This is a genomic window from Arthrobacter sp. EpRS71 (assembly GCF_001512285.1).
Lineage (GTDB): Bacteria > Actinomycetota > Actinomycetes > Actinomycetales > Micrococcaceae > Arthrobacter.
The window spans coordinates 35,558-88,737 of sequence record NZ_LNUV01000005.1 but is presented as its reverse complement, the minus strand read 5'-3'; the positions used below and the strand labels follow the sequence as shown (position 1 = coordinate 88,737).

45 protein-coding genes and 1 pseudogene are annotated in these 53,180 nt (G+C 62.5%); 26 read left to right on the top strand and 20 right to left on the bottom strand.

Annotated elements, in window-relative coordinates:
* The 3 genes and pseudogenes from AR689_RS10160 to AR689_RS10150 form a co-directional block, all read right to left on the bottom strand.
* A pseudogene (locus tag AR689_RS10160) lies at positions 1-647 on the bottom strand (hypothetical protein); the annotation flags it as partial.
* A 123-nt stretch (positions 648-770) separates the two neighbouring features.
* The gene (locus tag AR689_RS10155; RefSeq protein WP_062069802.1) at positions 771-2,450 is read right to left on the bottom strand and encodes an acyltransferase; all 1,680 of its coding nucleotides are present in this window, start codon (positions 2,448-2,450) and stop codon (positions 771-773) included.
* Between the two features lie 210 nt (positions 2,451-2,660).
* A complete protein-coding gene (locus AR689_RS10150) occupies positions 2,661-3,557 on the bottom strand; it encodes a helix-turn-helix transcriptional regulator (RefSeq protein WP_062069800.1) in 897 nt (298 codons plus the stop codon).
* 129 nt (positions 3,558-3,686) lie between these two features.
* Here AR689_RS10150 and AR689_RS10145 point away from each other — a divergent pair, with 129 nt between their 5' ends.
* Both AR689_RS10145 and hrpB read left to right on the top strand, forming a co-directional pair.
* Positions 3,687-4,730 (top strand): NAD(P)-dependent alcohol dehydrogenase, encoded by a 1,044-nt coding sequence (locus tag AR689_RS10145; protein ID WP_062069798.1) that lies wholly within the window; start codon positions 3,687-3,689, stop codon positions 4,728-4,730.
* Between the two features lie 91 nt (positions 4,731-4,821).
* Positions 4,822-7,623, top strand: a complete 2,802-nt coding sequence (hrpB, locus tag AR689_RS10140) for an ATP-dependent helicase HrpB (RefSeq protein WP_062069816.1) — start codon at positions 4,822-4,824, stop codon at positions 7,621-7,623.
* A gap of 60 nt (positions 7,624-7,683) precedes the next feature.
* Here hrpB and AR689_RS10135 read toward each other — a convergent pair whose 3' ends face one another.
* Entirely contained in the window at positions 7,684-9,339 is a 1,656-nt protein-coding gene (locus AR689_RS10135) for an amidohydrolase (protein ID WP_062069796.1), read from the bottom strand.
* Positions 9,329-10,786, bottom strand: a complete 1,458-nt coding sequence (locus AR689_RS10130) for an APC family permease (RefSeq protein WP_062069794.1) — start codon at positions 10,784-10,786, stop codon at positions 9,329-9,331. The genes AR689_RS10135 and AR689_RS10130 overlap by 11 nt, the downstream gene beginning before the upstream one ends.
* Positions 10,787-10,944: 158 nt before the next feature.
* Here AR689_RS10130 and AR689_RS10125 point away from each other — a divergent pair, with 158 nt between their 5' ends.
* The 3 genes from AR689_RS10125 to AR689_RS10115 all read left to right on the top strand — a co-directional run bounded on the left by AR689_RS10125 (position 10,945) and on the right by AR689_RS10115 (position 14,581).
* Positions 10,945-11,562 (top strand): TetR/AcrR family transcriptional regulator C-terminal domain-containing protein, encoded by a 618-nt coding sequence (locus AR689_RS10125; RefSeq protein WP_062069792.1) that lies wholly within the window; start codon positions 10,945-10,947, stop codon positions 11,560-11,562.
* 13 nt (positions 11,563-11,575) lie between these two features.
* Entirely contained in the window at positions 11,576-12,310 is a 735-nt protein-coding gene (locus AR689_RS10120) for a M50 family metallopeptidase (RefSeq protein ID WP_062069791.1), read from the top strand.
* Between the two features lie 159 nt (positions 12,311-12,469).
* Entirely contained in the window at positions 12,470-14,581 is a 2,112-nt protein-coding gene (locus AR689_RS10115; protein ID WP_082697889.1) for an elongation factor G-like protein EF-G2, read from the top strand.
* Here the strand turns inward: AR689_RS10115 and AR689_RS10110 are convergent.
* Positions 14,578-15,243: an alpha/beta hydrolase family protein gene (locus AR689_RS10110; RefSeq protein ID WP_062069787.1), complete on the bottom strand. Its 666-nt coding sequence runs from the start codon at positions 15,241-15,243 to the stop codon at positions 14,578-14,580. The two genes, AR689_RS10115 and AR689_RS10110, sit on opposite strands and share 4 nt — an antisense overlap.
* Positions 15,244-15,318: 75 nt before the next feature.
* On the opposite strand from AR689_RS10110, the gene ligD reads away from it, so the two are divergent.
* Together ligD and AR689_RS10100 are read left to right on the top strand one after the other, a co-directional pair.
* On the top strand, positions 15,319-16,344 hold the full coding sequence (ligD, locus tag AR689_RS10105; protein ID WP_062069815.1) for a non-homologous end-joining DNA ligase: 1,026 nt from the start codon (positions 15,319-15,321) through the stop codon (positions 16,342-16,344).
* A gap of 25 nt (positions 16,345-16,369) precedes the next feature.
* Positions 16,370-17,515 carry a serine hydrolase domain-containing protein gene (locus AR689_RS10100; protein ID WP_062069785.1) on the top strand — a complete coding sequence of 382 codons (1,146 nt, stop codon included), beginning with the start codon at positions 16,370-16,372 and terminating at the stop codon, positions 17,513-17,515.
* A gap of 26 nt (positions 17,516-17,541) precedes the next feature.
* Here AR689_RS10100 and AR689_RS10095 read toward each other — a convergent pair whose 3' ends face one another.
* The 5 genes from AR689_RS10095 to AR689_RS10075 all read right to left on the bottom strand — a co-directional run bounded on the left by AR689_RS10095 (position 17,542) and on the right by AR689_RS10075 (position 22,236).
* Positions 17,542-18,162, bottom strand: coding sequence for an L-threonylcarbamoyladenylate synthase (locus tag AR689_RS10095; RefSeq protein WP_062069781.1), 621 nt, complete (start codon positions 18,160-18,162; stop codon positions 17,542-17,544).
* A gap of 20 nt (positions 18,163-18,182) precedes the next feature.
* Positions 18,183-18,986, bottom strand: coding sequence for an ABC transporter permease (locus tag AR689_RS10090; protein WP_062069814.1), 804 nt, complete (start codon positions 18,984-18,986; stop codon positions 18,183-18,185).
* Between the two features lie 40 nt (positions 18,987-19,026).
* The gene (locus tag AR689_RS10085; protein WP_062069778.1) at positions 19,027-20,043 is read right to left on the bottom strand and encodes an ABC transporter ATP-binding protein; all 1,017 of its coding nucleotides are present in this window, start codon (positions 20,041-20,043) and stop codon (positions 19,027-19,029) included.
* Complete coding sequence (locus AR689_RS10080) at positions 20,040-21,233, bottom strand: LolA family protein (protein ID WP_062069776.1); 1,194 nt, start codon at positions 21,231-21,233, stop codon at positions 20,040-20,042. The genes AR689_RS10085 and AR689_RS10080 overlap by 4 nt, the downstream gene beginning before the upstream one ends.
* A 94-nt stretch (positions 21,234-21,327) precedes the next feature.
* Entirely contained in the window at positions 21,328-22,236 is a 909-nt protein-coding gene (locus AR689_RS10075) for an N-acetylglucosamine kinase (protein WP_062069775.1), read from the bottom strand.
* A 166-nt stretch (positions 22,237-22,402) separates the two neighbouring features.
* Here AR689_RS10075 and AR689_RS10070 point away from each other — a divergent pair, with 166 nt between their 5' ends.
* The 6 genes from AR689_RS10070 to AR689_RS10045 all read left to right on the top strand — a co-directional run bounded on the left by AR689_RS10070 (position 22,403) and on the right by AR689_RS10045 (position 28,364).
* Positions 22,403-23,134, top strand: coding sequence for a GntR family transcriptional regulator (locus AR689_RS10070; RefSeq protein WP_082697887.1), 732 nt, complete (start codon positions 22,403-22,405; stop codon positions 23,132-23,134).
* 1 nt (position 23,135) lies between these two features.
* A complete protein-coding gene (locus AR689_RS10065; RefSeq protein WP_062069770.1) occupies positions 23,136-23,930 on the top strand; it encodes an IclR family transcriptional regulator in 795 nt (264 codons plus the stop codon).
* A gap of 169 nt (positions 23,931-24,099) precedes the next feature.
* On the top strand, positions 24,100-24,888 hold the full coding sequence (locus tag AR689_RS10060; protein ID WP_231745483.1) for an SDR family NAD(P)-dependent oxidoreductase: 789 nt from the start codon (positions 24,100-24,102) through the stop codon (positions 24,886-24,888).
* Between the two features lie 118 nt (positions 24,889-25,006).
* Entirely contained in the window at positions 25,007-26,692 is a 1,686-nt protein-coding gene (chcC1, locus tag AR689_RS10055) for a 4-oxocyclohexanecarboxylate 2-dehydrogenase (protein WP_062069768.1), read from the top strand.
* Complete coding sequence (locus tag AR689_RS10050) at positions 26,689-26,979, top strand: Dabb family protein (protein WP_062069766.1); 291 nt, start codon at positions 26,689-26,691, stop codon at positions 26,977-26,979. Before chcC1 ends, AR689_RS10050 begins: the two co-directional genes overlap by 4 nt.
* Before the next feature lie 41 nt (positions 26,980-27,020).
* Positions 27,021-28,364 carry an MFS transporter gene (locus AR689_RS10045; RefSeq protein WP_062069764.1) on the top strand — a complete coding sequence of 448 codons (1,344 nt, stop codon included), beginning with the start codon at positions 27,021-27,023 and terminating at the stop codon, positions 28,362-28,364.
* On the opposite strand, the gene AR689_RS10040 is transcribed toward AR689_RS10045, so the two are convergent.
* Genes AR689_RS10040 through kynA form a run of 3 tightly spaced genes read right to left on the bottom strand, consistent with a single transcriptional unit; the run spans position 28,361 to position 31,409 of the window.
* Entirely contained in the window at positions 28,361-29,248 is an 888-nt protein-coding gene (locus AR689_RS10040; RefSeq protein WP_062069762.1) for a PaaX family transcriptional regulator, read from the bottom strand. The two genes, AR689_RS10045 and AR689_RS10040, sit on opposite strands and share 4 nt — an antisense overlap.
* A 7-nt stretch (positions 29,249-29,255) precedes the next feature.
* On the bottom strand, positions 29,256-30,494 hold the full coding sequence (gene kynU, locus AR689_RS10035; RefSeq protein WP_062069760.1) for a kynureninase: 1,239 nt from the start codon (positions 30,492-30,494) through the stop codon (positions 29,256-29,258).
* 45 nt (positions 30,495-30,539) lie between these two features.
* Entirely contained in the window at positions 30,540-31,409 is an 870-nt protein-coding gene (gene kynA, locus AR689_RS10030) for a tryptophan 2,3-dioxygenase (protein ID WP_062069758.1), read from the bottom strand.
* A gap of 115 nt (positions 31,410-31,524) precedes the next feature.
* Here kynA and AR689_RS10025 point away from each other — a divergent pair, with 115 nt between their 5' ends.
* From AR689_RS10025 to AR689_RS10005, 5 genes are all read left to right on the top strand, one after another.
* Positions 31,525-32,043 carry an HAD domain-containing protein gene (locus tag AR689_RS10025; protein ID WP_062069756.1) on the top strand — a complete coding sequence of 173 codons (519 nt, stop codon included), beginning with the start codon at positions 31,525-31,527 and terminating at the stop codon, positions 32,041-32,043.
* A gap of 181 nt (positions 32,044-32,224) precedes the next feature.
* Positions 32,225-33,430 carry an inorganic phosphate transporter gene (locus tag AR689_RS10020; protein WP_062069754.1) on the top strand — a complete coding sequence of 402 codons (1,206 nt, stop codon included), beginning with the start codon at positions 32,225-32,227 and terminating at the stop codon, positions 33,428-33,430.
* Entirely contained in the window at positions 33,427-33,648 is a 222-nt protein-coding gene (locus AR689_RS10015) for a hypothetical protein (protein WP_062069752.1), read from the top strand. The genes AR689_RS10020 and AR689_RS10015 overlap by 4 nt, the downstream gene beginning before the upstream one ends.
* Positions 33,649-33,743: 95 nt before the next feature.
* Positions 33,744-34,793: a hypothetical protein gene (locus tag AR689_RS10010; protein ID WP_062069750.1), complete on the top strand. Its 1,050-nt coding sequence runs from the start codon at positions 33,744-33,746 to the stop codon at positions 34,791-34,793.
* Positions 34,794-34,878: 85 nt separating this feature from the next.
* The gene (locus AR689_RS10005; RefSeq protein ID WP_062069748.1) at positions 34,879-35,418 is read left to right on the top strand and encodes a dihydrofolate reductase family protein; all 540 of its coding nucleotides are present in this window, start codon (positions 34,879-34,881) and stop codon (positions 35,416-35,418) included.
* On the opposite strand, the gene AR689_RS10000 is transcribed toward AR689_RS10005, so the two are convergent.
* The gene (locus AR689_RS10000; protein ID WP_082697886.1) at positions 35,412-35,876 is read right to left on the bottom strand and encodes a hotdog fold thioesterase; all 465 of its coding nucleotides are present in this window, start codon (positions 35,874-35,876) and stop codon (positions 35,412-35,414) included. The two genes, AR689_RS10005 and AR689_RS10000, sit on opposite strands and share 7 nt — an antisense overlap.
* A gap of 160 nt (positions 35,877-36,036) precedes the next feature.
* Here AR689_RS10000 and polA point away from each other — a divergent pair, with 160 nt between their 5' ends.
* The 4 genes from polA to rpsA all read left to right on the top strand — a co-directional run bounded on the left by polA (position 36,037) and on the right by rpsA (position 42,745).
* Positions 36,037-38,679 carry a DNA polymerase I gene (gene polA / locus AR689_RS09995; protein WP_062069744.1) on the top strand — a complete coding sequence of 881 codons (2,643 nt, stop codon included), beginning with the start codon at positions 36,037-36,039 and terminating at the stop codon, positions 38,677-38,679.
* Positions 38,680-38,763: 84 nt separating this feature from the next.
* Entirely contained in the window at positions 38,764-40,077 is a 1,314-nt protein-coding gene (locus AR689_RS09990; protein WP_062069742.1) for a GNAT family N-acetyltransferase, read from the top strand.
* 54 nt (positions 40,078-40,131) lie between these two features.
* Positions 40,132-41,085 (top strand): polysaccharide deacetylase family protein, encoded by a 954-nt coding sequence (locus AR689_RS09985; RefSeq protein WP_062069740.1) that lies wholly within the window; start codon positions 40,132-40,134, stop codon positions 41,083-41,085.
* A gap of 184 nt (positions 41,086-41,269) precedes the next feature.
* Positions 41,270-42,745, top strand: coding sequence for a 30S ribosomal protein S1 (gene rpsA, locus AR689_RS09980; protein ID WP_011774756.1), 1,476 nt, complete (start codon positions 41,270-41,272; stop codon positions 42,743-42,745).
* 117 nt (positions 42,746-42,862) lie between these two features.
* Here rpsA and AR689_RS09975 read toward each other — a convergent pair whose 3' ends face one another.
* Positions 42,863-43,552, bottom strand: a complete 690-nt coding sequence (locus AR689_RS09975; protein ID WP_062069738.1) for an IMPACT family protein — start codon at positions 43,550-43,552, stop codon at positions 42,863-42,865.
* A 22-nt stretch (positions 43,553-43,574) separates the two neighbouring features.
* On the opposite strand from AR689_RS09975, the gene coaE reads away from it, so the two are divergent.
* The 4 genes from coaE to AR689_RS09955 all read left to right on the top strand — a co-directional run bounded on the left by coaE (position 43,575) and on the right by AR689_RS09955 (position 49,521).
* Positions 43,575-44,813: a dephospho-CoA kinase gene (coaE, locus tag AR689_RS09970; protein ID WP_062069736.1), complete on the top strand. Its 1,239-nt coding sequence runs from the start codon at positions 43,575-43,577 to the stop codon at positions 44,811-44,813.
* 29 nt (positions 44,814-44,842) lie between these two features.
* Complete coding sequence (gene uvrB, locus AR689_RS09965; RefSeq protein WP_062069734.1) at positions 44,843-46,942, top strand: excinuclease ABC subunit UvrB; 2,100 nt, start codon at positions 44,843-44,845, stop codon at positions 46,940-46,942.
* A gap of 168 nt (positions 46,943-47,110) precedes the next feature.
* Positions 47,111-48,139 (top strand): TerC family protein, encoded by a 1,029-nt coding sequence (locus tag AR689_RS09960; protein ID WP_062069732.1) that lies wholly within the window; start codon positions 47,111-47,113, stop codon positions 48,137-48,139.
* A gap of 29 nt (positions 48,140-48,168) precedes the next feature.
* The gene (locus tag AR689_RS09955) at positions 48,169-49,521 is read left to right on the top strand and encodes an MFS transporter (RefSeq protein WP_062069730.1); all 1,353 of its coding nucleotides are present in this window, start codon (positions 48,169-48,171) and stop codon (positions 49,519-49,521) included.
* Here the strand turns inward: AR689_RS09955 and AR689_RS09950 are convergent.
* The 4 genes from AR689_RS09950 to AR689_RS09935 all read right to left on the bottom strand — a co-directional run.
* Complete coding sequence (locus AR689_RS09950; protein WP_062069728.1) at positions 49,518-50,861, bottom strand: alpha/beta fold hydrolase; 1,344 nt, start codon at positions 50,859-50,861, stop codon at positions 49,518-49,520. The two genes, AR689_RS09955 and AR689_RS09950, sit on opposite strands and share 4 nt — an antisense overlap.
* Positions 50,854-51,366: a GNAT family N-acetyltransferase gene (locus AR689_RS09945; protein WP_062069726.1), complete on the bottom strand. Its 513-nt coding sequence runs from the start codon at positions 51,364-51,366 to the stop codon at positions 50,854-50,856. Before AR689_RS09945 ends, AR689_RS09950 begins: the two co-directional genes overlap by 8 nt.
* Positions 51,367-51,398: 32 nt before the next feature.
* Positions 51,399-52,772 carry a CoA transferase gene (locus AR689_RS09940; protein ID WP_082697882.1) on the bottom strand — a complete coding sequence of 458 codons (1,374 nt, stop codon included), beginning with the start codon at positions 52,770-52,772 and terminating at the stop codon, positions 51,399-51,401.
* A 7-nt stretch (positions 52,773-52,779) separates the two neighbouring features.
* The coding region (locus tag AR689_RS09935; RefSeq protein WP_156424567.1) for a DUF3516 domain-containing protein at positions 52,780-53,180 on the bottom strand (401 nt) is incomplete at its 5' end.

Sequence of the window (53,180 nt, the reverse complement as noted above, 5' to 3'; positions counted from 1 at the left end):
TCTGTGCGGGTCCGTTCCACAGCCTGGGCCGCGACCACCTGCAAATACTCCACCGAACGGGACATCTCCTCGACCCTGCCCGCGAAATCAGCAGCCTCAACAAACCCCAACAACCGCACCTCATCGGTGACGGACAAGCGCGCTGCGTCCAGAAGTGCAGCAGCGTCTTGTAGAAGTTCACCCAGCACCACTCCCGAAACCGCAACGGGTCCAGGACGCTGCCCGTGCGGACGCTCGATCGGCTGATCAGGAACCAAGGTGGAGTCCGGGCCAGAGCCGAACCAGGCGTCCGGCCGTGGGCCGGACACCGATCCGGCATTGATTGCCGAAGCATCTACCTCCGTGCCGCCCGTGGAACCGGTGTCCGTGGTTTTGGCGTCGGCAGACTCCGCACCGTTGACCGGGCCAGTACTGTTGACCCGCCCAGAGTCCTTGGGCCGCCTGCCGCCCTCGAAACGGCCAGCACCGCTGGCCAATCCAGTTCCATGGAAATGTTCCAGCACGGTGATGTACGGCGTCGAATCCTTGAACCCTGCCTTGACCACCCGCGGCATGCTCACGACGCGCTGTGACCGAATAGCAGCCAGAGCAGCAACAGCAGGGGACGGTTCCGCCCAAGATGCCATCAACTGCGCCAGTTTCTCCATGAATTAATCATTTCACTGGGGTCAGACATTATTAGCCGCCGGAATTCTCACCGCATTTGCCACGGTAAGCAATGCCAGGCGGCCTCGCCTTTGGAGGCAATAGGTGGATTTCCTGGCGGGGGCCTACAGCGTGGGAAGCACGTACGCAGGTTCAGGCCTGTGGACGCCCCGGGGCCGGTATCCGAGGGCTTCAGCACAGCCGAGAAGGTCAGCCAGGTACCAGATGATTGCCAACCACATCTCTGTGCCCTGCAGGGTGGGGAGAGCCTGGTGACCACTTTCGGGGGCAGCGCTGAAAGCCATTCCCTCACCGGTCCGCCACCGCACAAGTGCCTGTTTGAGCTGTGTCTTTGCCCAAGCTTTGGCGTCCTCCCGGCGGTGGGAGGTCTGCTTGGAGGCCAGCCATAGGGGGTGCACGACGTCCAGGACGTTGCAGGCGTTCTGCCGGCCACAGGCGAAGTAGCGGGGCTCCGCCGAGTGCGCCAGAACTGTGTCTACAAGCCGCTCAACGTGAGGAACCGGCACGCCGAATTGGGCAAACGTGCCGCGTGTCAACCGGTAGTAGCCATTGACCACCTTCAACCGGTTATCCACCGTCGGGGTGCCCCATGTTCCAGCTGTGACGTTGACACGGGTCTGCAACCAACCGAACAGCGCCTCAAGAGCGCCCGGGGTGTTCGGATGCGATTGAGCGAGATTCCAGTACGCTGCCGTCCCCCAGGCATCCACCCATGCGCCGGATTCCCATGCTTCCTTCGTCCACGGCAGAGCATTCAATGATGACAACAGGGCCTCCGGACTCATGTCTGCAATGGCATGGATCGGATGCTCGAAGCCACTGCCGGCAAGGTCCAGGGCGTAGCCAACGGAGAGCACATGGTAGGTAGTGGGACCGCTGCCGAAGGTGAGTGTCGATACTCCTTGAGTCTCGGATCCGAACTCTGGAACCAGGCCGGTCACCGGGTCTTGTAGCTTGCGGAGCCGCGCAACGTGTTCGTCCTGAGACAGTTGTGAAGGTACGGAACCCAACAGCAGGTCCGCGATTTCAATCGCGTCGCAGTGGGCCCTGACAGTGGGGGCAGCACCTGGCCGGTCTACGTAAACGCCACCGGTTTCAGGAACCCAACTCCTCGAAAGTATGGCTGGAGCATCGGCGCGGGCAGCGTTCGCGAAGGCCGCCAGCTCAGCCAGCAACCCGTCGTCGAACGGTGCCTCTTCCGTTGTCGCCCGGATTACTGCGTCACGTCTGTCCCTGATTCGTCGCGCGGGGTTTCCGCCCACTATGGCCCATTCAGGGACGTCCTTGGTCACTACCGCCCCGGCGGCCACCACGGCGTGCGACCCAACTGAGACTCCGTCCAGAATCACCACGTTCGAACCAATCCAGACGTCGTCACCTATGGTGATGCCTTTGCTGGTGAGCGGCTGCTTGAAGACCGGTTCGGACGGCTCCATGGAGTGGTTGAAACCCAGAATGGATGTGTGGGCGCCGATCCGAACTCCGTTGCCCGCGGTGATATTGCCTCGAATCACACTGAACGCATTGACGGTGCAGTCGTCACCAAGGGTGATGGTGCCCGTAACGTAGGCGTGGGCCGCGATGAAGGAATCTGCGCCAATCGTCAGCGTCTCGGGATCAATGTTTGCCAAGGGAGCCAGGAAGGCCCGGTCACCAATATCTATTCCGCCCCGTTCTGCAAAGTGCTTGTGGTAGTCATCCTGCGCCGCGCGTTCTGTTTCTGAGGCAGAGTCCCAAAAAGTCCACGGGGAGTAGTCGTAGTTGAGGCTGTGCTGGGGATTCACGTCGTTGTCTCCACATCAGGGCATGTCACTGGAAAGCGCTTCCCCCATTATTTGCGTCCCGAATACCCCCGGTCAATGCCCCAATGACAAACGATCAACCTCGATCAGCCTTTCGCCATGGACCCCACTGAGACATCGCCCGTGGAGAGCGGGTCATTTTGTTCTGGTGATCTTGAAAGTACGGCCACGATTCCTGGTGACATTGGTGAATTACTTGGTGTGTACGTCCCGGACAAGCCCTGAATCCTCAGATCTTGCAAGAGTCGTCGCCGCCCAGCTTGCGAGCAATTTCAGAGCGTCGTCCGTGCCGGTGCCGGGTTCGGCGTTGTACACAGTCAAAGTCAGGCCCGCGTCAGCAGACAGTTCCAGGGCTTCGTACAGCAAGTGGAGGTCGCCCACCGTCCGGTGACGGAAGTGCTTCTTACCGGTGAAGTGCTGGCGGACATTGTGAGAGGCCCAGCGGACCCGGAATTCTTTGCTGCGGGTGGATAGTTCGCCCACCAGGTCGCTGAGTCCCCGGTCGTAGGGATCCCGGCCCGCCTCCGTCCGCATGATAGCCACGGTGTCGTTGGCCGCGCGTTCCCAGTCCGCGTAGAAGTCACGGCTGCGAGGATCGAGGAAAAGGAACCGGGCGTGGTTGGGCGGCCCGGCGGGACTGTCGTAAATGTCCGAATACAGAGCACGGCCCAGGGCATTGGTGGCCAGCAGATCCAAACGACCGTTGCGGATGAAGGCGGGCGATCCGCTGATCGCATCCAAAGTGAGTTGAACGCCAGGGCGGATGGCCTGCTTCCGCACCGGACGGCGTCTGGACCTGCCGCCGTCGCTCGCCGCACGGGCGAGATCGTACAAGTGGGCGCGTTCGGCGTCGTCGAGCTGCAAGGCGTTCGCTAAGGATTCCAGCACGTTTTCCGAGACCCCTGCGAGGTTTCCCCGCTCCAAGCGGGTGTAATACTCCACACTTACACCGGCCAGCATGGCCACCTCGCCGCGACGGAGGCCCGGCACGCGGCGGTTGCCGCCATAAGCGGCAAGTCCCGCTTGCTCCGGTGTGATCTTCGCCCTCCGGGTGGAGAGGAAGTCGCGCGTTTCGGTCCGGTTGTCCATGCTTTAACGGTAAGACTTCCAGCCCGCTGAGGGAGTCCCTGTCATTACCCCTAACAGCAGTGACTCCTTCCGTTCCGGGAAGCAGGGTTAGATGGAGTTATCCAACAAAGTGAACCACGCAGGAGAAACATGCCTACCGCTAACGCTTATGCTGCCCCCTCGGCCACGGGCGACCTGACTCTAACCACCATCGAACGCCGCGAGGTGGGCCCGAACGACGTCCACATTGACATCAAGTTCGCGGGTATCTGCCATTCTGACATCCACACAGTCCGGGGTGACTGGGGACCGCAGCAGTATCCCTTGGCCCCTGGCCACGAAATCGCCGGCATTGTCACCGAGGTCGGCTCGGACGTCACCAAGCTCAAAGTGGGCGACCGCGTTGGCGTCGGCTGCATGGTGAACTCCTGCAAGGAGTGCAAGAACTGCCTGGCGGGAGAAGAGCAGTACTGCCTCAAGGGAAACGTGGGCACCTACGGCGCCGTTGACCGCGACGGCACCATCACCCAGGGCGGCTATTCCAGCAACGTCGTGGTGAATGAAGACTTCGTGGTCACCATTCCGGAAGGATTGGACCTCGACGTCGCCGCTCCGCTGCTGTGCGCCGGCATCACCACTTACTCGCCCCTGCACCACTGGGGTGCCGGCCCCGGCAAGAAGGTTGCCGTGGTGGGTCTTGGCGGACTCGGCCACATGGCTGTGAAGATTGCCGACGCCATGGGTGCGGAGGTGACCGTGCTCTCGCAGTCGCTGAAGAAGATGGAAGACGGCTTGAAGCTCGGCGCCGACCACTACTACGCCACCAGCGATCCCTCCACGTTCGAGGATCTCGCAGGCACTTTCGACCTCATCATCAACACCGTCAGCGCCTCCATCGACATCAGCGCGTACCTGCAGCTGCTGACGCTCGACGGCACTTTGGTCAACGTTGGCGCACCGGCCGAACCCCTTCCGGTGAACGTTTTCTCGCTGATTGCGGGTCGCCGTCGCTTTGCCGGTTCCGCGATTGGCGGGATCCGCGAGACCCAGGAAATGCTGAACTTCTGCGCGGAGCACGGCCTTGGCGCGGAGATCGAGGTCATCCCGGCCAGCAAGATCAACGACGCTTACGAGCGCGTCCTTGCCTCGGATGTCCGCTACCGCTTCGTCATTGATGCCTCCACGATCGGCTAGAGACGCCGCTTTTCGCGAGGGTGCTGCTCCTTAAAGTCGCAGCACCATAACTCGCTGCACCACAGGAAAGGCCATGCTCCCCTTGACGGGCATGGCCTTTTCTGTGTCCCGCAGCAGGGACAATGGTCAGGTGACTTTCAGACTGGACACCATGGGTAAGGGGCTGATCTTTGCTGATTCCCTCCCGAACCTCACTGCCGCCTTGACGAACCAGACCGACGGCGGCCCTGTCCTCGGCGGAAAGGCAGCGCTTGGCGGGAACGCAGCGATGGGGGGAGCGGCAGCGATTGGAGGAGTTGCCGTGGTTCAGGCGCCTCCGGGTACGGGCAAAACCACACTGGTTCCACCGCTGCTCGCCAATCTCGTGTCGGGACAGATTCACGGCCGGCCGCGCGTCGTCGTGACCCAACCGCGCCGTGTGGCGGCCCGCTCAGCCGCACGCCGCTTGGCCTCCTTGGACGGAAGCCGCCTGGGCGACAGGGTGAGCTACACCGTCCGGGGTGAAAGCAAACTCAGCCGGAACACGGCGGTGGAATTCGTCACTCCAGGTATTCTTTTACGGCGCCTTCTGGCCGACCCGGGACTTGAGGACGTCCATGCTGTGGTCCTGGATGAAGTGCACGAACGCGGGCTCGAAACAGATCTCCTGGTGGGCATGCTCGCCGAGGTCCGCGAGTTGCGGGGCGACCTCACACTGGTGGCCATGTCCGCCACTCTCGACGCGCCGCGTTTTGCCGCGCTGCTGGGACAGGGCGGAACAGGGCTCGACGGCGGCGGGCCGGCTACGGTGGTCGACTGTCCTTCGGCGTTACACCCGCTGGAGGTTCAATGGGCTCCTGCCCGGGAGCATCGACTGGATGCCCGGGGAGTGTCCCGGAGTTTTATCGATCACGTGGCCAGCACTGCGGCGGCTGCCTACATGGCGGCCCTCAACCGGCACTCAGAGGTTGACGCCTTGGTTTTCCTCCCGGGCGCCCGGGAAGTTTCCGACGTCGCATCCCGCCTTCGCGGGCAGCTGCCCCACAGTGTGGAGGTGCTCGAGTTGCACGGCCAGATCGGTCCGGAAGCCCAGGACCGGGCGGTATCAGGCCGGGAACCCGGCGGGTCACCCCGGATCATTGTGTCCACGTCCTTGGCGGAATCGTCCCTAACGGTCCCTGGCGTACGTTTGGTCATTGACTCGGGGCTTTCAAGGGAACCACGGCGGGACGCAGGCCGCGGCATGTCAGGACTCGTGACCGTCTCTTGTTCCCGTGCATCGGCCGATCAACGTGCAGGCCGTGCAGCGCGACAGGGGCCGGGCACCGTGGTTCGCTGCTACGACCCGCAGGCGTATGCTGCGGCTCCAGCGCACCAGACGCCCGAAATCGCGGTTGCGGACCTTACCGGAGCTGCCTTGGTTCTGGCGTGCTGGGGTGCGCCCGGAGGTTCCGGCCTGAAGCTCCCGGACACACCGCCTGCCGCCGCCATGAACGACGCCGTGGAGGTCCTGCGTGAACTGGGCGCCGTAGGCGGGGACGGAACAGTCACCGCCGTGGGCAAGACTTTGGCCCGCATCCCCGCTGATCCACGGCTTGCCCGGGCCCTATTGGAAGGATCTGCGGTGGCGGGCCGACGCGTCACCGCTGAAACCGTGGCAATCGTGTCCGGGGACCACAGAGCCACCGGTGCTGACCTGACAAAGCTGCTCTCCACGCTGCGCTCGGGTTCAGACCCTGGGACCCGACGTTTCGCGGAGGACGTCAAGCGGATGGAGGCGCTGGTCGGGAACGAATCGCGGATAGGGCTGGAGGTCGCCGGAGTCGTGCCTCTTCGACCCGCCGCAGACATCACGGCGAGGGAAGCGCCCGGCTTTGTGGTGGCGCTGGCATTCCCGGACCGTATAGCCAGACGCGTACCCGGTGACGGGTCCACAACATATTTGCTCTCGTCCGGGACACGGGCCGGGCTCCCTGCCGGGAGTTCACTGTCCGGGCATGATTGGCTTGCCGTGGCCGAGGTGTCGCGCGCGCAAGGACGGGATGCGGCGGGAACGGGCGCCGTCATCCGTTCTGCCGCGCCGTTGTCGGCTGAACTGGCGGCAGCCGTCGCCCCGGGCCTTCTCACGGAGAAGGTGCAGGCAAAGTTCGAGCAGGGCCGGGTGATGGCCAGGTTGGAACGCAGTCTGGGCGCGATAGTGTTGTCCTCCACGCCCGTCCGTCCCACCGCAGAGTCCGGGCGCAGCGCGGTGTCCAGGGCGTTGGAGAAGCAGGGGTTGTCCATGATCGGCTGGTCAACGGCAGCCGATTCCTTGCGCCGGCGCCTTGGAATGGTGCACCGTGAACTCGGGAATCCCTGGCCTGACGTCAGCGAGTCCGCACTGCTGTCAAGGCTTGATGAATGGTTGGGCCCGGAAATGGAGGCGTTGGCCACTGGTGCCGCGGCGAGCTCCATCAACCTCGTTGACCCCTTGCGACGCCTGCTCCCATGGCCGGACGCCGCGCGGCTTGAGGACCTCGTGCCGGAGCGCTTGGTGGTGCCGAGCGGTTCGCGTATCCGGATCGACTACCCGGAGAATGTGGACGGCCCGGTTGTGGACGGCCCGGTTGTGGACGGCGGCACAGCCCGCCGCGGTACGGGTCACGACGGCGGCCGCCCGGTGGTGGCGGTCAAGCTTCAGGAATGCTTCGGTTGGGACCGCACGCCGCGCCTCGTCGAGGGCAGGGTGCCCGTGTTGTTTCACTTGCTATCCCCGGCAGGAAGGCCGTTGGCTGTGACGGATGATCTCGCATCCTTCTGGTCCGGTCCCTATGCCCAGGTTCGGGCCGAGATGCGTGGGCGCTACCCTAGGCACCCCTGGCCCGAAGACCCGTGGACCGCACCGGCTACGGCTAAGACGAAGAACAGGATGTAGCCCTCGCCTGTTCCGTTGGCGGGAAGGAAGCGTTCCGGCGTTCCGGCGTTCCGGAAGAGCCTACGCGAGCCGTTCCAGCATGAACTGAATCTCGCCATCCACGAACGTTCCCAGGACGCTGCTTGCCGCAAATTCATCCGGGGCAGTGGTCAGTGGATCGAGTTCGAAGGCAGTGAAGTCTGCCCGTTTGCCCACCGTAATGGATCCGGAGACGTCCCACAGCCCGGCAGCCTTGGCCGCGTGGGAGGTGTACCCCTCCAGCGCCTGAAGTGCGGTGAGGGCTTGCGATGGCGCGATGGGTTGCTGGTCCGGATGTCCCGATCGGCGGCGCAACTGGGCGTCCGCGATGATCGGAAGCGGCTCGAAGGGGGCGATCGGCCAGTCAGAGCCGATGCCCAGCGTCACACCCACGTCGCGGAGATCCCGGCAGCGCCAGGCCCTGTCCGCCCGCTCAGGGCCAAGCCGGGTGGACCAATTGTCGCTGTGATCAGCCAATGAGTAATGGGTGCAATGGGTCGGCTGCATGCTTGCCACCACACCCGCGCCCTGGAAGCGCGCCACCAGCTCATCCGGCACGGTTTCCAAGTGCTCAATCCTGTGGACAGCACCGCGCAGGACGTCAGCAGGTACCTCGTGACGCAGAGATTCCAGGGCCTCCAACACATGGTCAACCCCTGCATCACCGATTGCGTGCGTGGCAGTCGGAATACCACGGGCGGCAAAATAGCGGACGGCCGCGGAGTATTCTTCGGGACGTGGCCAGAACGGCGCAGTGGACTGTCCTTGAACATCAGGTTCATAGAGCCAGGCCGTCCCGTTGTCCACGGTCCCATCGACGAACAGTTTTATGGCTTCAACGGACCACCGGCGTCCGCCTGTACCTATACTGCGGGCCAGTTCCTTCCAGGTTGCTTCATCGCTGCCGGGCATGCACCAGGGAGCGGAACGGAGCCGCAACGGAAGCTCACCTTCGGCCTCCAACGCCTGGAAGAGTGCGGCGGATTCCTCGCTGTGATCCATGATGTGACCGCCGGTCAGTCCCGATCGGGCAAAATCTCTCAGGAGCTCACCGAGGCGGGCTTTGCGCCGGGCAAACGATTCCTGCGGGATGTGGCGCTGGACCAACTCCATGGCCGCGGCTTCGAGCAGGAGCCCGGTGGGAACACCGTCTGCGTCGCAGACCACCTCGGAGGCTTGATCAAAGTCGAACCGGCCATGGATTCCGGCCAGTTCCAAGGCCCGGCTGTTGGCGAGTGCCGAATGGCCGTCGAAGAGGCGGATGAATGCGGGCTGATCGCCGGTGACCCGGTCCAGGACACTTCGGTGCAGCGGCACTGTTCCGAAAGCGTTCGGGTTCAGCCCCCAACCACGCAACCAGCCGCCGTCGTTCGCTGCTTCTGCCCGAAAGTGCGCCGCTTCTGCCTGCAGTAGGTGGAGGACTTCCTCCAAGGTCGCAGCGCCGGCCAGCTCGATGCCGATGGTCAGATCCAGGCCAAACACCGGGTGGATATGGCAGTCCACCAATCCCGGCGTGAGTGTCGCGTTGCCAAGGTCCACCACTCGGGTGTCCGCTTGTTGCCACTGCCTGGCATCGTGGCGGCTTCCGACGGCGGCAATCAGCCCGCCGCTGATGGCGACGGCCTGGACAGGCTCCTGGTGGGGTACCCCGTCCATGGTGTGAATGGTGTTCGAAAGAATGATGAGGTCAGGAGTCATGGGTTTCGAAGCTTCCAATCCGGGCGAAGACGTGGGGGCGGGTGGTGCGCAGTCTGCGGGCAATCAGCAGGCCTGCGAGGAAAACAACAGGGGTGACCAAGAGCAGGATGGTGTTGGTCAGGGCATCGGCAAAGGTGAGGAGCTCGATGTTGACGGCGATCAACGCCACCACGCCGAACAGCAGGACTGCAGAGGCCACACTCAATGGAATGAGGAGGTGGTTGGTGGCTGCGTCCGGGTTGCGCCGCAGGTAGATGAACGCCGCTACGGATACCAGCCCCTGCAGTGCCACGATCCCGAAGATGCCCGGCGTGTTGACCCAGATCAGGAGCTGCTTGTACGGGTCAGCGCCGGCGATGGCACAAATGATGATGACGACGGCGGCCAGGACGGTCTGAATCTGCCCGGCACGGTGCGGCGACTTGTACTTGGGGTGGGTTCTGCCGAGGAACGCGGGGAGCACGCCGTCTTTGGCGAGCATGTACACGTAGCGGTTGATGGCGTTGTGGAAGGCCAACTGGGAGGCGTAGACGCTGGTCACGATCAGCACGTACATCACCACTTCAGCCCAGGGGCCAACGTACTGGTTGATGGTGGCAAAGAACATGCCATCGGCCAGTTCACCGGCAGCAGCGATCACGTTTCCATCGCCGAAAGCCTGAATGACGGTCCACACAATGAAGGCGTAGAACACGGACATGAAGCCCACCGCAATGTACGTTGCACGGGGGACGGACTTGTCCGGATTTCTCGCCTCACGGCGGTACAGCACGGTGGATTCGAAGCCCATGAAGGCGGCGAAGCAAACAGCGAGGATGGCAAGAACACCAGGGGTGAAGGCGTGCTCGGGGGCGAACGAGGAGAAACTGATGCCTTCGGCGCCACCGCGGGCCAGGATTCCGAAGCCCATGATGGTCAGGATCGCGGTCTCGGCAATGAGCAGGACACCCAGGACCTTCGCGCCGACGTCGATGCCCCGGTAGCCAAGGAACCAGACGGCCGCGATGGCTGCCAGTGCAACGACGGGCCATGGCACGTCCAAGCCAAAGAGGGCACGGAGCATGCCTTGGGTTTGGACGGCGAACAATCCGTAGACGCCAATTTGCAGGCAGTTGTAGGAAACGATCGCCAGGATGGCTGAGGCCAGCCCTACGGTTTTGCCCATGGCCAAGGTGATGTAGGTGTAAAAGCCTCCGGCTGCTTTGACGTGCTTGGTCATCGCCATGAAAGAGATGGCGAAGATCAGTAGGACTGCGCCGGCTATGACGTAGCCCATGGGAGCACCTATGCCCCCGACGCCGATGGCAACGGGCGCCACTCCAGCCATCACGGTCAGGGGAGCCGCTGCGGAGATCACCAGGAAGGCAATGCCGCCGGTGCCGATGGCATTTCTTTTGAGCCCGTTGCCGGCGTCTGCTGCCGGAGGTCGCGTTTCGAGGTCAGACATGGGGATCCTCTGAGTGTTTGGGGAGGGAAATTCACGGGGGAGCCGGACGTTAAGCGAAAGGCTTTCGTTTATGGTAGGTCCTTGTGACCCCGGGCACAATACCTCGAAGCAAAGTTCTGGCTAGAGTCGTAACTACAACCTTGAATGGAGACACCCGTATGGCACGCCCGTTGGTCCCGCTGATATCCATCGATGCACTCGTCACCGCCGCCCTGGAGCTGGTGGACGAGGCAGGAGACTTCAGCCTGCCCAAACTGGCCAAGCGGATCGGCGTCAGCCAGTCATCCATCTACAACCACGTCAGCGGGCGGGAGGAGATTCTCGAGCTCATGCGCGGCCGGATCATCTCCGAAAGCCCCTATGTCCTGGAGGATGAGCAGGATTGGGAAACGTCCCTCCGGGCCATTGTCCGAAGTTACAGGGATGCTTTCGCCCGCCACCCCAAACTCGCACCCCTGCTGGTACTCCAAACGGTGCAGGATGCCCAAGTCATGGCTCTCTACGAGAACCTGGCTGTGGCCCTCGAAGCCGCCGGTTTCCGCGGGCGGGACGTGATGTCCGCGATCTCCACCATTGACAGCTTCGCGTTGGGCTTCGCCTTGGACCTGGCAGCTCCCGACGTCGTCTGGGCGCCACCCGCTGAGGGTTACCCCGCCCTTACTGATGCCCTGTCCCACGCGGGTCCTGCAGAGGAGCGAGGCGAGGCGGCCTTTGATTTTGGCCTCGAGATCCTTATCGCCGGACTGCATTCCCGGCTTCAGCCGAGCATCCTGTGAGGCTGGCAGTCCTGTGAATGTCATCCAGGGTTGGTGGGCCGCGGTGACCCGGGGCTTCACAGACGTCCACACCACAGCTGTGCCGTTACCTGCCCTGCTGGGCATCCTTGCCTGCGCCGTTGTCCTGAGCATCCCGCGTGCCACCTGGCGGTGGTTTGGCTTGTACGTGACGTTCGTCCACGAACTCGGACATGCCTACGCCGCCCTGATGACGGGGCGCTTTGTCCACGGGCTTCGGATCGGGCTGGACCATTCGGGTCGCCTCGTCAGCAGCGGCCGGAGCGCCTTCGGGGCAGCGTGGTCCGGATTCTGGGGCTATCCGGCGCCGGCGGTAGTCGGTTTGTGCTTGATCTCGGCTTTTGCGGCAGGCCGGGCTGGCGCAGCAATGTCCGTCGGGGCTTTGATCCTGCTCGTCTCGCTCATCTTCCTGAGGAACCTCACCGGGATCCTTGTGGCGGTGTTGAGCGCAGCCATCGCCCAGCTCCTGATCCTGTTCGCGACGCCCACCGCGGTCAACTACGTGGTGCTGGCGCTCGGTGTGGCTCTGTCCGTGGGCGGCGTCAGGGATCTGTTCAAACTCGCTGGTGTCCACACCAGACGCCGCGATCGCCTGCAGGCTTCTGACGCCTACATCCTGGGCCGCACCACGGGAGTCCCGGCGTTTGTCTGGCTGACCGGATTCACGGTGGTGATCGTTGGATGCTCTGTGGCTTCTGTCTGGTTGCTGTGGGGGATGCTCACCGTTTAGCCCGGTGAGCGGACGCCATACAGGCGCCCGACGGCGGTTATCCGGTTTCGGTTCCTGCGAGGCCTTGCCCTGTGGTCGCTAAAGGGTGTCCAATCCTTCTTAACGTTCGAACGGGAGGTGTTCGGACTTCGTGCGGGGATACAACACCAGGAGGTGCCCATGTCCGCGAAGGGCACGCGCCAAACGGTCAGAGGGCCAGGAGCTGGCGCCACGGACGACGGACGCGGCGGCAACGGCGCTGTCTTAGCGGCAAGCGATCCAGCAAAAATCCGCAATGTGGCACTCGTGGGGCATTCGGGTGCGGGTAAGACAACGCTCGTGGAAGCCCTGCTGGCCGCCACCGGTGCCATCACCAGGATGGGCTCCATCAGTGAAGGGACCACTGTCAGCGATTCGGACCCCTCCGCGATCCATCAGCAACGATCGGTCACGTTGTCCGTGGCCCCCATCCTGGTAGGTGACATCAAGGTCAACCTGATCGACACCCCCGGCTACACCGACTTCACCGGCGAATTGCGTGCTGGTTTGAGGGCCGCTGATGCGGCCCTCTTTGTTGTGTCGGCCACTGATGACATCGATGCTGCAACTGTGGCGTTGTGGGGCGAGTGCGCGAAGATCCGGCTGCCGCGTGCAGTGGTCGTCAGCAAACTGGACCATCCGCGCGCTGACGCAAGTGCCGCCGTCGTGCGCTGCCAGGAAGCGTTTGGTGAGTCAGTTCTCCCGCTGTACCTCCCGGCTGTAGGCAACGCCGAACTCATCGGCGTCCTCCACGGCGCTGGGCACGAGGACCTCTCGCCGGCCCGGGACGTGGAAGCAGCCAGAGGAGCCTTGATCGAAGGAATCATCGCTGAGAGCGAAGACGAAACCCTCATGGACCGCTACCTTGGCGGCGAAGAACTGCCACTTGCGGACCTGATCACCGATCTGGAAACGGCGGTGGCGCAGGGCAGCTTCTTCCCGGTGGTGCCCACTTCGGCCGAAACCGGTCTTGGCCTTCCTGAACTCATGGCACTGCTGACCGAAGCTCTGCCATCCCCGTTGGAACGGATCGCTCCCTCGGCGATGAACCCCGACGGTTCGTCATTGAAGCCCCTGAAGTGCGATCCCACCGGTCGCCTGGCCGCTGAAGTAGTGCGGACCACCGTAGATCCTTTCCTCGGCCGCGTGTGTTTGGTCAGGGTCTTTTCCGGAACCCTGAGGGAAGATTCCTCGATCCATATCGGCGGAAGGGGCTTGGCGGACAGGGGACACGAGGATCACGACGCCGATGAACGCGTCACACATCTCTACTCTCCAGTGGGCTCCAGTCTCAAAGCGGTCCCTCAGTGCATTGCCGGCGACATCTGCGCCATCAGCAAGCTGGCCAGCGCCGAAACGGGGGACACCGTCTCCGGCCGTGAGTCGCCGCTGCTGATGGAGACCTGGAACATGCCCGAGCCCTTGATGCCGGTAGCCATTGAAGGGGCATCGCGCAGTGATGAGGACGCGCTCGCCAAGAGCATTGGCAAGGTGGCCGCTGCTGACCCCACTCTCCGTTTGGAGCGCAATCAGGACACACACCAGCTCATTCTGTGGTGCATGGGAGAAGCGCACGCCGAAGTGGTCCTGGACAGGCTCCGCAGCCAAGGCGTCAAGCTTCAGACCGTGGACGTCATCACTCCGCTCCGGGAGACCTTCGCCAGCAAAGCCACCGGGCATGGACGTCACGTCAAACAATCCGGTGGGCACGGGCAATTCGCCATCTGCGACATCGAGGTGGAGCCCTTGGCCCGCGGGGAGGGTTTCGTGTTCGCGGACAAAATCGTGGGCGGCGCTATTCCCGGGACGTTTGTCACCTCCGTGGAGAAAGGTGTCCGTTCCCAAATGCTCAAAGGCGTGTCGGCGGGATTCCCGGTGGTGGACATCAAGGTGACACTTGTGGGCGGAAAAACCCACAGCGTTGACTCGTCCGACGCAGCCTTCCAGGCCGCCGGCGCCCTGGCACTGAGGGAGGCCGCGGCAACAGCCAAAATCCAGCTGCTCGAGCCCGTCTCCTCCGTTTCCATCAGCGTCCCCGACGACTACGTTGGCGCGGTGATGAGCGATCTTTCAGGACGCCGGGGCCGCGTTACCGGCACCGCCGCTGCTGACGGAGAGGGAACGGAAATCAGCGCCGAAGTACCGGACCAGGAGCTCCTGCGGTACGCCATTGAACTCCGCGCACTCACGGCAGGAACGGGGCGTTTCCGCCGGTCCTTCCTGCGCCATGAACCCCTGCCGAAGCAGGTCTAGGCGTTTGACCGGAGGAAGGCGGCAACCGCCGGCGCAAGGGACGCCCCTACCTCGGCCGCGCTACGCTTCATCCCCTTGACTGCGAACGAATGGTCACCACCCTCTGCCCACTGGAGCGTCGCCGTCGGGCCAATCTTCGCCACCACCGCCTCCAGAAGTTCCGGCGTCGCGAAAGTATCGCGGGTGCCTTGGAGGAAGAGCATCGGTATCGTGACGCCATAGAGATGCTCATCCCTCAGTTTCTCCGGCTTGCCAGGGGCGTGGAGCGGGTACCCCAGGTACACCAAACCATGTGCGGGCATGCCCTCGGCCACCGCCATGGAGGCCATGCGTCCACCAAAGGACTTACCAGCAGCCCACAAGGGCTCTCCTTCGCTGAGTCCAGTTGCTGCGTCCATCACTGCCCTCCACGTGGCAATAGCCAGCGGCGGACGATCCGGAAAACGACGGCCAGCCTCCCGGTACGGGAAGTTGAACCGCAACGTGGCCACACCTTCGCCGGCCATCGCCTCAGCGAAGCCCTGCAGGAACGGATGTTCCATTCCCGCACCGGCGCCGTGGGCCACCACCAGGGTGGCGAAGGGCTTTTCGGGGCGGATATGGAGGGCAGATACGTCAGTTTCACCGACAGCGATGGTCACGGATGTTTCAGTGTTTGGCATGCAACCATCATTGCCCACCACATCAAAACCCGCAGGATGCTGACGCGCACGGCTTAAACGGGGTAGCTTGTGGCCATGGCGAGCGAAGCAACCACCGTTACTGTCCCTGGTCCCCATGGCCCACGCGAGGTAAGGATTTCGAGTCCAAGCCGGGTGATGTGGCCTGAGGCGGGACTGACCAAGCTGGACCTTGCCAACTACCTCATTGACGTTGGCGAGGCCTTTGTGACTGCCAACGGGAACCGTCCGATCAGCCTTCAGCGATACTCCGGCAACATTGAAGGTGAGATGTTCTTCTCCAAGAATCCACCCAAAGGGGCACCGGAGTATGTCCGGTCCGTGCCTGTGACCTACCCCAGCGCGCGGTCACATCCCCAGTTGGTAGTGGACGAGCCGGCAGCTGCAGTGTGGGCCGCTCAGATGAACACGGTGGTCTTCCACCCCTGGGCTTCAAGGGCCGACGATCCCGATAATCCTGATCAGCTCAGGATCGATCTGGACCCCCAACCTGGCACGGACTTCGACGACGCCATCCCGGCGGCACTGGAACTGCGCTCGGTGCTGGAAGAAGCCGGACTCACGGCGTTCATCAAAACCTCCGGCAACCGCGGGCTCCACGTGTATGCGCCGATCCACCCGAAGCACGAGTTCCTCGACGTACGGCACGCCGTTATTGCCGTTGGCCGTGAGTTGGAGCGCCGCATGCCGGAGAAAGTCACCACGGCCTGGTGGAAGGAAGAACGCGGAACCAGAATCTTCGTGGACTTCAACCAGGCCAACAGGGACCGCACCATTGCTGGAGCATACAGTCCCCGCGCCGTGCCCACGGCCCAGGTCTCCTGCCCCTTGACGTGGGAGGAACTGGAGAACGCCGATCCTGCGAAATACACCATCACCACCGTCCCGGACCGCTTGGCCAAAACAGGGGACCCATGGGCTTCCATGCACGATCATCCCGGTGACATCGATGTCCTGCTGAAGTGGTGGGAGCGCGACGTCAAGAACGGTCAGGGCGAAATGCCCTTCCCGCCGGAATTCCCCAAGATGCCGGGCGAACCCATGCGCGTTCAGCCGAGCCGGGCACGCAAGCCGGAGGAGTAAGCCGGAAGAGTGACCGGGAGGGCACGTGCCACGACGTCCAGCTGGAGGCAGTCTGATCACTGTTCTTGCCTGCGGCCTGTTCCTCGGCGGGTGCACGTCAACCCCCGAACCCCTGCCGGCCCAGCCCACCACTGAGGTGAAGACACCGCCGGCACCAACAGCCCAACCTTCGACGACGGGCCCTCCGGCCGCGCCCACGCTCACGCCTGCTCCACTGCCCTCCGCGAGTGACGCAGTCACACCTGCGTTCCAGGAGCTCCGTGCCACCCTTGAGCTCTTCTCGCGGGAAAAGCTCGAAGAAGGAGCCTCGGCTGTCCTCATCAAAGCGAAGGTCGGCCAGCAAGTATGGACCCTCGCAGAGGGAGTGCGAAGCCGCGACGGACGCGTGCCCGTCCAACCGGGCGATCGTTTCCCTGTGGGCGGGCAGTACCGGTCATTCCTGGCTGTGTCCGTCATGAAGCTCATGGAGGAGGGTCGTCTGGGATTGGAGGACCCCGTTGCCGCTTACCTTCCGGGATCTCTCACGGCAGGGAGACCGGTGACCATCCGGGAGCTCCTCGGCGACGCAAGGGACGTGCCTGCTGCGGTCCGGTCAGATGCCGGGTCGTTGCTCACCCGGGTGGTGGAGCAGCTTCGGGGTGCGCCACTGCAGGCGGTCCTGCGAACCGACGTCCTGGCGCCCCTGAACCTCCGTTCCACGCAGCTACTGGCTGCAAACACCGCAGCCCCCGATGACCTCATCCACGGATACGTCCAGCTTGACGGCGAAACCGTGGACGTTGCCGGCGCCGGAACCCCTGATGTGATCGCCGCAGGGGGGCTGGTGTCTTCCGTTGAGGATATCTCCGTGTTCCACGCCGCGCTGCTCAGGGGCCACGTGATATCCCCGGCGAGCCTTATCGCCATGAAGGGCACGGTCTTTGCCGACTATGGCCTTGGCCTGGACCATTGGGATGACCGTTGCACCAACGGCTCCTACTACGGACACGTCGGAGACATTCCCGGGTACGGGTCCATTTCCATCAGCAGCGCCGACGGTAACCGCCAACTGTCCATTTTTATGGCCTACCCGCCGCAGCCGGTGTCCTCCCAGCCGTCAGCCTTGGCGCTGGAGATGACGGGCGTCGCACAGGTGGCGCTGAATTCGGGGTGTCGGTTCCAGTTTCGGTGAAGGACCACAGCAGGAACCTCCGGATTCTATTCGAAGCGTGAAGGATCGCCCGTCCCGTAGCGGACAACTTCAGCCACGCCGCTGGAGAAGTCGATCACGGTGGTGGGTTCAGAGCCGGTGTCGCCGGCATCAATGACGCCATCCACCTGATTGTCCAGCCGTTCCTTGATCTCCCAGCCCTGGGTCAACGGTTCTTCCTCGTCCGGCAGCAGGAGGGTGCTGGAGAGCAGTGGTTCGCCCAGCTCGGCCAAGAGCGCCTGGACCACCCGATGATCCGGGATGCGCACACCCACGGTCTTTTTCTTGGGGTGCAGGAGGCGCTTGGGGACCTCCCGGGTGGCGGGGAGGATAAACGTGTAGCTGCCGGGGGTAACAGCCTTGATGCTCCTGAAGATGTCGTTGTCCAACATCACGAACTGACCCATCTGGGCAAAGTCCTTGCACACCAGGGTGAAATGGTGTTTGTCGTCCAAATGCCTGATGGACCTGATGCGGTCCAGTGCTTCCCTGTTGCCGATCTGTGCTCCAAGCGCGTAGCAGGAGTCGGTAGGGTAGGCGATCAGGCCGCCTCCTTGGAGCATGTTCACCACTTGGCCGATGGCGCGTGGTTGGGGATCTTCTGGGTGCACGTCAAAGAATCTGGCCATGGGAAGAGCCTACGACAAAGCTATGACAAGACGTCCTTGTTGGAGAATTTTGCGTAAGCCAGCGCGCCGCACACCGCGATGTACCCGGCTTGGAGGAGCGCGTTCTCACCGAATGACGTCCATGAGATGGGTTGGCGCAGCAGGTCCGCGAAGCTCAGCCAGTGGTGGCTGAACAGCCACGGATGCAGCCACTCCAACTGAGGCAGGTTGTCCAGCACCTGCGACACCACAGAGAGCACTATGGTGGCTGCCATGGCGCCCACCGGAGTGGAGATCAACAGGCCGATGGCGGAGAGTCCCAGCAGGGACACCGTGATGTAGGCGGCGATCAGCAAAGATCTCAACGCCGATTCGCCGACGCTGATGGTGTCCCCGGACAGCAAAGTCACCGGACCTACAGGAAAGAGCACGACGCCGGCCAAGGCACCGGACGCTGCCACGGTGGCGGTAGCGGCGCAACAGAAGGCGACGGCCCCGGCATACTTCACCAGCAGCAGGCGTATCCGCCCTGCGGGCGCGATCAACAGGTACCGCAAGGTTCCCAGGTTCGCCTCCCCGGCAATGGTGTCTCCGGCTACCACCCCAACTGTGAGCGGCAGAAAAAGAGGGACACACACCACCAATGCAGTAACGGCTACGAACAGGCCGTTCTGGGTGATGCGGTCCAGGAAGAGTGGCCCGCGGCCCGGGGCGGTGGGCCGTGAAGATAGCTTGACAGCCACGGCGATCAGGATGGGTACGGCTGCGAGGGCGATCAGCATGGCCCACGTTCGGAGCCGACGGAAGAGTACGGACAACTCCGAGCCCAGGAGCGCCCATCCCATGCCGGAACGCACGGCGTTCTCCCGGGAAGGACCAGCGGTTTCAGCCGACAACGTCGAACCCCTCCCCGGTCAGGGACACGAAACGCTCTTCCAGGCTCGCGTTCTCCACAGTGAATCCGCGGACACGGACGCCCTCGGCAACCAATGCGGCCACAATCGATTCGGGAACGCGGCCATTGATCCCGGTGCCCACCACAGCAGGGGTTCCCCATGGGCCGCCCGTACCGGTCGCTTCGGCGGGAACCAGTCCAAGGCGCGTCAACACCCGGGACGCCAAGTCGACGTCGGGCGTTTGCACCACCACGTGAGCCTGCCCGGCGGACCTCAGCTCCTCAATCGGCCCCTGTGCCACCAGCCGGCCGGCGCTCATCACGCCCACATGGGAACACATCTGTTCCACCTCGGCGAGCAAGTGGCTGGAGACGAAGACGGTGGTTCCGCCGGCGGCGAGGGAGCGAACCAGGTTGCGGACTTCACGGGTGCCTTGGGGGTCCAGGCCATTGGTTGGTTCGTCCAGAACCAAGAGATCCCGAGGCCTGAGCATTGCGTTGGCCAGGCCGAGGCGCTGTTTCATTCCCAAAGAGTAGGCCCGGACCTTCTTTCCGGCCGCGTGGCTCAGACCCACCCTTTCGAGGGCGTCGTGAACGCGCCGCCTCCTGGTGGACGAGGAAGCATGGGGGTCGGCCGCATCCAAGCGCATCAGGTTGCCCGTGCCCGACAGGAAGGGATAGAAGCCCGGCCCCTCCACCAAAGCGCCAACATCCGGCAGAACAGAAGCCAAAGCTTGGGGCATCTCCTTGCCCAGAACGCGGATGTCCCCGCTGTTCGCCGAAGCAAGACCCAGCAGCACCCTGATAGTAGTGGTCTTCCCCGAACCATTCGGTCCCAGGAAACCGAACACCGAGCCTCGGGGCACAGCGAGGTCTATACCGTCCACAGCGGACCTGTGACCGAAGCGCTTCACCAGGCCATGGGTTTCTATGACGAGATCGGAAGACCGGACAGGAGCCGCACACTCATTTGCACCAAGAGAGGCGGCCGTCCGGGATTCGTTCACTGGGCGGCTGCGGCTGACTGGAGCCGTTCCAAAGGCACCATGCCGGCAAAGACGCGGCCGTCGTCGAGTATCAACACGCTCACCAGCGACGTCGTCAACGCCCGGCCGCCGTCAACAGGCTGCAGGGCTTGGGACAGGAGGGGATTGGACGTGAACTCCGTCTGAGCCGCACCAGCAGGCAAGGCAATCACGGAATCCCAACCTTGGCCCGTGACGGTCGCCCGGGGGCGGGAACCGTGGCCCGGCGCGGCTTGGTCTTCCGGAATGGTGGCATCCGGGGCCGGAGCCGGCGCATCAGGTGCCGGCGTCGACGGCTGGGTCATGGTCGGAACAGGCTTGGCCGGCAGCACCTGTTCAGTAACTGTTGCCCCCGGCGGCGGGGTGAAGTCAAAGAGTGCCGCGTCCGGCGTGGACAGGTCCAGTTGCGTGTAGGCAAGTGAGTAGGCGGGTTCGGCCTGGCCTGCGGCCCGGACCTCGACACCCAAGGGCAGGCCCGTTTGGGAGTCGACGTCGATGGTCACCGAATCGACCAGGGTTTCGGTACTGCGAGGGTTGAGGACCAAAGAGTAAACGCTTCGGCCGGCCACCGATGAAGCCTCGGCAACCGTGACCTCCGTGGCGGCATCGACGGCTGCAAGGAAGCGGCCGGCCATGGCTTCGGGGGTCGGCATGTCTGTTGGAGGCATCTCTGGTGCAGGCATATCCGGCGCAAACATCCCGGGCGTCGGCCTGGTGGGCAGGGAGTTCTCAAGGTCAGCCAGTGACGGTTCCGGAACGGTCAGATGTGTGGCGCTGTTTTGCTTCGAGTTGTACAACCATACGTCGCCGCCGTTGATGACGACGTCGCGTTCGGCCATCTGGTCAAGGATTTGCAGACGCACCTTCAGGGGACCATCCACGTAGACCCTGGCTGTGTGGGATCCAGTGAGGAACTCCAGGGCAGAGGCGGCACCCGGGACCGCCCCCGGGCCGGACGCAGGTAGCTCGGGAAGACCGAGCTCGGCTTTCTGCTCAATGGCTCCGGACAATGCCCGCACCTGGGTGCGCGCAATCATGGCAAGGATTTCTTCAGCGCTCTTGGGCGGGAGCGAAACGCTGGCGCCGGCTTGGACTGAGCCAAGCACCACGGCAATGGCCAAGGCAAGGGGAAGCAAGAGAGCTGGCAGCCACCGCTGCCGGGCCCGCGTCATTGGTACCAACCACCGATCGTGAGAGGCATGAGTCCAGACTACTCCGGTTGGCCACAGCGATCACGTGGTCAGGGTTACCCGTGCGTCAGCTGGCTCAGTCCCGAATGAGCTGGCGGGCCAGTTCCACCGCGCCATGAACAGGAGGCTGCGCCAGAATCCTGATCGAGGACGGATCCTCAACGGAGACCTTGCGCGCCACGGCACCGGCCAGCTGGCTCTGATTCACCAACAGGGCACCGGCCATCACCAACGGGAGGTCCAAGCCCAGCTCGCCCAGGACCTGGCGTGCGAGCGTCGCCAACGAATGCGCGGCCTCCGCCTGAATACGCAAGGCCGCCGGATCGCCCTCCGCCGCCAAATCCAACACCAGGGGAGCCAACCCGGCCCAATGGTCGGGTTCGGGTTTGGCATAGAAAGAGTCCATGAGCTGCAAAGCGTCGACGCTCGCTGTCGCCGCCATCAAGGCACGGACCAAGGTGCCTGGTTCCAGCCCGGCATAATACTCGCGCAAAGCCTCCCGGACGGCGTCGCGCACCACCGAGTAGCCGCCGCCCTCATCGCCCAGCAGGTACCCGTAGCCTCCGCTGCGGGCTTCCTGCCCTTCATGGTTCCGGCCCCACGCCACAGAGCCGGTACCGGCAACCACCACAGCTCCGACATCGAGCCCGGCTGCCGCCAGCACGATTCTGGTGTCGTGGACGACGTCGATCCTGGCGCCGGGGAAATGTTCCGTGAGAAGCGCGGACAGGACAGCACGGCTCGCCGGGGTATCTGCTCCGGCGGCTCCGGCACATACGGCCTCAATTCCGCCGCCCACGCTTGCTGCGATCCGCCGCAGCACGGCATCGGCCCCTTGGTGCCCGACGGAGGACAGGTTGGCGCTGGCCTCGGTAATTTCGACGCCGCCACCGGCTCGAGTGCCCGTGTCTGCCTGTGCTGCGTCAGAGCGGACGGCGTGCGTCTTGGATCCGCCAATGTGAAGGCCAAGAACGGCGGGAGTCACAGGCTTTCCGCCCCTTCACTGCTCATTCGCTGTATTTCCTCCACCAGGCGGCCCTTCGTTTCGAGTGCGGGATGTGGACAAACATCAACCCGAGGATAGCCACCTCTTTGATGCAGACCAACGGGATCAACATTGGCATAGACCAATGATGTTGTCCATAAGTAGGATGTCCACTATGTCCAGCGATGTCGATCAAGCAACGCCCAAGTACTACCTCCTGAAGACTGAGGTATTAGGGCTCATAGCAAACCTCCGGCCGGGCACCCTCATTCCCACCGAGCGTGCCCTGGCGGAAAAGTATGCGACATCCCGGACCACGGTCAGGCAGGCCATCAGCGAGCTGGTGGCCGAGGGGAAGCTGGGCCGCATCCAGGGTCACGGAACGTTCGTTGCGGCTCCAAAGGTGACTCATGTCCGGCAGCTGACCTCCTTCTCCGATGACGCCCGGTCCCAAGGCCTGCGGTCTGACTCCACGGTGCTTGCCCTTGACGTCGTGGGTTCTGATGCGGAAGTTTCAGCGCATCTGGAGTTGGATCAAGGTAAACCGGTCACCCGTCTGGAGCGGATTCGACTGATTGAGGGGGAGCCGTTGGCCCACGAGACCGCCTGGCTTCCCGGCAAGCTGCCCCGGTTCAAGTCCAAGCTGGCCAATTCGGGCTCGCTGTATGCGGTCCTGGCCGCGGACTACGGGATCCGGATAGCCGACGTTGAGGACACGGTGGAGACTGCACTCGCCGGTCCGGCTGATGTCAGGCTGTTGGGAATCGAGATGGGCGCACCCCTGCTGGTGGTACACCGCTTGGCCCGGGATGTTGGTGGCACGCCGGTGGAGTGGACCCGGAGCACCTTCCGCGGCGACAGGTTCCGGTTCGTTTCCCGCGTGAAGTCCGGGAACTGAGGTGGCCAACTCGTCCTCGGGTGAGTCCATTATCCGCCGGGTGGTCCGCCTGGTAGGAGCATTCGACGACGCTCACCGCACTATGAGCGTCGCCGCGTTGGCCCGGCGTTCGGGATTGCCCGTGACCACCACTTACCGCTTGGTGGACGAGCTCTTGGGTGAAGGCCTGCTGGAACGGGAGCCCAACGCCGAGGTTCGGGTCGGCACCCGTTTGTGGGAGCTGGTATCCAGGAGCTCCCGCATGGTTGGCCTCCGCGAGGCTGCCTTGCCGTTCATGGAGGACGTCCAATCCGTGGTCCAGCACTCCACCACCTTGGGGATCCTGGATTCCGATGAAGTCCTCTACATCGAACGAATCGGTTCCCGGGATTCCATGGTGGACATCACCAAGGTAGCTGGCCGGCTGCCGGTCCATGGAACCTCCTCGGGGCTGGTGCTCCTGGCCTATTCCCCGCCTGCCTACCAGGACTTGTTTTTGTCCCGGTCGCTGGAAAAGTTCACTGACGCGACGCTGACCGAACCCACGGAACTCCGACGCCACTTGGCAGGCATCCGCCAACGCGGGTTCGCCTCCATGCCCGGAATCATCGTTCCTGAATCCAGTGGAATTGCAGTTCCCGTCTTCGGACGGGCAAATACCGTGGTGGCCGCGCTCAGCGTGGTGGTTCCACGGAACGAGGAGAACCCGGCCACCCGCGTGCCCGTGTTGATGACAGCAGCACGGGGAATTTCCCGCGCGCTGGGATGGCGCGGAGAACTCAAAGGTGCGCTCCGACAAAGCAACGGAAACTTCTGATTCCCGTTCATCGGTAACGCTGTGGTTCCACTCACAGCCTGCTGGCAGAGTGGAACCAAGCAGGGCACCTCGCCCGGTCACCACACATTTCGGCCCTTGTGGGTCCATTCCGTGCTGCCCTGCATCCAACGGAGGTTTCAGCAGCCGCAATGCAGCGGCAGGAGGAGTTGTGGTGGAAACAGCTACGCAGGCAGGTAATGAATCCAAGGCCGGGAGGGTGGCTGGCAAGGTTGCCATAGTCACTGGAGGCAGGGGAGACCTCGGCAGCGCAACGGCCAGGTTGCTCGCCGATCACGGAGCAACGGTCGCCAGCCTTGACCGGGCGGGAGCGCTTGCTCCCAGCAGCCACCCCGGCATCACCGAGTACGACGTCGATGTCACTGATGAAGCCAGTGTGGCCGAGGCAATCCGCAGGGTTGGTGCTGAGCTCGGTACCCCGGATGTCCTGGTCAATGCAGCAGGAATCATCGGCGCGGCGGGAGCCAGCCACACTGCCACAGTGGACGACTTCAACCTCATCTTCGATGTCAACGTCAAGGGCGTGTGGCTCATGACCAAGCACGTCGTTCCCGGAATGATTCGTCAGCAGTCAGGCAGCATCATCAACTTTTCCTCGATCCATGGGTTGACCGGCGGACGCAACGTGCCCCTCTACCATGCCACCAAGGGCGCTGTCCGGCTCCTCAGCAAGTCTGATGCGGCAAGCTATGGGGTCCACGGCGTCAGGGTGAACTCCATCCATCCCGGATCGATGAATACCCGTATGAGCCGCCGCTCGGCAGAGCAGTCGGACATCGGCGCGGAGGCCTATTACCAGCAGCTGGTGGGTGGAAATCCGCTTCCCCGGCAGGGCGAACCGGACGAGATCGCGTACGGGGTCCTCTACCTTGCCTCCGACGAGTCACGGTTCACCACGGGTTCAGAGCTTGTCATCGACGGCGGCTACACGGCGGTCTGATCAGCATCGCTGACAAACAACACCAACAAATATCAATGGCAAGCATCGCCGACAAAACCCGTCACCTGGGAGTCCAGATTCTTTGAGTGACCACATTCGACAGTCGAGAGGTACCACCATGAAATTCATCAACGGAACACCAACAGATACCTACGATGTCGTAGTTGTCGGTTCCGGCGCAGGTGCACTAACGGCAGCGGCGACGGCCGCGCGGGCCGGCAAGTCCGTCGTCGTGCTCGAAAAGACCGAGCTGCTGGGCGGCACGACTGCCGTGTCCGGCGGCATGCTCTGGGTGGCCGACAACCACCATGCCCGCGAAGCGGGGCTCAGCGACTCCAAGGAGGCGGCTGCCGAGTATGTTCGGGCCGTGGCGCGGGGCCGGAGCCGTGAAGAACTGTTGGACGCCGCGCTGAACTACGGCGACGCCATGCTGCGATTCACCGAAGACCAATGCGGTGTACGTTTCATCTTCCTGGACAACTTCCCGGATTACCGTCAGGACCTTCCCGGCTCTGTGGAAGGCGGCAGGACGGTGGAGCCCGAGCTGTTCAACATCCGTGAAGCACTCGGTGACCTCGCTGTCCATGTTCGCTCTGATGGCCGGGCGCCCTTCACCATGCAGGAATATGAAAACTGGGGCGCTTTTACCAAGTTCCCCTGGGAGGAGCTGAACAAGCGCCAGGAGCAGGGTCTTGTGGCTAAGGGCCAGGCTCTGGTTTCGATGCTTGTGGCCAGCTTGGTCCGTGATGACGCGGCGTTGGTGATTGGTGCCCGCGGACATCGGCTGCTGAACGACGGCGGCAGGGTAGTGGGCGTCCAACTCGAGTCTGGCGAGACTTTCCACGCCAATGACGGGGTGGTCCTCGCTACGGGTGGTTTCGAATGGGACAAGTCATTGGCGGACTCGTTGTTGGCTTCAAGGCTGTTTATCATGTGCTCGCCTCCATCGAATACGGGCGATGGCCTGAAGATGGCCCAACGACTCGGTGCCCAAACCCGCGGTACCCGGGAAGCCTGGTGGGCGCCGATGGCCATTACCGGAGACACCAGGGACGGGCAACCCATTGGAACCCTCCTCCGTTTCGAGCGGCAAGGTCCGGGCTCCCTCATGGTGAACCGCCATGGCCGCCGCTTCGCCAACGAATCCCAGAACTACAACGACCTCGCGCGGTGCCTGCAGTCATGGGATTCGCCTCATAACCAAACGTTGAACACACCGGCTCACGTCGTGTTCGATCACAGCTACCTGGAACGCTACGGTGTGCTCGCTCACCGGGCGGGTCAACCGACGCCGGACTACCTCGTGGAAGCTCCCACCCTGACAGACCTCGCCGCGAAGATCGGGGTCTCCGCGGAAAACCTTCAGGCCACGGTCGAGCGCTTCAATGAATACGCCGTGAAAGGTCAGGATCCTGACTTTGGCCGGGGCGAAAGCGCCTACGACAAATACTGGGGCGACGACGACTGCCCTTGGCCCAACCCTTCCCTCGGGCCGCTGCAGACAGGACCGTTCTATGCCATGGAAGTGGTCAACGGCGCCTTTGGCAGTAATGGCGGAGTTGCCACCGATGGTTCGGCCAGGGTCCTGGATGTGGACGGGCAAGCAATTCCCGGGCTGTTCGCCGCGGGAAACACCACGGAGAATGCCTACGCTGCCGGCTATCCGGGGGCCGGGGCCACGCTGGGACCCATCATGACCATGGGGTACCTCGCAGGCCGTACGATTTCCGGACAATCGGCCGACTACGACCCTGCAGTCTTCGCAGGTGCCGGAACCGGTGCTGAATCCGGAGCCGGCGCATGATCCGCCACGCGGTGCTTTTCAAATTCAAGCCGGACTTCCCGGCAGCGGACAGGGCCGCATGGATCCAAGGTTTGAACCGGATGAAGGGCAACATTCCAGGGCTTCTGAGCCTGACGCATGGAGTGGATGTGCTGCAGCATGATCGTTCTTTCGATTACGCGATCGTGGCCGACTTCAATGCTGTGGAAGACCTTGATGTCTACAACACACATCCGCTGCATGAACCGCTCAAGAAGTACTCGTTCCCCAACAGCGAGCAGATCATTGCCGTTGATTTTCTGCTTTAGCTTCGGAACTTTCGAACCTGCGCCATTCAAAGGAGAATCGCATGTCAAGCACCATCCAGCAGCCCCCAACGCTGCGCAAGACCCCCGGAAAAGCGGCCCTGGCCTCCTTCCTGGGGAGCACCCTCGAGTATTACGACTTCTTCATCTACGGCTCCGCCGCTGCCTTGGTGTTCGGCCCGCTCTTCTTCCCCTCGGATGACCCCGCTGTGGGGCTGATAGGTGCCTTCGCTACCTTTGGGGTGGCCTACGTCGCCCGTCCCGTGGGTGGACTGGTGATGGGTCATTTCGGCGACAAACTGGGCAGGAAGAAGATTCTGCTCATCACGCTGAGCGTCATGGGACTTGCTTCCCTGGGCATTGGCTTCCTGCCCACGTACAGCCAGATCGGCGTCTGGGCACCCATCCTGCTGGTGGTCGGACGCTTGGCGCAAGGCTTTTCCGCCGGTGCCGAATCGGCAGGGGCTTCCACGCTGACCTTGGAACATTCTCCGGAGGGTCGTCGCGGATTCTTCACCAGCTTTGTCATGACCGGGTACGCCTCAGGAATGGTGCTGGCCACGCTGGTTTTCATTCCGGTTGCCGCGCTTCCCACTGAAGCACTCATGAGTTGGGGCTGGCGTGTACCGTTCTGGCTTTCCATCGTGGTCCTGGCCATCGCTTACTGGGTGCGGACCCACTTGGACGAGACACCGGTGTTCGAGGGAGCAAAGGAGCGCAAGTCAGTTGCGCCCATGCCGCTCCGGGAGGTCCTGCGCTTTCAGTCGGCAGATGTGCTCCGGGTGGTTGGCATGTCCATCATGTCGGTCATGCAAACCATCTTCACAGTCTTCGGCCTGTCCTACGCCACAGGTGCCGCGGGATTCGACAAAGCCTCGATTCTCACCGTCAACGCCGTGGCAATCGGCCTGTCCATGGTGGTGATGCCATTGACCGCAAGGATCTCTGACCGGGTGGGCCGGCGGCCTCTGCTCCTGACAGCGGCCACCGGCTGCTCCGTGACAATCTTCGCTTACTTCGGGGCATTGTCCACCGGCAACATCTTCCTGGTCTTCGCCGCGGCGTTCGTCAACATGACGCTGCTCTACTCCTGCTTCAACGGGATCTGGCCCGCCTATTTCGCTGAACTCTTTGCTGCCCCTGTCCGCTATTCCGGAATGGCATTGGGCAACCAGCTGGGCCTGGTGGTTGCCGGATTCGCGCCTTTGATCGCCGGGTTGCTCCTCGGCAAAGGCAGCGACGGCTGGCTCCCCGTAGCCTGCTTCGCCGTCGTCTGCATGGTTATCGCAGGCGTAGCTGCCTTCCTCTCCCGTGAGACTGCAAAAACGCCCATCGAAGATCTCGGGGAACCCTACTGGCGGGGTATCGCAGCCAGGAACGGGAGCTAGGCGCCAAGAGCCTGCAGCGTGTTGCGCACAAACTTCCCGCTCGGTTCCGCGTATGCATCAACTATCCGGCTGAACAAGGCCGTACCTTCGGCACCGGGCCAGTCCGCAGGCAGGAATGCAGGCGGCAGGCCGGGGTCGAGGTAAGGGATGATCCGCCACCGGTCGATGCACTGCACGTAGGCGGCGAAGGCCTCAGGAGAAGGCTCCACAGAGTGTCCGGCGTGCAGCGGAACATCCGCGCTGGTTCTACTCTCCGCCCCGTTTCTCTTGGCTGTCCCGTGCTCACGGACAAAATCCCGGTGCAATTCAGCTACCGCGTCCAAGTCCCACCACTTGGACGCAGCGTCCCGAAGGCTGCCGCCCACCAGCGGAGTTTCCGTGATGAAGATGGTGGCCATGTCCCGCAGCTCCAGATCTGCGAGAATCTCCTCCACCTCTTCGCGCAGCGAATCGGGGCAGATCCACAGTCCGGCGGCCACCGTGCCGCAACCAATCCAGTGGAGCCTGCGACGCAACTGATGCCGTTTCTCGCGTTCCGTCTCCGGGATGGAGAAGGAAACCAGACACCACGGGTCAGATTCGGACATACTCCGCGGGTTGTAGATCCTTCGGTCGCCGCGAGCCAGCATGGTTGCGGCGCCGTCGGTCAGCGTGAACCCGGGCACGCCATCCCGGGATTCCTGCAGCACCACGTCTTTTTTGCGGAGCCGGCCCAGGGCAGTCCGGGTTACTGTTCCGGATGTGCCCAGGGCTTCCATGAGGGTCACGATGTCCTTGGTGGACATCCAGCCCCCGGCATCGCGCAGATACAGGCCGATGACGGTGCGAAGCAATGACGTTGTACTCCCGGGGCGGGAGTCCATGTCATCAAGGACAGCACTCATTTTCAGCTCACAGCAGTTCAGAGAGGATGTCGCGGATGGCCATGACTCCCAGCTCAACCTCGGCATAGCTTGTGCTCAGGGGTGACAGGCCAATGCGAAGGCCGTGCGGGGGACGGAAGTCCGGGATGACACCCTTCTCCCAGAGCTTGGACGTGACGTCGGCAAAGAGCGGGTGGTCCACGGTGATGTGTGAGCCGCGCTCCGCAGGATTCCGGGGACTCACGATTTCCGCGCCAAGGGGCACCAGGTACTGCTCGGACAGGGCGATCGCGTATTCGGTGAGCTTGATGGATTTCTCGCGCACGGCATCCATTCCCACTGACGCAATCAGTTCCAGCATGTCCTTCATCGGCTGCATGGCCAGCACCGGAGGTGTTCCGGTGATGAACCTGCGTATGCCCTGCGCTGGCTTGTACGAGTCCGTCATTCCGAACGGGTTATCCGCACCCATCCAACCCCAAATGGGCTGCTGCAAACGTGCCTGCTGCGAGGCGTTGACGTAGGCGAAAGCGGGCGAGCCCGGCCCTCCGTTGAGGTATTTGTACGTGCAACCAACGGCAAGGTCCACGCCCCACTCGTCAAGTTCCATGGGCACTGAACCTACGGAATGGCACAGGTCCCACAGCATCAGTGCACCGGCCTGATGCACCTTGGCGGTAATTCCTTGGGCGTCGGCCAGGAACCCTGAACGGTAAGCCACGTGGCTGAGGACCACCACGGCCGTCCGCTCACCCAGCAAGCCATCCAGGTCTTCGGCAATTACACCGCTGGCAGGGTTCGCAGCGATCCACTTAATGCTGGCGCCGCGCTCCTTGGCGATGCCCTCAATGATGAACCGGTCCGTAGGAAAGTTGTCGCGGTCAATGATGATTTCGTCGCGGCCCGGCTGGGCATCCACCGCTGCGCGGATCATCTTGTAAAGCATCACCGAGGTGGAGTCACCCACTGTGGTCTGTCCCGGAGCGGCCCCCAAGGCCACTTCACCGATCCGGTCTCCCACCGTGGTGGGCTCGTCCATCCACCGCTCGTCCCACCCACGGATGAGACGGCTTCCCCAGGCATCGTGAACGAAGGACGCCAGATTCTCTGACGTGACCTTCAGCGGGCGGCCAAGAGAGTTGCCATCCAAATATGAGACGAGCTGATCAGCGTCGGGTGCGTAGAAAGCATCACGTTGGGTAGCGAGGGGGTCTGCGGCATCCAACTCGGCCGACGTCGGCTTCTGGGTCTGCTGTGCTGTGGTCATGGTTTCTCCTTCGGAAGTCGTGGGCGGCGGGTGCCGGGCGTGCTGTTAGTTGCCGATCTCGGTACGGACGGCATAGAGCTCGGGGAAGAACGTGAGGTCCAAGGCCCGCTTCAGGAAGTCCACTCCCGAGGACCCTCCGGTACCTACCTTGAAGCCGATGGTGCGCTGGACTGTCCTGAGGTGACGGAACCGCCAGGCTTGGAAGTTGTCCTCAATATCCACCAGGTCCTCGCAGGCCTCGTAGAGGCCCCAAGGGGTATCGTCCGATTCGTAGATCTTCTGGAAGATGGGCACGAGGTCTTTCCGGAAAGTCCACGGCTCGCTCGTATCCCTGTCCAGAATGTCGGCAGGGATGTCATACCCGGCCCGGGCCAGGACTTTGAGGAACGCGTCGTACAACGTGGGCTCCTCCAGGAGCGTGCTGAGCAACGTGTGTGCTTCGGGTTCGCTTTCAAAGACGCGCAGCATCCCACGGTTCTTGTTGCCCAACAGAAATTCCACGCCGCGGTATTGATACGACTGGAAGCCTGACGAGCTCCCCAGGAAGCCGCGGAACTGGGCGTATTCGCGGGGTGTCAGAGTTCCGAGGACGGACCACTGCTCGGTCATGGTTCGTTGAATGGCCTTGACTCGGGCGATGCACTTGAGTGCCTTGCCCAGGTTGTCGGCGTCGAAAAGCCGCCTGGCTTCCAGCAATTCATGCAGGACCAGCTTCAACCAGAGCTCACTGGTCTGGTGCTGGATGATGAACAGCAACTCATCGTGGTGTTCCGGTTCACTAAGGGGGTGCTGGGAGCTGAGCAGGCGGTCAAGGTCCAGATACCCGCCGTAAGACATCGCATGCCGAAAATCGGTGCGGACGGTGTCTTCGATGTCGCGGACGCTTTGGGCGGAATGGACTGTGGGCTTTTCCATGCTCCGAGAATATCACTTACCTGACGCACGTCAAGAGATTGATTCTCGGTGAATTTCGGAATCCGCTGACCGGCAAAGTTGTCGCGTAGGCTTGAAACTCAAGGGGGGAGTGTCCATGAATTCCAGCAAGATCACCGTCGCGCCGGTGTCCGTTTATCTCGACGTCGACGGCGTGGTGAATCCCTTCAGCCCCACCGGAACCACCGACTGGGGCAGTGAGTGGACCTTTGCTGACGCCGGAATCCTCGATGTCGCTTTTGCTCCCGAGGCGGTGTCCGAACTCAACGACCTTGCCCGTCACCCCGATGCCCGGTTTGTCTGGTTGACCACATGGGAAGGCCTCGCGCCGGAGTTTCTCTGCCCCGCCATTGGCCTGAACGGACAAGACTGGCCGGTGCTCTCCAGCCTGGGCTGGGACGAGGGCCCTGAATGGTGGAAGTTGGTGGCCCTCCAAAAGGATCTGGCCAGTGCCGGCAGCGAGCGGATCATTTGGCTCGACGATCAACTCAGCCAGGAGTCAGACGCCCGATCCTGGGCCGAATACCAACAAGACCGTGTGCTTTGCATCTCACCGGATCCCCGCAAAGGTCTTTCCCGTCACGACCTCGCGGCCGTCAGGGCTTATCTGGGGTGAACCGGAGCCCCGGCACGTTTGTCCGCTCACCGGAAGGCACGTAGGATTCTTAAGGTTTCAAGCCCGCCGGAGTGAATATCGCAAGCCGAGTCAGTTGAACACTTGCTGAACTATGCTGTGGATGGCAGGTATGGGGAAGTGAAACTGCTGAACGTCGTCGACTCTGCAGATTGGGCAACAGGTGGATATCACCTTCATGGTCGCGCTGGTAATAGCGTTGGCCCTATTCTTTGACTTCACCAACGGGTTTCACGACACTGCCAACGCGATGGCTACGCCCATCGCAACGGGGGCGATCAAGCCCAAGACAGCTGTCGCCCTTGCGGCCGTACTCAACCTCGTCGGCGCATTCCTGTCCACGGAAGTGGCCAAGACCATCTCCGGTGGCCTGATCCGGGAAGGGTCAGACGGTATCCACATCACGCCGGACATCATTTTTGCCGGCCTCATGGGGGCTGTTCTCTGGAACATGATCACCTGGCTCAAAGGCCTGCCGTCAAGTTCATCGCATGCCCTGTTTGGTGGCCTCATCGGCGCCGCAGTGGTGGGCATCGGCTTCCACTCCATCAACTTCGAGACAGTGCTGCAGAAGGTGATCCTGCCAGCCATCTTCGCACCGCTCATTGCTGGTCTCGTGGCGTACATCTGTACCCGCCTCGCCTACGCCCTGACCTCGCGGCACGATCCCGAAACAGGCGACAAACTCACGCAGAAACGTGGCGGCTTCCGCACCGGACAGATTTTCACGTCAAGTCTGGTGGCCCTCGCGCACGGAACGAATGACGCCCAGAAAACCATGGGCATCATTACCCTGGTTCTCATTGCCGGCGGGACGCAGGCTCCGGGCAGCGGCCCGCAGTTCTGGGTTATCGCAGCTTGTGCTTTCGCCATCGCCATCGGTACTTACGCAGGCGGCTGGCGCATCATCCGCACCATGGGCTCAGGCCTCACCGAGGTCAAGCCGGCGCAGGGTTTCTCGGCTGAGACCAGCACCGCCTCGGCCATCCTCGCCTCATCCCACTTGGGCTTTGCCCTCTCCACCACGCAGGTCGCCTCCGGCTCGGTCATCGGCTCGGGCCTGGGCCGCAAGGGAACATCTGTTCGCTGGGGAACGGCCGGCAAGATCGCACTGGGTTGGTTGTTCACGCTGCCGGCCTCGGCCATTGTCGGCGCCCTGACGGCCCTCCTGGTGAGCATCGGCGTCGTAGGTGTCATCATCGCCGCAGTGGTGGGCACTGCCGCGGTCCTGTTCATGTTCGTGGTGTCCCGCAAGTCGCACGTTGGCCACCACAACGCCGTCGAAGTTGAAGAAGCCGGCCACGCCGTGCGGTTCCGCAAGAAGAAGAAATCCCGAAAGACCACCCCCAGCGAGGATGTGCAGCGATGAAATGGTTGGAATTGCTGCAGGTGGCCGGAGTAACCCTCGTGGCCGCAGTGACCTTGGTGGTGCTCTATTCGTTGGGAGTTCGCCTCACGGCCATTGCTGGTGATGCCCAGCAGAAGTCACCCGTTCTGGTGCGCTCCTTGGCCTATGTCTGCTTTGCTGTCTGCGCAGCCGCAGTCCTCTTTGGCATCTACTTGATCGTGCCCTACTTCGGAAAGTAGCGTCCTTCTGGCCGTCAGGTCTTCCGGGGAGAATAATCAGCAGTGTGGTTATACACATAGCTGCGTTAATCTGATCCGGCAGATACGGGGCCGTCATGACGTTCCTTCTCCGGAACCAACTCGTCCTACTGGCGCTGGTTCCTGCTGTGGTGCTGAGTCTTTCGGCCTGCATTCCTCCTGAAACGGACGGCCTTCCGGCCGACCAGACGTCCGCCGCGTCCCCGGCGGCCTCCACGTCCCCGACGGCCACCGCGGAACAGGCAGATTCACCGCCGGCCGACCCACCGCAAACCACCTCAACACCGGCAGCCACCCCGCAAGCCCCTACCGCACCTGCCCAACCCACCGCCGTCGAACCGACAGATAGTCCCACCAGCGGCAGCCAACCCGTGCGCTCTCCGGAGCCCCGGGAGACTGCAGTGGCGCCCCCGCAGGACCCGATCATTGTGAGTTGGGTTCCCTCGGGTCCCATCGCTGCAGATGATCCCGTCTCAGGCCAGCGGTACCTCATGCTGCAGCAGTTCCAATGCGACGCTCTGGCTCAGAGCGTCGAAGGGGCCGCAGACGCTGCCGTCTGGCAGGCCGGGGCCGCCGTCTGCCAGGCCCTTCAGACCGGCGACGACGACCACTGGCAGGAAGCATCCGTCGCCGTAGCCAGGACTCCACGCATTCCCCAAAAGCAATGCCTTGAGTTCCGTGTGGCGGCCACATCGGCATTGCTGGTGTCGCAGTACCGCAGCAATCCCGGCAGGATCTTCACAGCGGAACCCGGGCCCGGAGAAGCGTGCCCCCGGCAATTGCTGGGGCTGACCGTGGTGGACGAGGATCTGCGAGCAGTCGTTGGCATGCCCCGCGCTTCGGGCCCCGCGTCAGGGGGCACCATTGTTCGCTTGGACGGATACTACGTGCGGGTGGGAGACATCCTGATGGATGGCGTTTCCACTGTTCCGGACATTGTTGCCGGGGGAGGGGACTACCAAACGTTGTATCTGCGGATGCCTCCGGCTGATGGAAGGAAGTCCATCCGCATCTCCATCACGGACACCGCGGAGGTTGCCGGAACGGTGACGTTCTTCTACGACGACTCCGCCGTCCTCGGCAGCACCCCGTCACCTGCCAATGAACCAAGTCCTCCGCGCCCCTGATGGGTCCCGGGGTGTCCCAGCCCGGGTCACTGTCCTGTGCCGGCGATACTGTCCTGTGCCGGCAACACTGTCCTAGGCTGGGGCCATGTCGATTTTCCAGTACTACGTTGCTTCAACCATTGATGGCTTCATAGCCTCACCTGACGACGACCTTGGCTGGCTCCTTCAGTTCGACCACGTGGAGGGCGTCAACGAAAGCATCGAATCTTTCATGGCAGGCGTCGGATGCATCGCCATGGGCGGCGACACCTATCGCTGGCTCATGGAGCACGAGCCCGGCGCATGGCCGTATCCGGACACTCCGTGCTGGGTCTTCACCCACCATGAGTACTCGGCGCCGGCCGGATCGGATATCACTTTTGTCCGTGGCGACGTCCGCGAGTTCGCACCGGACTTACTCAAGGACGCAGGAGACAGGAACGTCTGGCTGGTGGGTGGAGGGCACCTCGTGGCGCAGTTCGCCAATGCCGGCCTACTCCACGAGATGATCGTCACCATCATTCCTGTGGTGCTGGGCGCAGGCAAGCGGCTGCTGCCGCTTGATGGCCCGACGGCGCCGCTTGAGTTGGTTTCCTCCAAGATCCTTGGAGGGGCCGCAGCTGAACTGCACTACCGGCTTCAGTGACGGTTATCCCGGATCATGTTGGTGATCCTGGCAGTTGATAGCCGGCGGCCTTTGTCATCGGTGATAACAATCTCGTGAGTTGCCAGGGTTCCACCCAGATGGATGGCCGTGCAGGTGCCGGTCACGGTGCCGCTGGCCACCGAACGGTGATGTGTCGCGCCCACCTCTATACCTACGGCGTGGCGGCCCCGCCCGGCGTGGAGCGATGCAGCGAACGACCCCAAGGTCTCGGCGAGGACAACATGGGCGCCGCCGTGGAGGATGCCCGCCACTTGCGTATTTCCTTCCACCGGCATGGTGGCCACTGTGCGCTCCGCGCTCATTTCGGTGAACCGGATACCCAGTTTCACCACGAGGGCACCAACGCCATGCGCTGAGAGCCAATCGTGGAACTCTTCAGGAATACCTGCTTCCTTGAGCTCGTCGATAAACCGGTTCGGCGTGAAATTGTCCATCATGCCAACTAGGCTGGCACCTGTGAGTGAAACAACCAAACCGGACCAGGTTCCAACGGCCCAAGCTGCTGCCATCGCTACAGCACCCACCCCTTCTGCTTCAACGTCGATCAGCGCCGCGGGGGAGGGCCGGCCCAGGCTGCTGGTCCTGGACGGCCACTCCATGGCGTTCAGGGCTTTCTATGCCCTGCCCGCAGAGAATTTCTCGACCGCCAGGGGCCAGTACACCAACGCCGTGCATGGGTTCACCTCCATGCTGATCAACCTGATCAAGGACCAGAAGCCCACCCACGTTGCCGTGGCTTTTGACGTCTCGGATGACACCACGTTCCGCAAGGCGGAGTACAGCGAATACAAGGGCGGCAGGAATGCCACGCCTGCGGAGTTTGCGGGCCAGATCGGCCTCATAGCCAAGGTCATGGAAGCATGGGGTATCAGGACCATTGCCATGCCCGGATATGAAGCTGACGATGTCCTGGCCACGCTGGCAGCACAGGGTGACGCTGCAGGCTTCGAAGTCCTTCTTGTCTCCGGCGACCGGGACGCGTTCCAGCTGATTAATGACAACGTCTTTGTGCTGTACCCCAAGCAGGGCGTGAGCAACATTCCCAGGATGGACGCTGCGGCCATCGAGGAGAAGTACTTCGTCAAGCCCGGTTTGTATTCGGACCTCGCCGCCCTCGTAGGCGAAACTGCGGACAACCTGCCCGGCGTTCCAGGCGTTGGCCCCAAGACTGCTGCCAAGTGGATCAATCTCTACGGAGGCCTTGAAGGCATTCTGGAGAACCTTGACTCCATCGGCGGCAAGGTGGGCGGGGCCCTGAAAGAGAATATTGAGAACGTCAAGCGCAACCGCAGGCTCAACCGGCTGTTGACGGACCTTGACCTTCCCCTCACCTTGGCTGATTTGCATGAGCCACGTCCGGATCGCCAGGCGATCGAGGATCTTTTCGAGGAACTGGAGTTCCGGACGCTCCGCACGCGCCTGTTCGACCTCTACGGTGACGACACCGCCGGAGAAGCCCCGGACACCATCGATGCCCCGGAATATTCTGTCCTCAAGGATGCCGCTGATCTTGAGTCGTTCTTCGCAGCCGGTGCAGGGGTGCGTTCGGCGTTGGCAGTGCAGCTTGTCCCGGGGCGCATCGGTGATGACGCGAGTGCCCTGGCTGTTGTCCGGAGCAACGGAGCAGCGTACATCGAACTGACGGGGCTGGACGCTGCAGCTGAGTCGGTCTTGGACCGGTGGCTCAAGGACCCCGAGGAAGCCAAGGTGCTGCACGAGTTCAAGTCGGCCCTGAAGGCTCTTCACAACCGTGGCCTCGGCTTGGAAGGCGTGGTGGATGACACCTCCATCTCCGGCTACCTGATCCAGCCGGACCGCCGAAGCTACGATCTCGCCGAACTCGCCCAAGTGCACTTGAAGATCTCACTAGCCACGGCCGCTGCACAGTCCGGGCAGCTGGAGCTCGACCTCTCGGGTGAAACAGACCAGGCTGCCGCAGCAGCGCTCGTCCAGCACGCCGCCGTCGTGCATGCCCTCAGCAAGCACTTCGAAACGGAACTTGCCGACATCAAGGCCGACGCCCTGTTGACGACGCTCGAACTTCCGGTGGCACGGGTGCTGGCGCAGATGGAACTGACTGGCATCTTTGTGTCCACGGACCGCATGGACGAGCAGCTCGCGGACCTCACCAAGGTGATTGAGAACGCCCAGGAGCAGGCTTTCGCGGCGATCGGGCACGAGGTAAACCTCGGTTCGCCCAAGCAGTTGCAGACAGTCCTTTTCGAGGAACTCGGCCTGCCGAAGACCAAGAAGATCAAGTCGGGCTACACCACCGACGCCGCGTCCCTGAAGGGCCTGCTGGAGAAGACCGGACACGAATTCCTGGTCCAGCTCATGGCGCACCGGGAGTCGTCCAAACTGGCTCAGATGGTTGAAACCCTCAAGAAGTCTGTTGCCGATGACGCGCGTATCCACACCACGTATGCGCAGAACATTGCAGCCACGGGCCGCATCTCGTCCAACAACCCCAACCTGCAGAACATCCCGGTCCGCAGCGAGGAAGGTCGTCGTGTCCGCGGTATTTTCGTGGTCAGCGAAGGCTACGAGTGCTTGTTGTCAGCCGACTACTCCCAGATTGAAATGCGCATCATGGCGCACCTGTCCGGGGATGAGGCCCTCATTCAGGCCTACCGTGATGGCGAGGACCTCCACCGCTTCGTCGGCTCACGGATCTTCAACGTTGAGCCAGCCGAAGTCACCAGCGCCATGCGCTCCAAGGTCAAGGCGATGTCCTACGGTCTCGCCTATGGCCTCACGTCCTTCGGACTGTCCAAGCAGTTGGAGATCTCCGTGGATGAGGCCCGAACGCTGATGAAGGACTACTTCGACCGCTTTGGCGGCGTGCGTGACTACCTGCGCGGCGTCGTGGATCAGGCCCGGACGGACGGTTACACGGCAACCATCGAGGGTCGACGTCGGTACCTCCCGGACCTGACCAGCACCAACCGTCAGGCGCGCGAAGCGGCCGAACGCATCGCCCTCAACTCGCCCATCCAGGGCTCGGCCGCGGACCTCATCAAGCGGGCCATGCTGGGCGTCGCTGCAGAGCTCGCAAGCCAAGGCCTCACATCACGCATGCTGCTTCAAGTCCACGACGAACTTGTTCTCGAAGTTGCCCCGGGGGAGCGGGAGGCCGTGGAGAAGCTCGTCATCGAACAGATGGGCTCCGCCGCTGAACTGTCAGTCCCTCTCGATGTCCAGATTGGCGTTGGTTCCAGCTGGTACGAGGCCGGGCACTAGATAGGCCAAGGATTCAAGGGAACGCCGAAGGGCGCGCCGCCGGGATGGTGGCGCGCCCTTCGGCGTCTGGCTAGGCTCAAAGGCGTGGCCGATCCCAATGAAACCAAGTCCGGAAAGTACACCGTCCAACGATTTCCCGTCGTAGCTGACCCAGATCACGCCGGCTACAGCCGTTGCGCCACCTGGATACAGGCTGTCTCCCACGGATTCCATCAGCAGCGGCGCGATGATGAGTACCTCGCCAAGACCCTGGCGTCGTACCAAACAGATCAGCGCGAGCTGACGGGTGTCTACGTCAATGGCACCGTCCCGGAACATTCTCTTGGCACAGAAGTCCCGGTGGCGACGTACGCAACCATGCGTAAGGCTTTGAACATAGGTTTTGGCCGCCAGCTTGAATCCAACCTCGTCACCGCTGTGACAGTCCGGGGCACCCACCGGCGGAACGGCATCCTGCGGGGCATGATGACGGCAGACTTGGAAGCTGCCAAGGATGACGGCCTGGCGATTGCAGCCCTTACGGCGTCCGAAGCGTCCATTTATGGCCGCTTTGGCTTTGGTGTAGCCACCTTCGAGCGGAGCATCAAGGTTGATACGGGCCCGCGCTTCCAGCTCCGGGGCCTTCCGGAAGGCACAGTTGAAGTCGCTGATCCCGCGGTGTTGTTGGACGTTGCTCCGAAGGTCTTCGAGCGTGTCCAGCGGCTCTCGCCAGGTTCCGTAGACCGGCAGGAGTATTACCGCCTGCTGGCCTCTGGCTCCATCGGCCATGACGGTAAACCGGATACGTCCGTCCGCTGCGCCCTCCACTACGATCCTTCCGGGTCTTTGGACGGCTACGTTTCCTACCGCTTCAAGGGATGGGACCACAAGCCGTACACCATGGAAATCGTGGACCTCGTAGCGGCGAGCAACGCGGCTTACCTGGACTTGTGGCGGTTCCTGGGCAGCATTGATCTCATTGATGAGGTGACGTGGGCCGAAGCGCCTGTGGATGATCCCTTGGCATGGGCGCTGGTGGATCCCAGGTGCATCGATGCCTCTGAAATCCGCGACATGCTCTGGCTCCGGATCCTGGATACACCGGCCGCCCTGCGCGCCAGGAAGTTCCCTGCGGCCGGCAAGCTGGTGCTGGAAGTGAGCGATTCCCTGGAGATGGCGGGCGGCACTTGGGTTTTGGAGTCCGACGGCGGCAGCACCGCCGTCGTCACTGATGCCTCCGGCGAGGCGCCAGACCTTAGCCTGGACGTCGCCGATCTCGCCTCCATTTACCTTGGCGCTGTTTCGCCGGTGACCTTGGCAGCGGCCGGTCGCCTTCACGAACACAGTCCGGGTGCCGCCTATTTGGCGCAGCAACTGTTTACCGTGGAAAGATCCGTGCACTGCCTGACGCACTTCTAGGCAGCGTCAAGCAACCACCACCAACAACATAGTCATCATCAGATAGGGACATCCATGGGGGATTCCAAGCGGCGGCCGTTGGCCGGCCGGCGATCAGTGCTGCTTGGAATGGCAGGATTGGCTTCTTCTGCACTGTCAGCATGCGCGAACAGCGACAGCTCGGCCGGACCCACAGTCGCCGGATCCGGGCCGGCAACGGGACATGGGCCAGCAACAGGTCCGGCCACGCCGCCGCCATCGATTGCTGCCAAGTCCAGCGAGCAGGCCTCCGCAGCTCTCGCCCCGACCACAGCTGCAACCGCCCCGCCGTCGAAACAGCACATCCTGGCGGAGTTCTCCGGGCGGCACCCCAAAGAATGGGGGCTGCTCGTGACGGGGGTGGTGAATGGTTCAGCGTCCGCCAAAGTTGCCTTGACCTTTGATGCCTGTGGAGGTCACGGAGGCACGGGGTGCGATCACGCCCTCCTGGAGACCCTTCGTCGACTCAACGTCCCTGCAACGCTGTTCATCAACAGCCGATGGATTCACGCCAACCCGGGGTTGTCCGCAGAACTGGCCGCCGACCCGCTGTTCGAACTCGCCAATCACGGCACCGCCCACCTGCCTCTCTCGGTGAACGGCAAGTCCGCTTACGGCATTCCGGGGACCGCCTCTGTTGCAGCGGCTTACGATGAACTGATGGGCAACCAGCAGATCCTGCAGGACCTCACTGGAAAGGTCCCGCAGTTCTTCCGTCCAGGAACCGCGTTCTACGACGACGTCGCTGTAGAACTGACACGACGGCTCGGTTTGCTGCCGGTCAACTTCACGATTAACGGCGACGGCGGGGCCACCTATTCGGCGGCCACCGTCGCCGTCGAGGTGGGGCGGGCTGCGGCCGGTGACATCGTTATCTCACACTTCAACAGGCCGGCCTCAGGCACAGCTGGCGGATATGCGCGCTCCCTGCCGCGGCTTCTCGATCATGGAGTCTCGTTTGGCCGCCTCCGAGACGTCCTGACGCCGTAACACTCCTTTTGACCCTGCTTTGCCTATGCGACTAGAATAAACGGGCGTGTACTACGTGCATGCATCCATTTTGTATTAATCCACAAATCAGGATGACCCGGTAATTTGCCGTGTTCTGCCGTCCGGACCCGGACGGCAGCGGTTTGCCTGACCGACTAACTATCCACAACGGAGCCCCTACTACATGACCATCACCTCCACCGAGAAGCCCGGTACCCCCGTAGTCGCGATTAACGACATCGGTACCGCTGAGGACTTCCTCGCAGCTGTCGACGCCACCATCAAGTACTTCAACGACGGAGATCTCGTCGAAGGTACCGTCGTCAAGGTCGACCGCGACGAAGTTCTGCTCGACATCGGTTACAAGACCGAAGGTGTCATCCCTTCCCGCGAGCTTTCCATCAAGCACGATGTTGATCCCGGTGACGTCGTCGCCGTTGGCGATCAGGTCGAAGCTTTGGTTCTCACCAAGGAAGACAAAGAAGGCCGTCTGATCCTCTCCAAGAAGCGCGCTCAGTACGAGCGTGCCTGGGGCGACATCGAGAAGGTCAAGGAAGAAGACGGCGTCGTTACCGGTACCGTCATCGAGGTTGTCAAGGGTGGCCTCATCCTGGACATCGGCCTGCGTGGCTTCCTGCCCGCATCGCTCGTGGAGATGCGTCGTGTCCGCGACCTCGCTCCGTACATCGGTCAGCAGATCGAAGCCAAGATCATCGAGCTGGACAAGAACCGCAACAACGTTGTGCTGTCCCGCCGTGCATGGCTCGAGCAGACCCAGTCCGAGGTTCGCTCCACGTTCCTCAACAAGCTGGAAAAGGGCCAGGTTCGTCCCGGCGTTGTTTCCTCCATCGTCAACTTCGGTGCATTCGTGGACCTGGGCGGCGTAGACGGCCTCGTTCACGTTTCCGAGCTGTCCTGGAAGCACATCGACCACCCGTCCGAGGTTGTCGAGGTTGGCCAGGAAGTCACCGTCGAGGTCCTCGAAGTGGATCTGGACCGCGAGCGTGTCTCCCTGTCGCTCAAGGCTACGCAGGAAGATCCGTGGCAGACCTTCGCCCGCACCCACGCCCTCGGCCAGGTTGTTCCGGGTAAGGTCACCAAGCTGGTTCCGTTCGGTGCGTTCGTTCGCGTCGAAGACGGCATCGAAGGCCTCGTGCACATCTCCGAGCTGGCTGTCCGCCACGTTGAGCTCGCCGAGCAGGTTGTCTCCGTTGGCGACGAACTGTTCGTCAAGGTCATCGACATCGACCTCGAGCGCCGCCGTATCTCCCTCTCCCTCAAGCAGGCTAACGAGGGCGTTGACGCCGACAGCACCGAGTTCGATCCCGCTCTGTACGGCATGGCCGCTGAGTACGACGAAGAGGGCAACTACAAGTACCCCGAGGGCTTCGACCCCGAGTCGAACGAATGGCTCGAGGGTTACGAGACCCAGCGCGCCGCTTGGGAGCAGCAGTACGCTGACGCCCAGACCCGTTGGGAAGCTCACAAGAAGCAGGTTGCCCAGCACGCTGCTGACGACGCTGCTGCTGCAACGTCCGGTGAGAGCGATTCCGGCACCACGAGCTACTCCTCGGAGCCGGCTGCTGCAGAGTCCAACGCTGGTACCCTGGCGTCCGACGAAGCACTCGCCGCACTGCGCGAGAAGCTGACCGGCAACTAATTCCGCCTCCCTCACGGGATGTGCTGAATAGCCAAAGAAGGACCCCTGCCTCCGGGCAGGGGTCCTTCTGCTTTAACTCTTCTCGGCCGTTCTTAGTCTTCCCTTCGTGCGAACTACTCAGAGGGGGACGTCTACCCACTCCGTTCCCTGGGGCTGCAACTCACGATGTCCCGCCGTCAGGGAAGCCAGCCGGGCATGAGCCTCGGAGATGGTGGCCGCATCATCAGGCAAGGCAATTCTCAGAACGGCATGCCGGGCTTCGTATCCGGTCTCCGCCATGATGTACCCGGCATTGCGAAGGTCGTTTTCCAAACGTCCGGCATCTGCGTGGGGGACCTCCACTGCGCACAGACGAAGCCGCCGCCGATGAACCAAAGGAGCCAGGTCCAAGGCCGCAGAGACCGACTCGGAGTACGCGCGGACCAGCCCGCCCGCTCCCAAGAGGATCCCGCCGAAATAGCGCACGACGACGACACTGACGTCGCTGAGGTCTGCCACCTTCGGTAGCGTCTCACGCTTGATCAGTGCCTCCAGCATGGGGATCCCGGCTGTGCCCGAGGGCTCTCCGTCGTCACTGGAGCGTTGAATCATCCGATCGGGACCGATGACGAAGGCGGAGCAGTGGTGGCCGGCATCATGAAATTCGCGCCGAAGGTCACTGACCAGTGAGCGTGCGGTTTCCTCATTCTGTGACCGGCGAAGGACTGTAATAAAACGCGACCTGCGGATTTCCAGTTCGTGGCGGAAGTCCGGGCCGGGCGCAATTGTTGTGTATGTTGCAGCGCGGCTGTCATCCTCTTTTTCCACCGCTTCAGTCTAGTGTTGGAGGGTGCTGAAGATTGGGCTGACGGGCGGCATCGCCTCGGGGAAATCACTGGTGGCATCCAGATTGCGGGAATTGGGTGCTGTCCTTGTGGACGCAGATGTCCTGGCGCGGGAGGTGGTGGAGCCTGGAACTCCCGGCCTGTCCCGCGTGGTGGAAGCATTCGGCCCTGGGATTCTGGATGCGCAGGGACGACTTGACCGGCCTCAGCTCGGGGCAATCGTGTTCCAGGATCCTGCTCGGCGTGAAGTGCTCAATGGCATCGTCCACCCGCTGGTCCGGCAGGCCGCTGCGGCCACCATCTCAGGAGCCGGACCCGGCGACATCGTGGTCCAGGACATTCCTTTACTTGTCGAAAGCGGGCAGGGCAGCAACTTCCACTTGGTGCTGGTGGTCGATGCCCCCGATGACGTACGCATTCAACGCATGCTGGAGTTTCGGCAGATGACCGCGGAAGACGCGGCGGCACGTATGGCCTCACAGGCCACGCGGGAGGAACGCAACGCCGCGGCCGACGTCCTACTGAACAACTCAGGAACCCGGGAAGAGTTACTCGCCACGGTTGATGCTCTGTGGGAGCAGCGGTTGGTGCCCTTCGCGGAAAACCTGAGCCGGGGTGTCAGGGCCACCCGACAAGGTGGCCTGGTTCTGGCTGCCGCAACAGCTGATTGGAGCCGGCAAGGCGTCCTGCTCGCAGACCGGATTGCCGCGGCCGCACCCCAGGAAATCCTCGCGGTGGACCACATCGGTTCAACGTCCGTACCGGGGCTGGCGGCGAAGGACGTGATCGATCTCCAAGTGACCGTGGCTGATCTCGCATCAGCGGACCGCATCGCCCCTGCCCTGGCGGCAGCCGGCTTCCCGGCGGTGCCTGAGGTTACCCTCGACACTCCGAAGTCCCCGCACCCTGATCCCTCGCAGTGGCACAAGCGTTTCCATGCCAATGCTGATCCCGGGCGTGCGGTGAACCTGCACGTCAGGGTAGCCGGTTCACCGGGATGGCGGTACGCGCTGCTGTTCCGTGATTGGTTGCGGTCAGATCAGTCCGCAGCGGCGCAGTATCAGGCGCATAAGCTTGAGTTGGCTGACGCCGGTGCGGGGGATGGCGGCACCGCCGCCTATGCGGAGGCCAAAGAACCATGGTTTACCGATGTTGCCTGGCCGCTCATGGAGGAGTGGGCACAACGCACAGGCTGGATGCCGCCGTCGTATATGTCTTCTGCTGAAGGCAAACGCGGACAGTAGCTGTCCTGGGGCGGGGGTAGATTGGTTTCATGAGCCTTGCCCAGGAAATCAACCGTGTCGTCGCGCCTTTCGAAGTGATCAGCGAGTTCAAGCCCGCCGGTGATCAGCCGACTGCTATTGCAGAACTGACGGAACGAATCAACAACGGTGAAAAAGACGTAGTCCTCCTCGGCGCCACCGGCACAGGTAAGAGTGCCACCACGGCGTGGCTCATCGAACAGGTCCAGCGTCCCACCCTGGTGATGGTCCAGAACAAGACACTTGCCGCGCAGCTCGCCAATGAATTCAGGGAGCTCCTGCCCAACAACGCAGTGGAATACTTTGTCTCCTACTACGACTACTACCAGCCCGAGGCGTACGTAGCGCAGACCGATACCTTCATCGAAAAAGATTCCTCCATCAACGAGGAAGTCGAAAGACTCCGGCACTCGGCCACCAACGCCCTCCTGACCCGCCGCGACGTCATCGTGGTGGCCACGGTGTCGTGCATCTACGGCCTGGGCACACCCGAGGAATACATCGCCGGCATGGTGACGATCCGCAAGGGCGCGGAAATGAACCGCGACCATCTTCTGCGGAAGTTCGTCTCCATGCAGTACGCCCGGAATGACATGGACTTCCACCGGGGCACCTTCAGGGTCCGCGGCGACACAGTGGAGATCATTCCTATGTACGAGGAACTCGCCATCAGGATTGAGTTCTTCGGTGACGAAATCGAGAACATCCAAACGCTCCACCCCCTCACCGGCGAGGTGCTGCGGGACGAAGAAGAGATGTACGTCTTCCCGGCGTCGCACTACGTGGCTGGTCCTGAACGCATGGCCCGGGCCATCAAACGGATCGAGGATGAACTTGCTGACCGCTTAAAGGTCCTCGAGGGCCAAGGCAAACTTGTGGAAGCCCAGCGGCTCCGGATGCGCACAACCTACGATCTCGAGATGATGCAGCAGATGGGTTTCTGCAACGGCATCGAGAACTACTCCGTCCACATCGATGGCCGCGAAGCTGGAACTGCGCCGCACTGCCTGATCGACTACTTCCCGGACGACTTCCTCTTGGTGGTGGACGAATCGCACGTGACCATTCCGCAGATCGGCGCCATGTACGAGGGCGATATGTCCCGTAAGAGAAACCTCGTGGACTTCGGCTTCCGCCTACCCTCGGCCATGGACAACCGACCGCTGAAATGGGATGAATTCCTCGAACGCATCGGCCAGACCGTGTACCTGTCCGCAACCCCGGGCAAGTACGAGCTCGGTAAAGCAGATGGCTATGTTCAGCAGATCATTCGTCCCACCGGCCTCATCGATCCCGAGGTAGTGGTTAAGCCCACCAAGGGACAAATTGACGACCTTCTCGGGGAAATCAGGACCCGCACGGAAAAGAACGAACGCGTTCTAGTCACCACGTTGACCAAGCGCATGGCGGAGGATCTCACGGACTACCTGGTGGGTCACGGCGTCAAGGTGGAGTACCTGCACTCCGACGTCGATACTCTGCGGCGGGTGGAACTGCTCCGGGAACTCCGCATGGGCGTCTTCGACGTCCTGGTAGGCATCAACCTGCTCCGCGAAGGCTTGGACCTTCCCGAGGTTTCCCTGGTCAGCATTCTGGATGCCGACAAGGAAGGCTTCCTGCGTTCTTCAACCTCCCTGATCCAGACCATTGGCCGTGCCGCCCGTAACGTTTCCGGTCAGGTACACATGTACGCGGACAGGATCACAGATTCCATGGCCCATGCCATTGAGGAGACCAACCGACGCCGCGCCATCCAGGTGCAATACAACACGGACCACGGCATAGATCCCCAGCCGTTGCGCAAAAAGATTGCCGACATCACCGATCAGCTGGCCAAGGAAGACGCAGACACCCAGGAGTTGCTCAACAACAACCGGCTGGCCAAAGGTGGCAAGCGCGGCAAGACGTCCACCAAGGGTGCAGCCACGGTTCGCCAGGACGGCCTCGCCGCAGCTCCTGCCGAAGACCTTGTGGGCCTCATTGAACAACTGACCGAACAGATGCACGGGGCGGCTGCTGAACTGCAATTCGAAGTCGCTGCCCGCATTCGTGACGAAGTCAAGGAGTTGAAGCGCGAATTACGCCAGATGCAGTCTGCCGGGCACGCCTAAGGTAAGGTTGAGGTCACGTAGGGGAGTATCCCAAGCGCTACGTCCGTCAGCACGCAAGGCACAGATGCCTCGCCGGATCTAGCGGGCCGCCACATTCTGCATTCACCGCACCCTGGCAGGCCGGAGAGACTTACACCGCTTTCCCGTACCCTGCGAAAGGCACCTTTAATGCAGCTTCCCGTCTGGTTTGAGATCGGCTCCTTTGTCGTTCTTGGAATCATCCTGCTGATTGACCTCCTGTTGGTCGTCAAGCGTCCCCATGAACCTTCCATGAAGGAAGCCGGCCTGTGGGTTGGCTTCTACGTAGGACTGGCCCTGCTTTTCGCAGTAGCCATGTTCGCATTCGCCGGCCCCGAGTACGGCGGCCAATTCGTCGCTGGTTGGGTCACTGAGTACAGCCTCAGCATCGACAACCTCTTTGTGTTCATCATCATCATGGCCCGTTTCTCGGTGCCCCGTAAGTACCAGCAGGAAGTGCTGATGGTGGGCATCATCATCGCGCTGATCCTCCGCGGCATCTTCATCGCCCTGGGCGCCGTTGTCATTGAGCAGTTCAGCTGGGTCTTCTACATCTTCGGTGCTTTCCTCCTCTGGACTGCATGGAAGCAAGCCAAGGATTCCGGCGAAGACGAGGAAGAAGGCGCCGAGAACCCCCTGATCGGCCGCCTCCGCAAGGTCCTGCCGATGTCCGAGAAGTTCGACGGCAACAAGATCCGCACCGTCGTGGACGGCAAGAAGGTCTTCACCCCCATGTTGATCGTCTTCGTGACCATCGGTTTGACCGACCTCCTGTTCGCTGTTGACTCCATCCCCGCGATCTTCGGCCTCACCCAAAGCGCTTTCATCGTGTTTACTGCCAACATCTTCGCCTTGATGGGCCTGCGTCAGCTGTACTTCCTCCTCGGCGGGCTCATGACACGTCTGGTCTACCTCAAGCACGCCCTGTCGGTCATCCTGGCCTTCATCGGTGTCAAGCTTGTGCTGCACGCCATGCACGTGAACGAGCTCCCCTTCATCAACGGCGGCCGCCACATCGAGTGGGCTCCTGAAATCCCCACCTACGTGTCCTTGGCAGTCATTGTGGGCACCATCGTCGTAGCTGTGGTCGCCAGCCTGCTGAGCCCGCAAGCACGGCAAGCCAAACTGGATGCCCGGCTTGAGGAAGATGCCAAAAAGTCCATGAGCGAGGCAGAGTAACTGAACTCCAAAAGTTGTAGTCTCGTGAAGTGACTACCACTTCAACTACGGCGCTGGACCCACAACGGGTTCAGCGCCGTACTGTTTTCCTGCTCAGTTCGGCACAACTGCTGAGCGGTGTCGGCAATGGGGCCACACTATCCATCGGCTCCCTGCTTGCCGTCGACTTATCAGGCTCCGAAGCCTGGGCGGGCTCCATCACCACCGTCCTGACCTTGGCCGCAGCAATTGCAGCACTGCCGCTGGCCAGGTTGGCTGAGTCGCGCGGCCGCCGCGTGGGACTCGTCACCGGTTTGGTAGCCGCGATGGTCGGGGCGCTGCTCATCATTGCATCTGTCATGGGCCAGTCCTTCATGCTGCTTTTGCTGGGTGCAGCCTTCCTTGGTCTTGGCACGGCGGCGAACCTGCAGGCGCGTTTCGCCGCCGTCGACCTCGCCGAGCCGGAGCACCGCGGACGGTCACTGTCCACGGTGGTGTGGGCCATCACGATCGGAGCTGTGGCAGGGCCTAACCTAATTCAGCCGGGAGCCGCAGTAGGTGCCGCCCTTGGCCTTCCGCCGATCGCTGGCCCCTTCGTGTTCTCCGCTGTCGGTTTGTTCCTGGCAGCTGGTCTCCTGTTCGCAGGCCTGAGGCCGGATCCGCTGCTGCTGTCCCGGCGTTTGGCTTCGGAAGCCGATGTCAGCGGCGTGCCAGGGGAGCAGCCCGTCAGGGGAACCATCCGGTCAGGCCTTCGCGCCGTTCGTTCATCACCGAAAGCGATGCTGGCACTGGCGGCAGTCGTAGCCGCCCACGGCGTCATGGTGGCGGTTATGTCCATGACACCGCTGCACCTTCAACAGCTTGTGGGCGGATCGCACGAGGGACACCACGGCGGGACCACCGACAGTACGGATGCACTGGTGGTTATCGAGCTCACCATTTCGCTCCACATCGCCGGCATGTTCGCCCTTTCGCCCCTCTGGGGTTGGCTCACGGACAAGGCCGGCCGCTTCCAGACCATTGCCATGGGTCATGGGCTCCTTCTGGTGGCGGTGTTCATCGCCGGGTTCGGCCAGCGGGAGCCAGTCTTGGTGACCGCAGGGCTGATTCTCCTGGGGCTTGGCTGGTCCGCGGCAACCATTGCCGGGTCAACGCTGTTGGCCGAGAGCGTTGAACCCGATCAACGGGTCACCGTCCAAGGCGTTTCGGACACCCTCATGGGTGCCGCAGGAGCGCTCGGGGGCGCAACGTCCGGCCTGCTCCTTGCCTGGATCGGTTATCAGGGCCTCAACATTGCTTCCAGCGTGCTGGCGGCAGCCGTGCTTGCCTTGACCGCCGCCACTGCTGGCCGCCAGCGTACGTCAGCTGTGAGGAGCGGACCGTCGGATGGCACATCCACCTAGCGGTGGGCTCGCACCATGCCAAAGAGCCTGCGGAAAATGCCCTCTCCGTCTTCGCCGATGCCGTCGTGGTGGAAGTCCGATGTGACCCAGGTCTGGAGTCCGCGCACTGCTGCGGCGGTTTCCAGCGAGAGATCGTGGTCCACGTAGATGTCGTCCTGGTACACCGCTGCCGCGACAGGAACAGTGTTGACCCCCAACCGGGCGGGGTCGTACAAAGGTTTCCAGTCTTTCCGTGCCGCCAGTTGTTGGGCGACGTCATTCAAGGGGACCAGCGCCGGGTCTTGTTCGAAGTACCAGGGATACACCATTTCCCCCGTGAGCAGTGGCTCTTCTGCGTCGGGTTTGAAATCGGGAAAGTCCTCCAGGACCCGCCACGCCGCCCAGTTGGTTGCCTCGCTTTGGCCATAGATGGACTCGTGCAGGACGGCATAGAGCGGGTTGGCCGCACGGCTGACCAGTGCCCGTACCTGTTCAAGGAACGATTCGGACAACCGCTCACCGTCGATCGTCTCTAGGAACGCGTCCTCCAGAAGGTAGTGGAGGGCGTCCACCCTGGTGTTGCCGCCCAGGAAGGACCCCACCATTTGGAAACGCTCCGGCGTCAGCCGTTCGCCGCTGGCGAGAAATTCAGGCTGCTGCTCCAGATGGCGGGCGATGCGTGTGACTTTATCCCGGTCCTCCGGGTACCACGAGAAATACTCGGCGTTTCTCGCCGCAACCCGACGGAACGTTGCTTGATAGACACGGTCCGCTGGCCCGTGGAGGGGGGCCAGGCCACCGGTGATCATGACCTCCCGCAAGCCCTCCGGGGCGAACGAAAGGTACGTCAGCGCGCAAAAGCCGCCGAAGCTTTGTCCCAGCACAGACCAAGGCCCGGAGCCCAGAACCCCCCGGATGTGCTCGGCATCGGCCACGATGGAGTCAGCACGAAAGTGGGTCAGGTAGTCCGCCTGCGCTGCGGCGTCGCCCCGGAGCTCCAACGACTGCCGCTCTATGGGCGCGGACAATCCTGTGCCGCGTTGATCCAGCATCAGGATGCGGAAGTCCTTCGCTGCCGCCTTCATCCAGCCGGACAGCGAGGTGACGCGGTTACCCCGGCCGCCTGGCCCACCCTGAAGGTAGAGGAGCCACGGCAGCTCGGCGGCCTCCTGAGGTGTATGACTCGTGGAGGAGTACTCCCGGGCGAAGATGGTGATCGTCTCTCCGGGGACCACCTCCCGGTGTACCAAAGGGACGGTGAAGTAGTGCTCCGCGGTCCGGAGTCCGCGGAATTCGTGGCGGGCCTGTATACGGTGCTCGCTGGCGGAGGACCGCTGCTTAGCCACTGACAATTCAGCCATGGGTAAGAGCCTCTTTCGCCTCACTGACGTTCGTCCCATAAGCCTGGAGCGCGTCGCCGGTCAACCTGAACGTTGACCATTCGTCCATCGGGAAAGCACCCAGGTTCTTATAGAAGTTGATGGAGGGCTCGTTCCAGTTCAGGACGCTCCACTCCACGCGGGCATAACCCCGTTCGACGGCGGTGGCGGCCAGGTGCTGCAACAGCGCCTTGCCATGGCCCTCGCCCCGGGCATCCGGAACCACATAAAGGTCCTCCAGGTAGATGCCATGAACGCCTTCCCACGTGGAGTAGTTCAAGAACCAGAGGGCAAAACCCTGAACGGTGCCGGCACTGTTCTCCGCAATGCTCGCGTAGACGCGCGGGTTCTCGCCAAAGAGTACTTCGGTGAGCATGGCCGGGGTGTTTTTAACGGCGTCCGGTTCCTTTTCGTAGATCGCAAGATCGTGAATCATACGCAGGATTGCAGGAACGTCGTCAACGGTGGCGGGGCGGATTACACTCATGCATTCGAGCTTACTAGGGGCTTGCCGGCTTCCTACTGCCAGGTTGGCGTGGAGGAACCATAACGCACCGGCGGCTGCCGATAGCTGAGAGGGGTACCGTCAACAGAAAGTGGCGGCCCCACAAATCTGAGCTGCCCGTAGGGGCTGTCGGCAACAATGTACTCTGGCTCCGGGAGCGGGGTTGCAGGGATTCCGTGGTGGCTGGACGGCAGGGAGAAGAGCTCCTCAGCGGTCCGAGCCAAAGAGAGCGTTGCTGATCCACCGGCGCCGGTCCTCACACGGCCGGCGAGCAAAGTCAGCACTGCCGCCGCGAGCCCGTAACCAGTAGCGTGGTCCAATGCCTGGACGGGGAGCGCACCAGGTTTCCATCCGTCGTCGCCATGCTGTCCGTACGATACGGCGATCCCGCAAGCTGCCTGAACGAGGCTGTCAAAGCCACGCCTCTCCCGCCACGGCCCGCTACTTCCCCAAGCGCTCAACGTGACCACCACCAGGTCCGGCCTGGCAACCAGCAGCGCGTCCTGGCCCAAACCGAACCTCTCCAGGACTCCGTTCCGGTATCCGGTGATCACCACATCCGCAGAGGAAACAAGACCATGGATAGCTGCCAGATCCCCGGTGTTCCTGAAATCAGCTTCGGCGCTGCGTTTGTCGAACCCGGCGTCGATGAACGCCTCCGGTAGCTCCGGAAGGAAAGGGGGATCGATCCTCAGGACATCAGCACCCAACGCCCCCAGCAAACGTGTGGCAGTCGGCCCCGCGATGACGCGGGTGAGATCAAGCACCTTCAATCCGTCCAGCGGCAGGAGCGGGTCCTCGGAAGGCACCCACGAAGAGGCAGCCGGCCCCTTGGACTGAACATCATGAGGGGCGAGGCTGATCCAAGGACCAGTGCTTGCCGCGGAGTACATATCGGAAGAAAACCACTCTTCACGGCTTCGGACAGCGGTTGCAACACCCCGGTGTGCCACGATCACCGCCTCGGCCTCCAGAGAGGTCATCGAGGTCAGGGCACGGTCGACGTCCTGCGGCACCGTGGCGGAGAGTGCTTCCATCAAGCGTGCCGCGTGATGAGGGTAATTGGCGTGGAGGCGGATCCAGCCGTCCGCAGTGCGCCGGAATCCGGATGACGGAGCGAAGCCCTGCGGCTTCCGGCCAGCGATCCGAAGGTGTCCGAGAGAATCAAAAGAAGCTGCAGTCAGCCCTGAGTCAACCGAGTATCTCCCTGGAGAATCAGTCAGCACACCAAGCGCTGTTGCTGCGCTTTGAACCGAACCCAGCGCCAAGCCCTCTACATCAAGGTGGCCACCCCACCAACGACGCGAACCAGTACAGCTTGCCGGCCGGACATTGCGCAAGGCCTCCACCTCCGCCAAGCCGGCGGTCAGATCAGGAACTGGTTCCACGGTGGACCTAGAGCCTGCTGACGTCTGTCACCCGCACCACCGCGGTGCCGGTCTCATCTGACGCTGCGAGGTCCACTTCCGCGGAGATTCCCCAGTCGTGGTTTCCTGCCGGGTCATCGAAGATCTGGCGGACTGTCCAGGTTCCCGGCTTCTCGGTGATGATGAGCAACCCTGGGCCCCTGGCGTCGGGGCCGGTGCCGATGTCGTCATGTTCGTCGAAGTAATCGTCCAGGACTTCTTCCCACCGCCCTGCCTCCCAGCCGGCGTCGGCATCGAGTTCTCCCAATGCTGCCGAATCCTCATATGCAAAGGGTTCAACCCGGGGGAACATCTCGTTCCTGACCATGACCGGGAAGGCCCGGATGTTCGCGGTCAGCAGGGGGGGGGGGGGTGGGGGAGCGTCATGTG

What these genes read in the sequence shown, in the direction of transcription:
- AR689_RS10125 (WP_062069792.1), top strand. Translation starts at nt 10,945, where the DNA reads ATGGCACGCCCGTTGGTCCCGCTGATATCCATCGATGCACTCGTCACC.
- AR689_RS09985 (WP_062069740.1), top strand. Translation starts at nt 40,132, where the DNA reads ATGGGGGATTCCAAGCGGCGGCCGTTGGCCGGCCGGCGATCAGTGCTG.
- AR689_RS10040 (WP_062069762.1), bottom strand. Translation starts at nt 29,248, where the DNA reads ATGAGTGCTGTCCTTGATGACATGGACTCCCGCCCCGGGAGTACAACG.
- AR689_RS10110 (WP_062069787.1), bottom strand. Translation starts at nt 15,243, where the DNA reads ATGCCAAACACTGAAACATCCGTGACCATCGCTGTCGGTGAAACTGAC.
- AR689_RS10005 (WP_062069748.1), top strand. Translation starts at nt 34,879, where the DNA reads ATGTCGATTTTCCAGTACTACGTTGCTTCAACCATTGATGGCTTCATA.
- AR689_RS09960 (WP_062069732.1), top strand. Translation starts at nt 47,111, where the DNA reads ATGCAGCTTCCCGTCTGGTTTGAGATCGGCTCCTTTGTCGTTCTTGGA.
- AR689_RS10000 (WP_082697886.1), bottom strand. Translation starts at nt 35,876, where the DNA reads ATGATGGACAATTTCACGCCGAACCGGTTTATCGACGAGCTCAAGGAA.
- uvrB (WP_062069734.1), top strand. Translation starts at nt 44,843, where the DNA reads ATGAGCCTTGCCCAGGAAATCAACCGTGTCGTCGCGCCTTTCGAAGTG.
- AR689_RS09950 (WP_062069728.1), bottom strand. Translation starts at nt 50,861, where the DNA reads ATGGCTGAATTGTCAGTGGCTAAGCAGCGGTCCTCCGCCAGCGAGCAC.
- AR689_RS10150 (WP_062069800.1), bottom strand. Translation starts at nt 3,557, where the DNA reads ATGGACAACCGGACCGAAACGCGCGACTTCCTCTCCACCCGGAGGGCG.
- chcC1 (WP_062069768.1), top strand. Translation starts at nt 25,007, where the DNA reads ATGAAATTCATCAACGGAACACCAACAGATACCTACGATGTCGTAGTT.
- ligD (WP_062069815.1), top strand. Translation starts at nt 15,319, where the DNA reads ATGGCGAGCGAAGCAACCACCGTTACTGTCCCTGGTCCCCATGGCCCA.
- kynU (WP_062069760.1), bottom strand. Translation starts at nt 30,494, where the DNA reads ATGACCACAGCACAGCAGACCCAGAAGCCGACGTCGGCCGAGTTGGAT.
- AR689_RS10095 (WP_062069781.1), bottom strand. Translation starts at nt 18,162, where the DNA reads ATGGCCAGATTCTTTGACGTGCACCCAGAAGATCCCCAACCACGCGCC.
- AR689_RS10145 (WP_062069798.1), top strand. Translation starts at nt 3,687, where the DNA reads ATGCCTACCGCTAACGCTTATGCTGCCCCCTCGGCCACGGGCGACCTG.
- hrpB (WP_062069816.1), top strand. Translation starts at nt 4,822, where the DNA reads ATGGCCTTTTCTGTGTCCCGCAGCAGGGACAATGGTCAGGTGACTTTC.
- AR689_RS10080 (WP_062069776.1), bottom strand. Translation starts at nt 21,233, where the DNA reads ATGACGCGGGCCCGGCAGCGGTGGCTGCCAGCTCTCTTGCTTCCCCTT.
- AR689_RS10025 (WP_062069756.1), top strand. Translation starts at nt 31,525, where the DNA reads ATGAATTCCAGCAAGATCACCGTCGCGCCGGTGTCCGTTTATCTCGAC.
- rpsA (WP_011774756.1), top strand. Translation starts at nt 41,270, where the DNA reads ATGACCATCACCTCCACCGAGAAGCCCGGTACCCCCGTAGTCGCGATT.
- AR689_RS10050 (WP_062069766.1), top strand. Translation starts at nt 26,689, where the DNA reads ATGATCCGCCACGCGGTGCTTTTCAAATTCAAGCCGGACTTCCCGGCA.
- AR689_RS10115 (WP_082697889.1), top strand. Translation starts at nt 12,470, where the DNA reads ATGTCCGCGAAGGGCACGCGCCAAACGGTCAGAGGGCCAGGAGCTGGC.
- AR689_RS10045 (WP_062069764.1), top strand. Translation starts at nt 27,021, where the DNA reads ATGTCAAGCACCATCCAGCAGCCCCCAACGCTGCGCAAGACCCCCGGA.
- AR689_RS10090 (WP_062069814.1), bottom strand. Translation starts at nt 18,986, where the DNA reads ATGGGATGGGCGCTCCTGGGCTCGGAGTTGTCCGTACTCTTCCGTCGG.
- AR689_RS10070 (WP_082697887.1), top strand. Translation starts at nt 22,403, where the DNA reads ATGTCCACTATGTCCAGCGATGTCGATCAAGCAACGCCCAAGTACTAC.
- AR689_RS09945 (WP_062069726.1), bottom strand. Translation starts at nt 51,366, where the DNA reads ATGAGTGTAATCCGCCCCGCCACCGTTGACGACGTTCCTGCAATCCTG.
- AR689_RS10010 (WP_062069750.1), top strand. Translation starts at nt 33,744, where the DNA reads ATGACGTTCCTTCTCCGGAACCAACTCGTCCTACTGGCGCTGGTTCCT.
- AR689_RS10135 (WP_062069796.1), bottom strand. Translation starts at nt 9,339, where the DNA reads ATGACTCCTGACCTCATCATTCTTTCGAACACCATTCACACCATGGAC.
- kynA (WP_062069758.1), bottom strand. Translation starts at nt 31,409, where the DNA reads ATGGAAAAGCCCACAGTCCATTCCGCCCAAAGCGTCCGCGACATCGAA.
- AR689_RS10130 (WP_062069794.1), bottom strand. Translation starts at nt 10,786, where the DNA reads ATGTCTGACCTCGAAACGCGACCTCCGGCAGCAGACGCCGGCAACGGG.
- polA (WP_062069744.1), top strand. Translation starts at nt 36,037, where the DNA reads ATGGCGTTCAGGGCTTTCTATGCCCTGCCCGCAGAGAATTTCTCGACC.
- AR689_RS10015 (WP_062069752.1), top strand. Translation starts at nt 33,427, where the DNA reads ATGAAATGGTTGGAATTGCTGCAGGTGGCCGGAGTAACCCTCGTGGCC.